The sequence below is a fragment of the Celeribacter arenosi genome, from assembly GCF_039539485.1.
GTDB lineage: Bacteria > Pseudomonadota > Alphaproteobacteria > Rhodobacterales > Rhodobacteraceae > Celeribacter > Celeribacter arenosi.
The window spans coordinates 1,260,135-1,314,997 of record NZ_BAABDF010000007.1 but is presented as its reverse complement, the minus strand read 5'-3'; the positions used below and the strand labels follow the sequence as shown (position 1 = coordinate 1,314,997).

Genomic DNA, 54,863 nt, shown 5'->3' with positions numbered 1-54,863 from the left:
GCGAGGGTGGACTGGCCGATTTGGCGGGCAAACCTGTGAACCTGGTCGAACTATCTGTGTCCCATTACCTGTTGGCACGTGGATTGGACACGGTTGGATTGTCCGAGGCGGATCTGGACGGTGTGATCAACACCTCTGACGCAGACATGATCGCCGCCTACGCCACGAATGGCGTTGAAGCGGTGGTGACATGGAACCCGTTGGTGTCTGAAATCACCGGCTCCAACCCCGATGCGAATGTGCTGTTTGACAGCTCTCAAATCCCGGGTGAAATTCTGGACCTCATGGTCGTGAACACTGAAACGCTCGCGGCCAATCCTGACTTTGGCAAAGCCGTTGCGGGTGCTTGGTACGAAGTCATGGGCTTGATGGCCGCTGGCGATGAAGAGGTGCTGACGGCGATGGCGGTCGCATCTGGCACCGATTTGATGGGTTACAAAGCGCAACTCGAGGCAACGGAGATGTTCTTTGACCCTGCCGCCGCTGTTGCACAGGCTTCGTCACCTGACCTTCCGACCACAATGACCACGGTGGCCGAGTTCCTGTTCGACAAAGGCATTCTGGGTGAAGGCGCGCCGAGTGCCGATTTCGTCGGGATCGAATATCCCGGCGCGGTGACCACCGGCGATGAAAGCAATATCAAATTCCGCTTTGATGCAACCTACATGCAGATGGCTGCAGACGGCGCTTTGTAACGCAGCGTTTGGTTGAAACCTTGCGGCGCGCGGAACCTTCGCGCGCCCGAAATCCCCGACAAAAGTCGTTTCGCACGCTCACTCAACCGGAGGAGCCACATGAGACTGATCAACCGGATTCCATCCAAACCCAACGCAGTCTTTTTGGCGGCGGCCCCCTTTGTGATTGTGCTGATTGCCTATGCGATCGGGTCAGACATCCGCCTGACCGCCAATCCCCAAGACAAATTGCTGCCCGCGCCGTCGACCATTTGGGACACCGCTGTTCGTCTGTTCACAGAACCGGACCGGCGCACCCAAGAAGTGCTGTTGTGGAAGGATACAGCCGCATCGCTGACGCGCCTTCTTTTGGGGGTCGGGATATCCGCGCTGATCTCTTTGATCATCGGTATGGCCATTGGTCTCCTGCCTATCGCGCGCTCGATGTTTTCGGGGTTTGTGTCCGTCTTGTCGATGGTGCCGCCCTTGGCGCTTTTGCCCATATTGTTCATCGTTTTCGGGCTGGGAGAGCTATCCAAGGTCGTTCTAATCATCATCGGAATCACGCCGTTTATGACACGTGATTTATCGCAGCGTGTTCTCGACATCCCGACCGAGCAGTTGATCAAAGCACAGACTCTGGGTGCCTCAACGCTTGTGATAGCTCTGCGTGTGGCCCTGCCACAAATCCTGCCGCGTTTGATTTCCAATGTGCGTTTATCGCTCGGCTCTGCATGGCTTTTTTTGATTGCCGCCGAAGCTGTGGCTTCGAATGTCGGGCTTGGGTACCGGATTTTTCTGGTCCGTCGCTACCTCGCGATGGATGTCATTCTCACCTACGTCATCTGGATCACGCTCTTGGCTTTCCTGATTGACTGGGCGCTGAAAGCATTGTCGCGCAAAGCCTTTCCATGGATGGAGGCGGGGCTATGAGTTTTGTTTCTGTTTCAGACATTTGGCAGGCCTACGACGACCGTTCAATTATCGAGCGCGTGAATGTCTCGGTGGATGAGGGTGAATTCATATCCATCGTCGGTGCCTCCGGCTGTGGAAAATCCACATTCCTGCGCCTGCTTTTGGGCCAAGAGCGTCCCACGCGCGGCGAAATTAGCATTGATGGCGGGGAGCCTGCTGTGGAGCCTAACCGTGAACGCGGCGTGGTGTTTCAACGTTATTCCGTTTTCCCCCATCTCACCGTTCGTGAAAACCTGATTGCAGGCACGGGATTTTCAACGCGGTTTGGTTTTTTGCGCGGCAACGCATATCGCGCGGCTTTGGATGCCGCCGACGCCATGCTTTTGCGCATCGGCCTCAATCACGTTGCCAATCAATACCCTGCATCCCTATCCGGCGGGATGCAGCAGCGACTGGCCATCGGGCAGGCGATGACCGCAAAACCACGGGTGCTTTTGCTCGATGAACCCTTCGGCGCGCTGGATCCGGGGACGCGCATCCAGATGCACGAATTTCTGATGGAGCTGCGCGACGCGACCAACATGACCATCTTTATGGTCACCCATGACTTGGAAGAGGGGTTCAAGCTGGGCGATCGCGTTCTGGTGTTCGACAAGCCGCGGTGGGATCCTGATGACCCGGGCGCCTATGGCGCCACGATTACCTACGACTTTGACGCCAAGAACGGCGGCATCCCATTCCAGAATATTCTTAAGCGCGACCCATCAGTGCAAAGCGCTTGAGTTCAATCGATCTGCGCGCCGCTGGGCCCCGCGCAAGGTCTGTCACCAAGGTCCAGAAGCCGCCCCATCGCGGGGTACATGCGATTAGGAGACAATTGTGTTTTCAGATCTGAGACGAACACGGTCCCACCATCCTGCGGACCAGATTGAAGCCCGAAAGGCACGCGAAACGCGTTTCCACCATCCCGATTTGACCAAACTGGCAGGTTGGAAAGCGATGCAATTGGAGGGTGACCTTCCCGAAGGGCGCGCCGATGAAGAACGCCGTTGGGCTTTGCGGATGGGTCTCACAGGCGCTGATGCGATTGAGGACAAATCGATCCCGACATTTGCGCGCGGGGAGTTGCCGCATTTTGCGGGGATTAACACCTTTCTCAAAGCCCCCTATGCCGAGGACGTTTTAGAGGTCGCAAATTACGATGCGACCGTTCTGGGCATTCCTTTTGACGGTGGCACGACCTATCGCCCGGGCACGCGGTTCGGGCCCCAGGCCTTGCGCAAAATCTCCGCGCTCTACACGCCCTATAACTACGAAATGGGTGTCGATCTGCGCGAGCAGATGTCGCTGTGTGACGCCGGTGATGTCTTTACCATTCCCGCCAATATCGAAAAGTCTTTCGACCAGATCAGCCGCGGTGTCAGCCATGTGTTTAGCTCTGGGTCTTTGCCGATCATGATCGGGGGCGACCATTCGATCGGCTTTCCGTGCCTGCGCGGGATTGCGCAATGCACCTCGAAAAAGATCGGCATCGTCCACTTTGATCGCCATGCAGATATTCAGGAAAAAGACCTCGATGAACGGATGCACACCACGCCGTGGTTCCATGCGACCAATATGCCAAATGTGTCGGCCAAGAACCTCGTCCAGATCGGGATCGGTGGCTGGCAGGTGCCGCGCGAGGCGGTGAAGGTCGCGCGCGAACGCGAGACCAACATCATCACCATGGGTGACATGGAAAAGATGGGCATCGATAAAACGCTGGAGATGGCTCTGGAAATGGCGTGGGACGGGGTGGACATGGTCTATCTGTCCTTTGACATCGACTCCATCGATTGTGGTTTTGTGCCGGGAACCGGATGGCCGGAGCCGGGTGGATTTTTGCCACGTGAGGCGCTCGCCTTGGTGTCCGGCATCGCCGCCGAAGGTATCTGCGGCATGGAACTCGTCGAAGTATCGCCCCCGTATGACACCTCGGATATCACCGCATTGCTCGGCACCCGCGTGATTGTGGATGTGCTCGGATCTATGGTGGCCAGTGGCAAATTGGGTGCACACAAACGTCACATCGATAAGCCTGTCACCATCCCGCACGGTGAATTCAGCGGCAAGAGGTGGTCCAATGCCACATGACCACGGCCCCGAAGGGCACCACCACCATCACCATCACGACGACCATCCCCATCATGGGCATGGTCACAATCACGCGCATGGCGATCACCTGCACAGCCATATGCACGAACAAGATGACGCGGCGGATTTGCAGGTTCTGGCGACGCAATTCATTGAGGGCTATTTGCAGGCCAATGACAAAGCGAGTTACCTCAAACTGGCAGGCGTTCCCTTTGAGCGTCCGTCCGCCAGCGGTCCAAAGGCGCTCAAGCTGATCAATGTCGAGCTGAAAACCGAATGGCAGGTTGGCACGGCCTCGCCGTCGTTCGGCTCGCGCGACCTGAGTTACCTGCCATTTCCCGGCCAAATGGTCAGTGAACGCACCAATATGTCGCTGGTCTATGTCTCGATGGAGGAAAAATCCAACTGGGACATCCGCGATTTTCTGACGACACGTAAGAAAGAAATTGAATCATGAAACAACTTACACTCTCCGCCGCCTTTACTCTCACCGCTCTCCCGGCGTTTGCGCATGGCGGCGCCCATATTCACCCGCATGGCATGGAGCTTACTGTGGCCGCTTTGTCTTTGGTCGCGGTGGGTGTTTTGATTATCGTGCGACGGAAATAGGTTTGTCTTCGGCCACCGCTCTGGAAATTGCGCGGTGGCCCCGAACACAAATGCGGACGGGCAGGGGCTGCGGAGCAGGCCACGCCAAAAACATTAAGTCGGTTTGTTTTTATTGTCCCAATACGCGCGCGCCGTTCGCCTGTTGGACTCCAACATCTTTTCCATTTCCAGCTTGGCCACGGCTCCGTCTTTTTTCTGGATCGCTTCCGCCACAAGCAAATGCCCCAGTCGCGAGACAGGTTCGCCTCTGTCGGTTTGTACCCCGAACTCGTAGGAGATGCGCAGGACGCTCATAATCATCGGGCGCAACTGACGCATCATTTGGTTGCCCGTTGCATCGAGGATCGTGCAATGAAACATGCAGTCCGCTTCATAGAGTAGGCCGCTATCGACGGCATCGGGTTGCAACGCAGCGGTTGCTCTAAGAATGTCTTCTACCTGCTCGGGTGTGGCCCGTTCAGCGGCGAGTTCGGCGGCAGCGGGTTCGATTATACACCGCAGTTCTGTCGACTCGATAAACATCTGGGCCATCCGCGGATGGGTTGCGTCGTGCCAGGAGACGACATCGGCGTCGAGAAGGTGCCATTCGCTGATTGGCCGGACTCTGGTGCCATACCGGCGGGCGGTGCGAACCATTCCCTTTCCCGACAGGACTTTTATCGCATCCCGTACGGCCGTTTTGCTGACACCGAGCGATTCAGCCAATTCAGGTTCCGTCGGAATTGGCTCTCCTTCCGGATACTCGTCATTCGCGATTCGACGGCCCAATTTTTCGACAGCATTCTTGACCACACCCGTGGGCAAGGCGGTTCCAAATTCGCGCGGTAGCACGAGGGCGGTTTGCGAGACGTCTTTTTTATCTTTCATTGTCAGCACTTTACGATAATTTCTACTCGTTCTTTACATGGTATCTAGACTTTAGATGGTATCTATGGAAGTTTGGATGATACCAAGATTGCAACGACACGCCAGTCAAAATCATCGATTTACTGTGGGTGCAGGCAACAAAAGAGGGTGGGGGTTGTGACGAATAGTTTTCTCAGGTTCCGTGACTTGTGGCTCGTAAAAAGTCATCCGGTTCGCCCGTTTCGTCACATCCACGAACTGATGTGCGACGCCTCGGAAAATTCAGGGCATGCGTCACATGACGGGTCGCTCGGATGAAGATTACGGGGGTCGAAACTGTCGTCGTTAATGCCTTCATCCGGAACTGGGTTTTCGTGAAGGTCACGACTGATCAGCCCGGCCTTTGGGGATGGGGTGAGGCGACGCTGGAATGGAAAACCCGCGCTGTGACGGGGTGCGTTGAGGATCTTGCACCTTTCGTTGTTGGCGAGGACCCGTTCCGGATCGAACATATCGCCAGCCGGATGGCCCGTTTCAGTTTTTGGAAGCTTGGTGCAATCGGGATGAGCGCGGCGTCCGGTATCGAGCAGGCGCTATGGGACATCAAAGGCAAATCGTTGGGTGTGCCGGTCTGGCAACTGCTTGGCGGTCAGGTCCGCGATGAAGTTCGGGTCTACACGCATCCATTGCGCGGAAATCTGAAACAGACGGCTGACGGGCACGACATCTCGGCCTTTTGCGACGACATCCAGCGAACGGTCGAAATGGGGTATTCTGCGGTCAAAATGGGACTGGTTCCATACTCCGGGTTTGACGCACCGATTTCTTCCGTCCGTCACGTTGCGAAACTTGCCGAAGCGGTGCGCGAAAGGGTCGGCGATGACGTGGATCTCATGACCGACATGCATGGGCGCCCGGAAAACCTGGCGACCGCGAAGGCCTATATTGATGCCATCGCGCCAATCTCGCCCCTGTTTGTCGAAGAGCCGCTTCAGCCCGGAAATGTGCGGTTGTTGGCGCAATTGCAAAGCCAGGTAGACTGTCCTTTGGCGGCGGGCGAGCGGCTGTTTCATCCCGAAGAATTTGCCGATCTGGCCGAACATGGTGCGGTGGCATTCGTGCAGCCGGACCTTGCCCATTGCATGGGCTTTTCGGGCGGTCGCAGGATCGCAGCCATCGCTGCGGCGCGCAATATCGGCATCTGTCCGCATAACCCGATGGGGCCCGTCGCAAGCGCGGTGGCGCTGCATTTCGATGTCGCGACACCGAGCTTCGTCATCCAGGAGGAATGTGTCGGGCTTGCCCCGTGGTACGAGGAAATCTGTTCACAATACCCTGTAGAGCTGGCGAATGGGGCATGGAAGATCCCTCACGCGCCCGGCCTTGGGATCGAAATTGACGAATCCATTGCTGCCAAACACCCGTTTAAACAAGAGGAAATACTGGCAATGGAGGCGGTTCTCCCGGATGGGACAGTCGCCAATTGGTAAGGCCGGACAATCATGTTCCGGATACTGACTTAAGGGAGGACTACAATGAAACTCAAGACAACACTATGCAGTTCCATCTGCGCACTTCTTGCCACTGGCGTGACTGCAAACGCCGAGGATCTCACAATCTGGACGATCAATTACACGTCCGACAAACAGGTGTCCGCGCTCACTGCGGCGGAAGCCGAATTTGAAAAGCTCAATCCCGGTGTGGATGTCGAGATCGTCATGCGCGGCACCGATGAGCACAAAACGGCCCTTCGTGTGGCCTCGGGTTCAGATACCGGACCGGATATCTACGCCTATTGGGCAGGCCTCGGTTTGGGGGGCGAATATGTTCAGGCCGGTATGAGCACGGACCTTACCCCATATTATGAAAGCTACGGCTGGGGTGATCGTCTCACCGGACCATCGCTGGCCTTCACGGAGGCGTTCGCCGCAGGCAAGCACGGCATTCCGTTCCGGTTCTCGGGAGAGGTTGTCTATTACAACAAGGACCTCTTTGCAAAAGCAGGCATTGAAGGTGAACCGCAGACCTATGCGGATCTCAAGGCGGCGGCTGTCGCACTGAAAGAGCAGGGAATCCCCGCTTTTACCTTCGGTGGAACAGTGAACTGGCACGTTATGCGCCTGATGGATGTCATTCTGGAAACGACCTGCGGGGCGGAAAACCACGACGCGCTGATGGCGATGGAGCTGGACTGGGCAACCGAGCCTTGCGCGCTGGAAGCCTTTACCGAGATGAAGTGGTGGACAGACGAACACTTCCTGAAACCCTTCATGGGGATCGACAACCGTCAGGCCACAACTTTGTGGTTCGGTGATCGCGCCGCGATGATGTTGGAAGGGGACTGGCATGTGCCTACCATCGATGAGAATTCAGACTTGTCCAAATACGGCATGTTTGCATTCCCGACGGGCACAGGGCGTCTCTATGGCTTCGCCGAGTACATGTATATCTCGACGAAATCAGACAAGACCGATCTCGCTGCGAAGTTTCTGGATATGTTCACCTCAGACGAATTCCAGGCGGCCCATATCGGGGCTTTCGGGGCGTTGTCTGTGAACAAGAACGTCACGCAAGGCGATGACGCGCTGGAACTGCACAAAGAGTGGCTGGACGTTTTTGCCGCGGCAGACGGAACATTCGTGAATGGCGATCAGGCATTTCCGCTAGATGTCACGACCGAGTATTTCCGTGTTATCAATGAATTGGCCTCCGGTGAGTTGGAGCCGCAGGCAGCGGCAGACACGATGGCTGCCTTCATTTCGACGCGATAACTGCACCAACCGGGACCGCGGGCGGCCATAGGCCCCCGCGGTCCCAATGCGGGCATCCCATTAAAACTGCTCAGCTTTGGATTTTTCGACGATGGCGAATAGACGATATCTTCAAACACCGCGGGCGCAGGGCATCGTGCTTTTGGCGCCGGCGCTTGCGATTTACACGCTCTTCGCTATCTGGCCGTTGATCGACGTGTTTATCCTGAGCTTTCAGGATTGGAACGGTATCAACGAGAACCGCGAATGGGTCGGACTCAAAAACTACTATCACATTCTCTATAATGACCCGGTCTTCTGGGTTGCTTTCCGAAACACGGTCATCTGGACGGTCATGTCCGTTGTCTTTCCACCGGTTCTGGGCCTGTTTCTGGCATTGGGGTTGAACCAGAACCTGATCGGGCGTGCCCCGCTTCGGGCGATTTACTACCTTCCGGTCATCATCGCACCTATTGCCGTCGCGACCATGTGGCGCTGGATGTACGATCCATTTTTCGGGCTTTTCACACAGTTGTTGACCAACGCAGGCCTGGGGTATTTGATACCCGACTGGTTGGGCGACAAGGATGTCGCGTTGTATTCGATCTTTGTGGCCTACGTCTGGCAAAGCGTCGGGTTTTCGATGGTGCTGTTTCTGGCGGGTCTGCAGAGCGTTGACCGTTCGCTGATCGACGCGGCGCATATTGACGGGGCCAACCGCCGCAAGATTTTTGAGCACGTCACTCTGCCTGCGTTAAGACCGACAATCACGATCGTGCTGGTGCTGTCGACCATCTCATCGCTCAAAGCCTTCGACATTGTCTATGGCATGACAGGCGGCGGGCCGGCGCAATCGACACAAATGCTGGCGCTGTGGGCGTTTACCCAATCGATGGAGATTTTCAACTACGGACGGGGATCGGCCGTTTCAGTTGTTCTTTTGACAATCACTCTTGCGATCGTGGTTCCGTACATGAGCTGGTCGCAACGCCGTGAAGAGGACGTCCAATGACTGTTTCGCCGTCTGTTGGTGTGGCGCCAAGAAAGCGCCGCGACCCGGTCCTGATCGGGCTTTGGATTTCGCTCGTGCTGGTGGCCATCATCTGGCTGGCCCCGGTCGCATTCATCACATTCACCGCGATGAAATCCGAGAGTGAAGTGTTCAGTTCGGCAGCCTTCGCTTTGCCGAGCAAGATCGAATGGAACAACTTCGCCCTGGCGTGGGCGAAGGGGAACTTCAACAGTACCTTCCTGAACAGCTCGGTGATCACTTTGATCAAGGTGCCCCTGGGCCTTGTGATCTCGGCCATGGCCGCTTACGCGCTCGCGCAGATCCGCTTTGGCTGGAACAAGGTGCTTTTGATCTTCCTGTTGTTTGGCGCGATGATCCCGTTCCAAGTAATGCTTGCGCCGCTCTTCACGTTGGTCAATTCGCTAAGTCTGATCGACACATATCCCGGCATTATTCTTCCTTATTTGGCCTTTGGCGTCCCGTACCAAGTTTTCATTCTCCACGGGTTCTTCAAAGCTATTCCCAAGGAATTGACCGAAGCCGCGTTGATCGACGGAGCCAGCCATTTCGTCATCTTCCGCCGCATTTTCCTGCCGGTCTGCCTACCGGTTCTGGCGGCACTTCTTATTCTGGATTTTGTCGCTACCTGGAACGAATTCGCGATGGCGCTGGTGTTGCTGCAGGACAAAAGCATGTGGACGCTGCCGCTGGGACTGATGTCGTTCCAAAGCCAATTCTCCAACAATTACAGCCAATTGAACGCGGCTATCGTGATGACGGTGCTTCCGGCGACGCTCGTTTACCTGATCTTCCAGCGGTATTTTGTCAGTGGTCTGACCTCTGGCGCGGTGAAGGGCTGATCCGTACCTGCAAGATTCTCTGATTTAGAAAGTGCAAGACATGGCGACAGTAGAAATAGACAATCTCCACAAAAGTTACGGCGCTTTGCAGGTCGTGCATGGTGTTTCGATGTCTTTTCAGGACGGGGAATTCATCATCCTGGTGGGCCCCTCGGGCTGCGGCAAGTCCACGCTTTTGCGCATGATCGCGGGACTGGAAGAGATTACAGGGGGTACGGTCTCTATTGACGGCACGGTTGTGAACAATCTGTCGCCCAAGGAGCGCAACATCGCGATGGTGTTCCAAAACTACGCTTTGTATCCGCAGATGACGGTTGCGCAGAACATGGGGTTCTCGCTGGAACTCAGTAAGGTTCCCAAAGACCAGATCGCAACCATGGTCAATGAAACGGCAGAGATACTGGGACTGACGCCGCTCCTTGATCGCAAACCTTCGCAGCTCTCGGGTGGGCAGCGCCAGCGCGTCGCGATGGGCAGGGCCATTGTCCGCGACCCCGAGGTGTTCCTGTTCGACGAGCCGCTTTCCAACCTTGACGCCAATCTACGTGTGAAGATGCGTGCCGAGATCAAAGCGCTCCATCAACGTCTCGGATCGACCATCGTCTATGTAACCCATGATCAGGTCGAAGCGATGACAATGGCCGATCGCATCGTCGTTCTGCGCGCGGGCAGGGTGGAGCAGATCGGAACACCGCTGGAGCTCTATGACAATCCACAGAACATGTTCGTCGCGGGATTTCTAGGCTCACCCGCGATGAATTTTCTGGCAGGCAAGCTTGCCGCAGACGGTGCTCACGGCTTGGTTCTCGAAAGTGGTGAAACGGTCGCTGTGGCCTATCGACCCGATGTTGACGCCGGAAGCGACGTGGTTCTTGGGGTGCGCCCCCAAGACATTACTCTGGACCCGGTCAATGGGGCCGCTGCGGTCATAAAGGTCATCGAACCTACCGGTGCCGATACCCATATTCTGGCGGAATTGGCCGGGCAGGAAGTCACCTGTGTCTTGTCCGAGAGGCTCGACCTGAAACCGGGCGATGAAATCTGCCTGTCATTCAAAACACCATCTGCACATTTCTTTGATTTAAAAACCGAAGCCCGGCTTAGCGCTGGCAATTAAGAACGGGAAGGACGTAAAGATGACCATCGCAAAGTGGGATATCTTCGAGCACGAGATCAAGGCCGATATTTCCGGGAACCCTTATCTGGACACCGAATTCTGGGGGGTATTTTCGCAAGAAAACCGGCAAATCAAGGTTCCCGGTTTCTATGATGGGGATGGTAGCTTCAAAGTCCGCTTTAGCCCGGATCAACCGGGCGCATGGACCCTGCGTACCGTTTCCGAGACGCCGGAACTCAATGGAAGCACCGCCTCTTTCGACGTCACAGAAGCCCGTGAGGGTGTGCATGGTCCCGTCAGGGTGCACAACCGATTCCACTTTGCCCATGAGGACGGCACGCTCTTCGCGCCGTTCACGACAACCTGTTACGCGTGGACCCATCAGCCGCTGGATCAGCAGGAACAAACACTAAAATCATTGGAGTGTGGTGCCTTTAACAAGATGCGGATGTGCGTTCTTCCAAAGCACTATCCCTATAATGAAAACGAGCCCTTGCATCATGTCTTCGACTTGGACGCGGACGGCAAATACGACCCTGACAGCCCGAATTTTGAAGCGTTTCGCCATTTCGAAACGCAGATCGCGCGGCTCGCCGAGATGGGGATCGAGGCGGATGTCATCATCTTCCATCCATATGATAGATGGGGCCACTGTTTCTGGACCGAGGAACAGGATTTCCGGTATCTGCGCTACCTCGTTGCACGCATTGCGGCGCATCGCAACGTTTGGTGGTCGCTGGCTAACGAGTATGACTTCATGCTTGACGTCAAACCGATGGATCGCTGGGATCGGTTCTTTTCCATTATTGAAGAAGGCGATCCCTACCGCCATCCGAAATCGATCCACCAAGGCAGCCCTGCAAACTGTTATGACCACAGAAAACCATGGGTCGATCACGTATCCATTCAGCATTTCGAGACCGTGAAAACCGCCCAATGGCGTGCCGATTATGGCAAGCCTATCGTGAACGACGAAATGCATTACGAGGGCAATATCATTCAGAGCTGGGGGAACATCTCGGCCGAGACTTTGGTGCACCGTTTCTGGATGACCGTCATGAAGGGCGGGTATGCCGGGCATGGCGAAACATACTCCCATCCCCAAGACCTGTTGTGGTGGGCGAAGGGCGGCGAACTGCGTGGGAAAAGCGCCGAGCGCATCGCGTTTCTGCGCAATATCGTAGAGCAGGATGCCACGAACGGTTTGACACCGTTCGAAGAGATGGAAGGCATGCGAGCCTGGCCGAGCCTCGGGGCAGCAAGGGACGGCGACGTCACCTACATTTATCTGGCTGAGCATCAGCCGGTGATATGGTCGCTTGGTTTGCCGCTAGAGGACGGTGATTGGGACGTCGATATTATCGATACATGGAACATGACAGTCACGCCGGCCGAACGTGTCGAGGCGCCGGTTCCTGTCGCCATTAAACATGCCGAGAAAATCCGGGGTGGTAAGCCGGATGCGGCCTTCGGGATTGTTCTCCCCGGCAAGCCTTACCTTTGCGTGCGTGTTCGTCCCAGTGGGAGTTGAGTTGCTGATCGGGACTTATAGATAAGGGCTCTCCCGCCAGACTGGTGCACGTACCTCGCACTGGTTTGGCGGAGGCTCAGATTGAATTGTTGCGTAACAAAAGCAACACCCCTTGGGCTCTCGGCCCATTAATCTGGATGCCTTCGGCGCATCTGACCAAGTCATATTCCTGAGCTTGAACCAAGCTGCGCCGGTTCAGCTGTTACGCCGAACTTTGCATGGAGTTCGTCGCGCGCTTTCGTGCCAACCCCGCGCACGGCTATAGCGATTTTAGTGGGCCTGAAAGCATGTGGACACCCTGATTTAAATGCGCGAAAACTGGCACAAGATCAGCAACAGAAAACCTTGATCGGTGAAATTTGGGCCGATGTCACAGGCGTGTGGCGGAGAGACAGGGATTCGAACCCTGGGAACCCGTGAAGGCTCAACGGTTTTCGAGACCGCCCCGTTCGACCACTCCGGCACCTCTCCGCGGGGGTCTGGTGGCGGGTGATTATCTGCGCAAACCGGACTTCGCAACCCCTTTTCACAAATTGTCGTGTGTGTCCTTGGCAAGGGCAGGGGTGCGCAATAGGTTGAGCGGAAAGACTTCGAGAGGAAGAACATGTCAGTGGCGTCGATGCAGATCAGAAAGCGGCCAAAAACGGCGATCTGGGTAAAGGTGATCGCTTCGTTGCTCATGGCAGTGGTGAGCTATGTGGCTCTCGCGCGCCCGAGCACGGCCCAAACGTCTGCGCAGATTGATGCGCTGATCGAGGCGCTAAACTTTGATGAAATGGTCTCTATCATCGCCGATGAATCACGTGATCTGGGCGATGCGGATATTGAAGGCGCCTATGGCGTGTCGCGCGCGGCCTATCAGGACATGGTCGATCGACTTTTCGCCGAGGCGCCGATGCAGGTCGCTTTTCGCGCCGAATTGACCGAGGCGCTCAAGGGCGCGGAAATTGACCCTATGATTGCTTTCTACAAAAGCCCGCTCGGCCAAAAGGTTTCGATGCTCGAACTGGAAACACGGCGCGCCTTTTCCGAACAGGCTACTCAGGACGCGGCGGCGGCTTCATGGGCGGCCCTTGACCCCGACACGTCGCGCGCGCAGCTCATCGAAGATTTTGTGAAGGTCGGTGATCTGATCGAATTGAACGTTGTGGGCTCTTTGAACAACGACATCGCCTATTACCGCGGCCTCAGCCAAAGCGCGGGTGGGGATGGGCAGATTTTGTCCGAAGACGATCTCATGGCGTCAATCTGGGCAAGTGAGCCGGATGTGCGCGCGGATATCAGTGAGTGGGTCTATGGATATTCCGCCATGGCCTACGCGCCGCTCAGCGATGAGGAGTTGCAAGCCTACATCGACTTTATCGAAACACCTGCGGGCCAGCGGCTCAATTTGGCGATGTTTACGGCGTTTGACGGTGTGTTTGATGCCGCATCGGTGGCGCTAGGGGCGGCGACGGGTCAACTCCTTGCGAATGCGGGTGGAGACGAGCTCTGATCGGGCCAGAGAGGCCGGATTTATCCTTGACAGTCTGGCGGGCTTGGCCGATATACGCGCCACCCGGCGGGCTTAACGGCACGACCGGGTGCTCTTTATTTTAGCGTGACGTTTTTTTCGAAGCGCAGAGAGCGATCAATAATCTCGTCCCCAAGGGGCGCGCTGTTTGAGGCACCTAACGCCGGTGATGATCCGGGGCCACAGAACGCGGGTATATCGAAAAGGAAATCGCATGTTTGCGGTGATGAAAACCGGTGGCAAGCAATACAAAGTGCAAAGCGGCGACGTTCTGCGCGTTGAGAAACTTGCAGCCGATGCTGGTGAAAAAATCCAGTTTAACGAGATTCTGATGGTTGGTTCGACCGTTGGTGCCCCCTTTGTGGCGGGCGCAGGCGTTCAGGCCGAAGTCATCGACCAGATCAAGGGTGAGAAACTCATCCATTACGTAAAGCGTCGTCGTAAGCACTCGTCGCAGCGTAAAAAGGGCCACCGTCAGCAACTGACGCTCGTGCGCGTGACCGACATTCTCGAAAAGGGCGCAGACAAGTCCGGTATCAAAGCTGCCATTGGTGCAGGTTCGGTTTCCGGCGCTGCAATCGTGGCTGCGGCTCCCAAGAAAGCTGCACCCAAGAAAGCGGCTGCTCCCAAGAAAGCTGAAGCGAAAGCCGAAGTTGCGGTAGAATCCGCAGGCTCGCGTCCTGCCAACCTGCTGAGCGAAGCCCGTGGCGGCAAAGCCGACGATCTCAAAAAGATCTCCGGCGTGGGTCCGAAACTCGAAGGCGTGCTGCATGAAAACGGCGTGTTCCACTTCGACCAGGTCGCAGCATGGAATGCCGAAGAGATTGCGTATATGGACGACAAGCTGTCGTTCAAAGGCCGCATCGAGCGTGATAACTGGATCGAACAGGCGGCTGAGCTCGCCAAAGACGCGTAAGCGCAGTTAAGGAGAGAACACCATGGCACATAAAAAAGCAGGCGGTTCATCCCGTAACGGTCGCGACTCTGCGGGTCGTCGCCTCGGCGTGAAACTTTACGGCGGTCAGGCCGCTATCTCCGGCAACATCATCGTCCGCCAGCGCGGCACGAAGTTTTGGCCGGGTGAGGGCGTTGGTCTGGGACGGGATCACACGATCTTCGCAACCACCGACGGTCAGGTCACATTCCGTAAGGGATTGAAAAACCGTACCTTTATCGACGTGCTTCCGGTAGCCGAGGCCGCCGAATAAGCCGACCCTAAAAGGTTTTGAAAATCAGGGGATCGGTGGAAACACCGGTCCCTTTTCTTTTGGACGGCGCGATTTCGGGTGATCCGCGATCTTGCTTCTGCCCCAAAAGAGCCCAAATAAAATGAGACAACGTGGCTTTGGTTCATTCACTGGATCGTCACGTTACAGGGGTAATTACCCGGTCTATCGCTGCGGCTGAGGAGAGACGCGTGATGGGCCAATGGAGGAATTGTGATGAATATGGAACTGGTCAGACTGGTCAACGAAGGCGTGGATCGACCCGTTATTGAAACGGATCGCTTTGTCTTGCGTGCGCCGCGCCATTCGGACACGGGCCTTCTGTCACTCTATGCGGGTGACGAACGGGTTGCACGCAATGCGCGCTCTATTCCCCATCCTCTCCCTCCGGGCGCGACCGAGGCCTTTATTCGCCGCGCGTTGGACCCGAAGGCTGAAAAGCTCGCGTGGGTTCTGGACGGGTCGGCCTCCGGCCTGTCTGAGGTATTGGGGGTTATTTCTCTCAAACCCATGGACCGCGAGCAGTCCGAGGTGAGTTTCTGGGTGGCACCCTCTTTCTGGGGCACCGGGATTGCGACAGCGGCACTTGGCGCGATTGTCGCCGCCAACCCGCTCGGCGCAAAATCGTTGGTTGCTGAGATTTTTCAGGATAACCAGGCTTCGGCACGCGTTCTGACACGCAACGGGTTTGAGTATCTTGGCGACGCGGAGACATATTGCGTTTCGCGCGGGGCGCAGGTCCCGACATGGACCTATTTACGTAAACTCGGCTAGGGCCCCAAGGCGGGGTCGCCACATGGAAAGACCCCGATGACCCACAGACCTTTAACCAGAAACGATAGCCCTCGCGACCGCGGCATATTCCGCGAAGTTGTGGTGCGGGCGTCGGGATTTCTGATGTCGGCCTTGGGTGGCATGCGCCCGGATTCGCGGTGTGACCCGAAGGTCTATTCCTCCGGTTCTGGCCCCGCCATGGCAGGGCCGGTGCCAAAGGATGACTTGCGAAGAACGCACATTGAGTTTCGGGCGGCCAAGGGATACATCTCGGCCCCAGTTTAAAGGAACGTGACATGAAATTTCTCGATCTCGCAAAGGTCTACATCCGCTCCGGCTCCGGTGGGAACGGCTGCGTGTCGTTCCGTCGCGAGAAGTACATCGAGTTTGGGGGTCCCAACGGCGGCGATGGTGGTCGTGGCGGCAGTGTGATCATCGAGACCGTCGATGGTCTCAATACGCTGATCGACTTCCGCTACCAGCAACACTTCTTTGCCCAGAACGGGCAGGGTGGCATGGGCAATAACCGCACCGGTAAGGACGGCAACGATATCGTGTTGCGCGTCCCTGCGGGCACCGAAATCCTCGATGAGGACGAAGAAACCGTCATTGCCGATCTCACGGAAGTCGGGCAGCGTTTTGTTCTTGCCAAGGGCGGGAACGGTGGATGGGGGAACTCGCGTTTCAAATCCGCGACAAACCAGGCCCCGCGGTCCGCCAACCCCGGTCAGCAGGGAATTGAGCGGACAATCTGGCTGCGCCTGAAACTCATCGCGGATGTCGGCCTTCTGGGGCTACCCAATGCGGGCAAATCGACTTTTCTGGCGGCCACGTCTAATGCGCGTCCAAAAATTGCGGACTATCCGTTCACCACGCTTCACCCCAACCTCGGTGTCGTCGGGATCGATAATAGCGAATTCGTGGTGGCCGATATTCCGGGTCTGATCGAGGGCGCGTCCGAAGGGCGCGGTCTGGGTGATCTGTTTCTAGGTCACGTGGAGCGCTGTGCGGTCCTACTGCACCTCGTGGACGGGACTTCCGAGGATGTGGTTGCGGACTACCACACGATCATTACCGAAATTGAAAACTACAACGATGTGCTCGGGGACAAACCCCGTGTAACCGTGCTCAACAAAGCAGACAGCCTTCTGGAAGAAGAAGTCGCCGAGAAACGCGATGCCCTGCAACAGGCCTGCGAGGGTCGGGTTTATGTGATGTCCGGCGTCTCGAAAGAAGGCGTGGATACGGTCCTGCGCGCACTCAAAGCCGAGATTTCGATGGACCGGTTGCGCACCAAGGTGGAGGCCGAGGCCGAAGCCGACGAAGAACACCAAGAGGAAAAAGGCACGTGGCAACCCTGACCGACGCTGAGCTTGTTGTTGTCAAAATCGGCTCGGCTCTGTTGGTCGAGAACGGAAAGTTGCGCGCGGGCTGGTTGGACGGGTTGGCGCGTGACGTTGCAGATCTACGTGCACGAGGTGTTGGCGTCATTCTGGTTTCGTCCGGCTCGATCGCGCTCGGGCGCGGAATTTTGGGCCTTTCGGCGGGGGAACTCCCGCTGGAGCAGAGCCAAGCGGCCGCTTCGGTTGGGCAAATCCGGCTGGCCCGCGCCTATCAGGAAGTGCTTGAACCACTGGGCATCACAACGGCGCAGGTGTTGCTCACCTTGGAAGATAGCGCGGATCGGCGACGCTATTTGAACGCGCGTGCGACCTTCGATGCGCTTTTAAAACTGGGTGCAGTCGCGATTGTGAATGAAAACGACACGGTGGCCACGGATGAAATCCGCTTCGGCGATAACGACCGTCTCGCCGCCCAAATCGCGGTGACGGTGGGGGCGGATTGCCTCGTGCTGCTCTCCGATGTCGATGGTCTCTATACCGCCAACCCGTCGATTGATCCGACTGCCACGCATCTCGCGCAGATCGACGCGATCACGCCGCAAATCGAAGCGATGGCGGGGGATCCGGTTTCCGGTCTCTCCAAAGGCGGCATGAAGACCAAGCTTTTGGCCGCGAAAACGGCCGTTGCGGGTGGTTGTGACATGGCGATTACGCTCGGCGCGGTTGAGCGGCCACTGCGCGCCTTGGAAAACGGAGCGCGTGCGTCGTGGTTTATTGCCCATGAAACACCGGACCATGCCCGAAAACGTTGGATTGGCGCGATGAAGCCAAAGGGCGAATTGCATTTGGATGCCGGTGCTGTGCGCGCGCTCCAGCAGGGGCGATCGCTGTTGCCGGTTGGTGTGCGTGAGGTGACAGGAACCTTCGGACGCGGTGATCCGGTGGTGATGCTGGGACCGGATAAGGCGCGCATCGGTTTGGGCCTGAGCCGCTACACCAAGCAGGAAGCCCAAGCGATCAAGGGCGTCCACTCAAAAGACATTCACGCGATCCTCGGCTATGCTGCGCGGGCTGCGTTGATCCATAGGGATGATATGGTGCTATGAAAGACGATAACGATATTCACCAGATGATGAGCGACATTGGCCGCCGCGCAAAAGCGGCTGCTGCTGAGCTGTCCTACGCGCCGTCAGAGGCGAAGTCCGCCGCACTTCTCGCATCGGCCGACGCAATATGGGCGCGCCGCGCTGAGATCTTGGCCGCCAATGACAAAGATATGGAGTTTGGCCGTCAAAAGGGTCTGACCGATGCGATGATGGATCGCCTGAAGCTGGACGAGGGGCGCGTTGGCGCCATCGTGGATGCGCTTCGCTCTATCGCCGCGCAGGAGGATCCGGTGGGGCAGGTGATTGCACAATGGGACCGTCCGAATGGCTTGCATATCAAACGCGTTCGCACACCGCTTGGCGTGATTGGCGTCATTTATGAGAGCCGTCCCAATGTTACGGCGGACGCCGGAGCGCTGTGCCTGAAGGCGGGGAACGCGGTGATTTTGCGCGGTGGCTCGGAGAGTTTCCATTCCTCAGGCGCCATCCATGCCTGCCTCGTGGAGGGGTTGCGCGCGGCGGGTCTCCCCGAGGACGCGATCCAGCTGGTTCCCACACGCGACCGCGCGGCGGTTTCTGAACTATTGACCATGACCGATTATGTCGACGTGATTGTTCCACGCGGCGGCAAGGGGTTGGTCGGGTTGGTTCAGCGCGAGGCGCGCGTGCCGGTCTTTGCGCATCTCGAGGGCATCGTGCACATCTACCTCGACAAAGATGCCGACCCGCAAAAGGCGCTCGGCATTATCGTGAACGCCAAAACACGTCGCACGGGTATCTGTGGCGCGGCGGAATGTTTGCTGATCCACCGCGATCTTGTGGGCGGGATTGGTGCAGAGGTTGTGCGTGCGCTTATCGATCTGGGCGTAGAGGTGCGGGGCGATGCAACCCTTCAATCTCTGGATGGTGTGGTTGCCGCGACGGCGGATGATTGGGGGCGTGAGTACCTCGACAGTATCATCGCCGCCAAAGTGGTGGATGACGTGGACGAGGCCATCGCGCATATCCGCACATACTCGTCGAGCCATACCGATTGCGTGATTTCCGAAGATGCCAACGTCGTTGCGCGCTTTTTCGAACGTCTGGACAGTGCCATACTGATGCATAATTCTTCGACCCAATTTGCCGATGGTGGCGAATTCGGGATGGGGGCGGAAATCGGCATTGCCACGGGCAAGATGCATGCGCGTGGACCGGTGGGTGCAGAGCAACTGACGTCTTTCAAGTATCTCGTGACATCGAACGGCGCGACACGGGCCTGATTTCACATTTTTGGACGAAAACAAAAAGGGCGCGAGGTATAAAACCCCGCGCCTTCATTGTGCCGCCCTAGGGAGGAAGAGCAGCCTTATACGTTGAATTCCAGACAGATGTCGGAGTTGCGGTAAGTGATCGCGCGGTCCAGTGTTGCGGCCTGTAGCGGGGCGAGAAGGAACTGAATTTCGGAGGGTTTGAGACCTTCGGCGCTCGTAACACGCCCTAGACGCGCCCACAGATCGGCAATCGGTTCGAGCCGGTCACCGCGTGCGGAAATTTCCCAACGGCCGTCTTCGCATCCTACCTTGATCGACCCGCCACGCGGCAGTGCCGTTTCGAGGCACAGGATCAAAAGACAGGCGAGTTTGGCTTCGTCCCGGGTGACGTCTTTCTCGACACTCCAGTTATAAGTGAGCCGGGGGGAGGCGAGTCCATTGAGGATGGCGGACATTTCGGCACCCGATGCCATTTGCCCCTCGCTCGCCATGCCGAATGCGAGGCGAAAAAACTTCACCCGTGCATTTGCATTCTCGACGCTTTCGGAGATAAGGGCCATCTCGGGACCCATATGTTCGCCTGACATGGACAGTAGTTCGACGCCGTTGGATATTGCACCAACAGGACTAATCAGATCGTGACAAATTCGGCTGCCAATCAGGGCGGCAATGTCGCGCGCCATGGCATTTTGCGAATCTGGTTCCTTTAGTGGAGTGATCGATATGGTGGACATGAATGATCTAAATGCGATGCTCGAGCCGGGCCAATTTGTGCGTCATCCCCAGCAGGCGGATTGGGGGACGGGTCAGGTGCAGTCAAACATTGGCGGCAAGATCACCGTTATGTTTCAGCACGAGGGTAAGGTTGTAATCGACAGCCGTTGGATCGCGCTCCTTCCCGTCTATGACAATTGAACTACCGTGATAGTGTCTTTTGCGTCCTGCAAAATCAACCCTAAGTAGAGTAAGTGGCCGATCATTTTCCTCTGTGTTGCATCGCCGCCTCCAAAACCTTAGAACGCCCAGACCCTTGAGAGATCGAAAACACCGCACATGAGTGCCACTGACTCCCTTTTCCGACTGCGATTTGCCCAGACCGACGAAGATATTCGTGCGGCCCAACGGCTACGGTATCGTGTATTTGTCGAAGAACTCGGGTCCGATGGTCCGATGGTTGATCATGATGCGAAACTTGAACGCGACGCGTTTGATCCGTTTTACCGCCACCTGATGTTGATCGACCCTTCGCGTTCGGACGATCCGTTGGAGCAATGTGTCGGTGTGTATCGCCTTTTGCCCGATTGCGACGTGGCCGCCGTCGGCAAATTCTATACCGAAGACGAATATGACCTCACGGTTCTCAAAGAGTCGGGCAAGCGATTGCTGGAATTGGGCCGATCCTGCGTTGCCGCCGAATATCGGGGCGGGACCGCGCTCTACCGGCTGTGGTCGGGTTTGGCGAAATATATTCTCGACGAAGGGTTTGATGTGTTGTTCGGCGTGGCCTCGTTCCATGGAACCGATATGGCGCGTTTGGCTGAACCGCTGTCACTGCTCCATCATCGCCACCTCGCGCCGCCCCATTTGCGGGTCCGCGCGCGTGCCGAGCATTTTCAGACGATGGATCTTGTGTCCGAGGACGCCGTGGATCGCGTTGCGGCCATGCGGGCCATGCCTGCGCTGATCAAGGGGTATTTGCGCCTCGGTGGCACGGTGGGCGAGGGGGCGTTTGTCGACCATGCCTTTAACACCGTGGATGTCTGTCTCATTTTGGAGACCGACATGATCGCGCCGCGCCAACGCGAGCTCTACACCAAGGGTAAAGTGCTGTGAGCGAAGTCTTGTGGAACAGCCGGATTCCGCCGGAGGAACCGAAACACTACCGTTTTGGTATCTGGCGCGCCCTGCTGCGCGGCGTGCCTGTGGTTTTGCTGATCACCGTCTGTCTTGTCTTGATGATGTTGCTGCGCATGGTCGAGTGGGCCATGGTAGGCCAGAAGCGTCCATGGACCAGTTTTTTCCCAAGTTTTGTTTCCCGCACGGCGTTGCGCATTTTGGGTATCCGACTGATCGTTGAAGGCACGCCGATGAAACATCACGGCGCTGTGGTCGCAAACCATTCCAGCTGGCTCGATATTTTCGTGCTCAATGCCGTAGGGCGCGTGTTTTTCGTCTCGAAGGCCGAGGTCGCATCCTGGCCGGGCATCGGGTTTATGGCGCGGGTTGTCGGGACGGTGTTCATCAACCGGAACCGTCATGAGGCCGCCAAGCAGAAGGCGCTGTTCGAAGCCCGTCTGAAAATGGGTCACAAGCTCCTGTTTTTCCCTGAGGGAACGTCTTCGGACAGTCTGCGAGTCTTGCCATTCAAACCGACGCTGTTTGCGGCGTTTTTCGAACCCGACCTGCGCGACGAAACGTGGATTCAGCCCGTGACGGTGCAGTACTGCGCGCCAGAAGGTGAAGAGCCGCGTTTCTATGGCTGGTGGGGCGATATGGAGTTTGGTCCGTCGTTGATCAAAGTCCTGCAAGCACCGCGCCAAGGCGCGGCCAGAGTATGCTTCCATGCCCCCATTGCCGTGCAGGATGTCAAAGATCGCAAAGACATGGCACGCCGCTGTGAGGACGCCGTGCGCGCAGGCCTGCCTGAAATTCCGCAGGCCTACCGCGACGCCTGATGCGTTAGCCCATCGCCGCGATCAGGGTGGCGAGCGTACCGGCGGGATCATCGGCACTCCAGATTTCTTCACCAAGTGCGAAAAAGTCGGTCACAGGTGCAAAATCGGCGATGATGCCTGCGTCCAGCGCGCCTTGCGCGACCACGGGCACTTCGATCATTTCCGACCACCACGCGAACAGGTCCTTTTCAGCCACCGTTCCATCGCCCAATGCGGTGCCGCCCACAGGACCGAATGCGATGTAATCCGCACCCGCTTCTCCCGCGGTCAAACCGTCATGGCGCGACGTCCCGCAAAAAGCACCGACCACGGCATCGTCGCCGAGGGCTTTGCGTGCCTTGCGCACAGAACGCGATCCATCGAGCAAATGAACCCCGTCGAGGCCGTGACGCTCTGCCAGAGCGATATGGGTATCAATCACCACGGCAACGTCGCGCGCGTGGCACACATCGCGGCAGGCATCCGCCGCACGTCCCAGAAAATCCTCGTCATGCGATGCGAGAGCGATGCGCACACAGGCAACATCTTGGGCATCCAGCACAGCTGCGAGGCGATCGGGAAAACTGTCCAGATCGAAGGCGGCGGGCGTTGCGAGGTAAATTTGAGGGCGGTCTGTCTGCTCTGACATCACGGCGTCCTTGATACATCCATGGAAGTTGCGCACCCTATAGCGCCTTTATCCTTTGGGCGGAAGGCTTTGCGCGTATCCAGCGCCCATGCATGATGCAAGCGCGCGAAAGGCGATCACCGCGTCCCTTGCAGAGTGAACAGCGAAGCCCTATCACGCGGGCCAATCGAGACACCTGACCTATCGTGACCGCGGAGCCTATAATGTCCCACACCGGACCGACCCCAGCCTTTATCCTCGTGCGTCCGCAGATGGGCGAAAACATCGGTGCTGCGGCGCGGGCCATGTTGAATTTCGGGCTCGACCGGATGCGTGTCGTGTCACCGCGCGATGGCTGGCCGAACCCCAAAGCGGTGGCCATGGCGTCGGGTGCAGGCCGACTGCTAGATGAGGCGGGGCATTTTGGCAGTGTTCCCGACGCGCTGGCCGATTGCGATTACGTCTTTGCTACCACCGCGCGCCCGCGCGACATCACCAAAGTTGTGGTGACACCGGAACAGGCCATGATGCAGGCCCGTGCGATTACCGCCGAAGGGGGCAAGGTCGCTGTGATGTTTGGCCCCGAACGTGCGGGCCTTGAAAACGACGATGTCGTGCGTGCCAATGCGATCGTGTCCGTGCCGGTGAACCCCGCGTTTCCCTCACTCAATCTGGCGCAATGTGTGTTGCTCATGGCCTATGAATGGGGCCGTCAGGTCACGGATGTTCCCGCCGAGGTCATGGCGATGGCAGGGACGGATTGGGCGAGCCAGATCGAGGTTGAAAAGCTCGGCGACCACTACGAAGAGGTTCTTGATCAGGCGCGGTTCTTCTATCCCGAGGATAAGGCCGAGGTCATGAAGACCAACCTGCGCAACCTGTGGAGCCGCATGCCGCTCACCCGCGCGGATATCCAGGTTTTCCACGGGATGATGCGGCAGATGAAGCGGTGGAAAGAACGCGGTTAACGTTTGGCCAGACGCGACCATTCGCCATGGTCGCAGGGTGAATAAAACGCCTAACGCGCTTGCCCTTCGTTCCGGCTGTGCCTAGGTTTTCGCGCAAACAACACAGGTGTCCCATAATGGCGCAGAAACGCTCGATTTTCGAAGAAGTTGGCACGGCTCAAAAGCCCAAAGACGCCCCCAAGGGTGGTCTGATCGAAAAGGGCGGATCGGGTGCACGTCGGGGCATCCGGATCTGGCTCGCCATTTTGTTTGTCTTGGTCATGGTGATGATTGCGGTGGGCGGTCTGACGCGGCTTACCGATTCCGGTCTGTCGATCACCGAATGGAAACCTGTGACCGGTGCGCTGCCCCCGATGGGAGAGGCCGCGTGGTCGGAAGAGTTCGAGAAGTATCAGCAGATCCCAGAGTATCAGCTCCAAAACGAAGGCATGAGCCTATCGGAGTTCAAACAGATTTACTGGTGGGAATGGGGTCATCGCCAGCTCGGTCGCGTGATCGGGCTTGTCTGGGCTTTGGGCTATGCGGGGTTTGCACTGGCACGCAGGGTGCCTGCGGGATGGCATCGACGGCTGTTGTTGATCGGCGCGCTTGGCGGGCTTCAGGGCGCGATCGGGTGGTGGATGGTCTCCTCCGGCTTGGAAGGGACGCGTCTGGACGTGGCGTCCTACCGACTGGCAACCCATCTTGGTTTGGCCTTTGTCATCCTCGGGTATATCGCGTGGTTCATGTTCCTTTTGGGCCGCTCGGATGCCGCATTGATGCAGGCGCGGCGGGCAGGGGATGCAAAGCTGTTCGGCATGTCGACGGGGCTGATGCATTTCGCGTTTCTGCAAATCCTTTTGGGCGCACTCGTCGCGGGGATCGACGCGGGTCGCGGGTTCACTGATTGGCCATTGATGGGGGGGCAGTTTTTCCCGCCGGACCCCTTTGCCCTCTCACCGGTATGGCGCAATTTCTTTGAGGACGCAGGTCTGGTGCAATTCATTCACCGCATGTCCGGCTACCTTCTCTTTGCCTTTGGTGTGGTCATTTGGCTAAAGGGGCGTAAATCCGCAAACCGCGCGTCTGCTATGGCATTCAACGTGATGGGGGCGTTCCTGTTCCTGCAAATGGTGCTCGGGATTGTGACCGTCCTGAATGGGGCGCCGCTGGTGCTCGGCCTTGGCCATCAGATCGGCGCAGTTGCCCTGTGGGTCGCGATTTTGCGCGCCCGTTTCCTCAGCCGCTATCCAACAACCCAATCCGTCCGCGAGGGACTTTGACATGACTGCATTTGATGACCTGATGGCGTTCGAACGTGAAACGCAGGCGCTTGCCTCTATTGCGGGGCGTCTCGGGTGGGATCAGGAAACGGTGATGCCGCGTGGTGCAACCGCGCAACGGGGCGAAGAATTCGCTGCGATCGAAAATGTCCTGCACGCGCGGCGCACGAACCCTCAGGTTGGGGACTGGCTCGCCGCGATCAGTGACGCGGACCTCGATGCGGTCGGGCAGGCCAATCTGCGCCATATCCGCCGTTCCTATGCGCGCAATACCAAGGTTCCCGCAAAGCTCGCCAGTGCTTTGGCCAAGGCGACGTCCCTGTCTCAGGGCGTGTGGGCCGAGGCGCGCGCGAATGATGATTTCGCGCGTTTTGCGCCAACGTTCGAAGAGGTCGTGGCGCTCAAACGCGAAGAGGCAGCGGCTCTGTCACAAGGCGCCGAGCAGGGTGATCTCTACGATGCGCTCCTGCAGGATTACGAACCCGGTGGGAGTGCTGCAGACCTTGCCCAGATGTTCGGCGCGCTACGTCCCCGTTTGGTCGAATTGCGCGACAAAATCCTCGGGGCGGATCAACCGGCTGGTGTCACAGGAACATTTGATGAGGCCGCGCAGATGGCGTTGGCGCATGAAGTGGCCTCGGCTTTTGGCTACGATTTCGAACTGGGCCGGATCGACAAGGCGGTGCATCCGTTTTCATCGGGCTCGGGTCAGGACGTGCGCATCACCACGCGCACCAGCGCAACCGATCCCTTCAATTGCCTCTATTCCACGATCCACGAAGTCGGGCATGCGGCCTATGAACAACGTATCGACGATGCCCATCTGTTGACGCCCCTTGGCGCGGGCGTGTCGATGGGTGTCCATGAAAGCCAGAGCCGGATTTACGAGAACCAGTTGGGCCGTTCGCGCGCGTTCACGGGGTGGTTGTTCGGGCGGATGCGTGATCGCTTTGGTGACTTTGGCATTGCCAATGAGGATGCGTTCTTTGCGGCCGTGAACCGTGTCACGCCGGGCTATATCCGCACCGAAAGCGATGAGGTTCAATATAACCTCCACGTGCTTTTGCGCTTTGATCTGGAGCGTCAGATCATTGCCGGCGATCTCGATGTCGCCGATTTGCCGGAAGCATGGAACGCGCGGTTCGAGGCCGATTTTGGCGTGAGGGTCGATAAGGTCTCCAACGGCTGCCTGCAGGATGTTCATTGGCCGGTCGGGTTGTTCGGCTATTTCCCGACCTATTCACTGGGCAATGTCTACGCCGGTTGCCTGCATCAGGCACTGCGTGAGGCGGTTCCCGATCTGGATACGGGCCTCGCGAAGGGTGATACATCGGCGGCGACGACGTGGCTCGGGGATCATCTGCAAACATTTGGCGGCCTGCGTGAGCCGAAGGATACGATCCGGCATGCTTGTGGCTTTGAGCCTTCCGAGGCTCCGCTTCTCGACTATCTGGAGGCGAAGTTCGGGGCGATTTACGGCTTTTAGGTCGCCTCGACCGTCCATCTTGTGGCGAGGTCGTTTAGGCCGAGACGGATGATTTCGGCCAGAACGTCTTCGTCGATATCCGCGAGTTTGTTGATGTAGAGGCAGGATTTGCCTTTCTTGTGCTTGCCCAACCGCGATAGCGGATCGTCCATCTTCAGATACCCCGGCATGATGTAGATGGTCAGATTGGACTTGGCGGGGGCAAAGCCGGTGGCCAGTGCCGTGCCGGAATGGCCGCTGTCGTAGGTGTAGTGGTATTTTCCATAACCGACCATTTTACCATTTGGTGAAAGCCACGGGTCGAACCCCGTGACGGAGCGAAAGATTGCGTCCAGCCGTTTGGCGTCGGCGTTGCGTGTCGGGTGCTCGATGTTGTCGAGGTAGGTTGCGACGTCGTCCATGGCTTGTCCTCCCAATGGTTCCACGCCAGACTAAAAAGCAGGGACGGGAGGGATCAAGAATGAAAATGGACGCTGCTGCGCTGCAAAGGTTTCTGGAGCGCGATTTCGAGCAGGTTGCCGACGTGCTTCGCGTGGATAGCGTGGGCGATGGCGTGACGTTGCGGTTTACACCCGACACGCGCCATTTGAGGCCGGGTGGGACCGTTTCAGGTCCCTCGATGTTTATGCTGGCCGATGTGGCGATCTACTTTGCGATTTTGAACCGGATCGGAGAAGTGCCGCTGACGGTGACAACCGGCGCGCATATCGATTTCATGCGTAAACCGGCCGCGGGGGTCGATCTGCTCGCGCAAGCGAAGGTGTTGAAGCTGGGGCGCACATTGGCCGTCGGGACAGCCGCTCTGTGCAGTGCCGGACACGATGATGTCGTGGCCCATGCGCAAATGACCTACGCCATTCCCCCAAAATCGTAGGCGGCGTTCATCAGTATTTGATGTCGTCTTCCGCGCTCGGCGGCGGTGCAGAGGCATCGATTCCGGCCTGTGCCTCCGCGATACGTTTTTCGAGATAGGCCCGTCCCAGTTTTTCCGACAAACGCACTCGCGCCGAGGTCAGGAATGCCTCCTGAGTGGTCACGGAAGAGGCCCCGACAACCCGACCTACATCCTGAATGAGTTGATCGTCCTCAAAGAGGTCGAGCGCGTCGATGGTGTCTTTGGCCAGTTTGTCGGCAAGTTCTTCCGTGATGCTCATATCGGCTTACCTCGTCGTCTCCGTCAGGCGGCGGCGAACATAGGTTTCGACGCTGCCGATCATCTGTTCCATATGCGGGTCTTCAAAGAAATGGCCCGCCCCCTCGATTTCCTCGTGGGTGATGGTGATACCCTTTTGTTCGTGAAGCTTGTTCACGAGGCCATGGGTATCCTTTGGCGGCGCCACACGGTCAGCCGTGCCGTTGATAATCAGGCCGGATGCCGGGCAGGGGGCAAGGAACGAAAAGTCATACATGTTGGCGGGTGGTGCCACCGAGATAAATCCGGTGATTTCGGGACGGCGCATCAGGAGTTGCATCCCGATCCATGCGCCGAACGAGAAACCGGCGACCCAGCAATGTTTGGCGTTGGGGTTCATCGACTGGAGGTAGTCGAGTGCCGATGCCGCATCGGAAAGCTCACCGATGCCTTGATCATACTCACCCTGCGAGCGACCCACACCGCGAAAGTTGAACCGCAGGACAGTAAAGCCCATTTGGTGGAAAGCATAATGCAGGTTGTACACCACGCGGTTGTTCATCGTGCCGCCGAATTGTGGATGCGGGTGCAGGATAATCGCGATAGGGGCGTCTTTTTGCGCTTGCGGGTGGTAGCGGCCTTCGAGCCGGCCCTCTGGGCCAGGAAAAATCACTTCGGGCATCTTTGTCCCTGTCTCCTCAAGTCGCGCCCCGCGCGGTATGACGTCATGGCGGGCGGGGCGGTCCGGTCATATGAAGCCTTTGCGCCGTCACAGGGTCTTCAGCGAATATACTTGACGAAATCGCTAAGGGTACTTAGAAGAATTCTAAATTGCCTGCAGGACGCGTTGGCGAGGTGTCATGGACCTAAGGTGCCATGGTGCTGACGTCAATGTTTTTGCGCCTTTGGCCTCATTTATTGGCCGCAAAAGTGGCATTGTGTGCCGGTGACTGGAATCGGAAGGGTGGGGTGCCGTGAAACTCTCGACAAAAGGGCGTTACGCCATGGTTGCCTTGGCCGATCTGGCCCTGCAACGCCCGGACGGGCTTCTGTCTCTGGCCGAGATTTCAAAGCGTCAGGACATTTCGCTCCCCTACCTCGAACAGCTCTTTGTGAAACTTCGTCGTGCCGAACTGGTGGTTTCTGTCCGTGGGCCGGGTGGTGGGTATCGCCTCGCCAAACCGGCGAGTGAAATCCGCGTGTCAGACATCATGGAAGCGGTTGAGGAGACCGTGAGTGCCATGCACACCGGCGCGGGTGCGTCGGGTGGTGTTTCGGGCAGTCGTGCGCAGTCGATGACCAACCGATTGTGGGAAGGGTTGTCTGCGCATGTCTATGTTTTCATGCATCAGACCCGCCTGTCGGATGTGGTGGAAAACGAATTGCGCCCCTGTCCGGCTGTGCCGCACCTGTTTGAAATCGTCGACGAATAGTGCCGTTTGGCATGCGTATTTGACCGTTCAAGGAAGCGTTAGGTTTTGACCCGAGCCCGCACATATCTCGACTGGAATGCGACTGCGCCGCTCTGTGCGCAGGCGCGCTCGGCGATGATCGCGGCCATGGATGTGGTAGGCAACGCGTCTTCTGTTCACGCAGAAGGTCGCGCGGCCAAGGCATTGGTAGAGCGCGCGCGCGCGCAGGTCGCCACGGCGCTAGGCGCGCGGGTGCAGGATGTCGTGTTCACATCGGGTGCAACCGAGGCTGCGATGTTGGCCTGCGACGGGCGTGGGTTGTCCTGTGGCGATATCGAACACGAGGCCGTGTCGGAGTGGTGCGCGCCTGATCTGACTGTCGGGTCCGACGGTCGGGTTCAGGTGGTCGATCCTTCAAAAACGGCGCTCCAGATGGCGAATTCGGAGACCGGCATCCTGCAGGACGTGCCGTCTGGCATCGCCGTTTGCGATGCGACGCAGGCGTTCGGGAAAATCCCCTTCGCGGTATCGTGGCTCGGCGCCGATATGGTGCTGGTGTCCGCCCATAAACTCGGCGGCCCCAAAGGGGTCGGCGCGTTGATTTTGCGCGAAGGCCTCGATGTGGAGGCACGTATCAAGGGCGGGGGTCAGGAAATGGGCCGTCGTTCGGGCACCGAAAACGTCATCGGCATCGCGGGGTTCGGTGCTGCGGCAGAGGCGGCCATGGTTGCGCTTGCCGACGGGCTCTGGGACGGGGTGGCTGAAAAGCGGGATCTTCTGGAGGCACGCCTTGCGGATGCGGCGCCCGACACCACATTGGTAGGGGCGGACGGTGCGCGTCTTCCAAATACGGTTTGTGCCGTAACGGAAGGCTGGAAGGGTGAGACGCAGGTCATGCAAATGGACCTCGCCGGATTTGCCATCTCCGCCGGATCGGCCTGTTCGTCGGGCAAGGTCAAGGCGTCAAGAGTATTGAAAGCCATGGGGTTTTCGGATCAGGCGGCATCCAGCGCGATGCGGGTGTCGATCGGACCAGAGACCACGGGTGAAGAAATCGAGCGGTTTGCCGATGCTTGGGTGGCCGCACATGCCCGCTGGAAGCAGCGGGCCGCATAAGATAACGACGGGCGTAAGCCCGCGAAACGCACGAAGGAAAGGTGATCCGATGGTGGATGACGTTCAACTTAAAGACCAGGTCAAAGACGGGGTCGAAGAAGATACTGTCGCTGCGGTTCAGGCGCTGGCTGGCGCTTATAAGTACGGCTGGGACACCGATATCGAAATGGAATACGCCCCTAAAGGGCTGTCCGAAGATATCGTGCGCCTGATTTCGGCCAAGAACGAAGAGCCCGAGTGGATGCTGGACTGGCGCCTTGAGGCCTATCGTCGTTGGCTCACGCTTGAAGAGCCCAATTGGGCCATGGTGGATTACCCCGAGATCGACTTTCAGGACCAGTATTACTACGCGCGTCCCAAGAGCATGGAAACCAAGCCGAAGTCTCTCGACGAGGTCGATCCCAAGCTTCTCGCGACATACGAAAAGCTCGGCATCTCTCTGAAAGAGCAGATGATTTTGGCCGGCGTCGAAGGTGCGGGCGAGGTGCCTGCGGATGGTGCGAACTCCCAGCGCAAAGTCGCCGTGGACGCCGTTTTTGACTCCGTTTCGGTCGGGACGACGTTCAAGAAAGAGCTCGAAAATGCGGGCGTCATTTTCTGTTCGATCTCCGAGGCGATCAAAGAGCACCCAGAGCTGGTGAAGAAATACCTCGCCTCCGTGGTGCCGATTTCCGACAACTACTATGCAACGCTGAACTCTGCCGTGTTCTCGGATGGCTCGTTTGTCTACATTCCGCCGAATACGCGCTGCCCGATGGAGCTTTCGACCTACTTCCGTATCAACGCGGAAAACACCGGCCAGTTCGAGCGCACGCTGATCATCGCCGACAAGGGGTCGTTCGTGTCGTACCTCGAAGGCTGCACAGCCCCACAACGCGACGTGGCCCAGTTGCACGCTGCTGTGGTTGAAATCGTGGTCATGGACGACGCGGAGGTGAAATACTCCACTGTTCAGAACTGGTTTCCCGGGGATGAGACCGGCAAGGGTGGTATCTACAACTTCGTCACCAAGCGTGCCGATTGCCGTGGGGATCGCTCCAAGGTGATGTGGACGCAGGTTGAAACCGGATCGGCCGTCACGTGGAAATACCCGTCGTGCATCCTTCGTGGTGATGACAGTCAGGGCGAGTTCTATTCAATCGCGATCACCAACAACATGCAGCAGGCCGATACGGGCACCAAAATGATCCACCTTGGCAAAAACACCAAGAGCCGGATCGTGTCCAAAGGCATCTCCGCCGGTAAAGCACAGAACACCTATCGCGGTCAGGTTTCGATGCACAAAAAGGCCTCCGGATCGCGCAATTACACGCAGTGCGACTCGCTCCTGATCGGGTCGGATTGCGGTGCGCACACGGTGCCCTACATCGAGGTTAGAAATAACTCCTCGCGTGTAGAGCATGAGGCGACGACATCGAAGGTGGATGATGACCAGATGTTCTACTGCCAGTCGCGCGGTCTGGACGAAGAAGAGGCGGTCGCGCTGATCGTCAACGGGTTCTGTAAAGACGTCCTGCAGGCGTTGCCCATGGAGTTTGCCATGGAAGCGCAGCAGTTGGTGGCGATTTCGCTCGAGGGATCGGTGGGCTGATGAGTGCGCGTGCGCGCCTGTTTCAAACGGGGATCGCCACGGCCCTGTGGGGTTTGGGGATGCATTTCCTGTTTGATTGGCCGCGCGAAGAACTGCTCGCGCCGATGCTGGTTTTTGGCTGCCTTTACTGGGTCGTGAGCCGCGTCATCCATCACCTGATTGAAAAGGGGAGAGATCAATGATCATCACAACGACACCCTCCATCGAAGGGCGCAGCATTGCCGAATATCGTGGCATCGTTACCGGCGAGGCCATTCTGGGCGCGAATATTTTCCGCGACCTGTTCGCGGGCATCCGCGACATCGTGGGCGGGCGCTCTGCTGCCTACGAGCAGGAACTCGGGAAGGCGCGCAAGACCGCTCTCAAGGAAATGGAAGACGAAGCCCGCAGCCTGGGTGGTGACGCTGTCGTTGGGGTCGATCTCGACTATGAGGTAATCAACAACATGCTGATGGTGTCGGCCTCCGGTACCGCTGTGAAACTGGGGTAATCCATGCATCCTGAACTCGTCACTTTTTTTGCCATGAAAAGCTTTGGCGTCGCCGTCGGTATCTTTGTGGGTGCCTTGATCGGCTTGTCGATCCGCGCGAGTCGCGGCAGCACCCAAGGTCTGTACAAAGGGTCTGTTTATGCCACCGCCTTTTTGGCCTCCATGTTGGGATGGGCGGTCATGATCCTCATTCGCATGGTTACTTATCAGGGCTAGGGAGACGGGGATTGTTCGTGAAAACGCAACAATATGAGGAATTTGGCGCATTAGTTTCGACTAATGTGGCAGCATTTCCTTACCCTGCGTCAACAGTGCCCGAATTCTGCCATGATGCTGTTTTAGCCTCAGAGCTTGTATCCAGTGTGAGAAGGTTCGGTCATGAGCCAGCAAAACGAGTTCTACCTACGCCTGTCGCGGTTGCCACAGCCAGCAGTGAACACGGACCTTTTGTTGGGGCCGTCACGTGCACGCAATGTCGATCGCAACCAACGCTTGTCGGAAATGACAGAGCGGTACCAGCGCGGGCCCTACGGGGACGCCTACAAACCGCGCGCGGCTTTGCCGATCACGCCGGTGGTGTCGTATTTCTTCGCCTTTGCGCTCGGCGGGATGGCGGCCTTTATCGCGCGCTTCCTGCGGTTTCAGGTAGAGGGCGTTCCGCGCGGCGCGCCGGACCTCAATCTCATTATCGACGTGGTCTTCGCAATTTCTGTCGCATTTCTGGTGCGCGAACTTTTGTCCCTGTCAGCGGTCAAACGCATGGGGGCGCAATTCGCCGGAATTCTGTTGGCGCTCATCACGATGCACAATGTCGTGCATATGTTCCCTCAAACTTTCGAAAAGACCTTTTCGAGCGAATGGGTAGAGCATGTGACGTCGTCGACGCAGGCGGGATCGTTGCATTTCCTGGGGCGCGACTACGCACTCTAAGAGGTAACACCTCCGCCCGCGGGTCTGTCGCATCCGAACATAACTGCGCAACAATTCCCCGCTTCGGTCACGATCTTAGCCCAATTGAAAGCAATCCTGACGACAACACCAAATTTGTGGGTGTGCAAGTCAAGGATCGGCATCATGCAGAATGTTCAAATGAACGGCTTCTCGGCACGTCTGGCGCGCGTCGAAGCAGGCGGGGCAAACACATTTTCCACCATCCATGCGGGCAATCTGCGCCGGTCGAAACGGCCAAAAGCGTCGAAAGCCAACCAGCTCTTTGCACCCCAGTCCATGGGGCCATCCAAAGGGCGTCTGATGCGCTTGGGGCTTCGCTCCGGCCTGTTTCAGGCGGCGGTGTTCGGACTTGGATTAATTCTCTACCTGAATTACGTCGGTCTTTGACCGGCGCGGCGCATAGGCGTCGCAACACTTATCAAAACAAAAAAACAATGACTGGCCCGTCGGGAGAATTCCCGTGCGGGCAAAATGTTGTGGAAGGATACGCACATGCTTGAGATCAAAAACCTGCACGCAGAACTCGAAGAAGAGGGCAAAAAAATCCTCAAAGGGGTGAACCTGAGTGTGAAATCGGGTGAAGTCCACGCCATCATGGGCCCGAACGGCTCCGGTAAATCGACGACATCCTATGTGCTTTCGGGCCGTGATGGGTATGAGGTCACCGAAGGTTCGGCGACTTTGGAGGGTCAGGAACTGCTTGATCTGGGACCGGAAGAGCGCGCTGCGGCGGGCCTGTTTTTGGCGTTCCAGTATCCTGTCGAAATTCCCGGCGTTGGGAACATGACCTTCCTGCGCACCGCGGTGAACGCACAGCGCAAAGCGCGCGGTGAAGAGGAAATGGATGCAACCACATTCCTCAAAGTCGTTCGTGAAAAGGCAAAAAGTCTGAAAATCGATGCCGATATGCTCAAACGCCCCGTGAACGTCGGTTTCTCCGGTGGCGAGAAAAAGCGCAACGAAATCCTGCAGATGGCGATGCTCGAGCCGAAAATGTGCATCCTGGATGAAACGGATTCCGGTCTCGATGTCGATGCAATGAAACTGGTTGCGGAGGGCGTGAATGCGCTGCGCAGCCCTGATCGTTCGTTTCTCGTCATCACGCACTACCAACGTCTGCTCGACTACATCAAACCCGATGTTGTGCACATCATGTTCGACGGCCGCATCATCAAATCCGGTGGTCCCGAGCTTGCGCTTGAGGTGGAACAGAACGGCTACGCTGATCTGCTCGCCGAGGCGGAGGGAGCCTAATGACACGCGCACAAGCTAAACAACGCAAACTGGATGCGACGCAGGCGCGTGTTCAGGGAATGCCGATCCCGCAGGGGGCAGCGTGGTCAAATGACATCCGACAGGATGCGTTGAACCGGCTCCTTTCGATGGGTCTCCCGCAGGCGCGCGACGAGTATTGGAACTGGACGCGGCCCGACACGCTGACGGCGCAAACTGTCACGCCGGCGGCCACTTTTGATGGTTCCGACGAAGCGCCGATGTTTGGCAGCATTGATCGGCTGACGATCGTCTTCGTTGACGGTGTGTTCGATGAAGGTGCCTCGGACGATCTTTCTGGCGAAAACCTCGAAATCATGCGCCTGTCGGAAGCTTTGGCTGCTGACATCCATTGGGCAAAGGACCTCTACGGGGTTCTGGAAACAGATGGGCAAGATCCGGTTGAACGGCCACTGGCGGCAATGAACACGTGTTTCGCAACGGATGGTATCGTCGTTCGTGCCACTGGCGTCGTTACCAAGCCTGTGAATCTCGTTTACCTCCATAATTCAGATACTTCCGACGCTATCCTCCACCACGTTGTTCGCGTGGAAACAGGGGCGGAGCTCACCATTCTGGAAAACGGGCCCGCTGCGGCACGGTTCAACAAGGTGATGGAAGTAGATGTCGCCGAGGGCGCGAAATTCCACCATGTCCGCACCCAAGGGCGCGATCATGAGCGCCGTGCGGCAACGCATATTTTTGCGCGCATCGGTGCCGAGGCATTGTTCAAATCCTTCACGATGACCGCGAATGGTGTTCTGACACGCAACGAAGTGGTTCTGGATATTGTCGGTGATGACTCAAACGCCCATGTCGCCGGTGTGGCGATGGGGGATGGTAGTTTTCACCACGATGACACCGTGTTCGTGACCCATGACGCAGAGCGTTGCGAGAGCCGTCAGGTTTTCAAAAAGGTGCTCAGAAACGGCGCAGAGGGCGTGTTCCAAGGCAAAATCCTCGTGAAAGATGGCGCGCAGAAAACCGATGGCTATCAAATCAGCCAAGGCTTGCTGTTGGATGGCGATAGCCAGTTTCTCGCCAAGCCGGAGTTGGAGATTTACGCCGATGACGTGGCCTGTTCACATGGTTCCACGGTCGGTGCGATCGATGAAACGGCGCTGTTCTACCTACGCTCGCGCGGGGTTCCGGAACGCGAAGCGACGGATCTTCTGACCTTGGCGTTTCTTGCCGAAGTGCTTGACGAGATTGAAGATGAAGCCATTTCGAGCGAGGTTTTGACCCGTCTCGAAGGGTGGCTCAAGCGCCGGAAAGCCTGATGGGTTTGGTGACGGATATCGTGGCGACCTATCGCACACCGCGCCGTGTTGTCCGTCACCGGATCGGGCCGGAACCCGATGAGGGGCGCGCCTTGGTGACGCTGATGCTGGCCTGTGGCCTGATCTTTGTTGCGCAATGGCCGCGCCTGTCACGCGAAGCATTCGAGAGCGGACATGAACTGCAGATGCTGATCGGGGCCGCTCTTCTCGGGTGGTTGTTCTTTATGCCTTTGGTGTTTTACGTGCTGTCCGGCGTCGTGGGCGTTGTATTGCGCCTCGCGGGCGGGGCGGGCGGCTATCCTGTTCGGGTCGCGACGTTCTGGGCCTTACTCGCGGCGGCGCCTCTGTGGCTCCTGTGGGGGTTGGTGGCAGGCTTTGTGGGGCCGAGCGTCGGGTTCACGCTTACCGGCGGAGTGGCACTCGGGGCGTTTCTGGTTTTCTGGGGATTTGGACTGGCCGAGGCCGCGTTCCCCAAAGGGGTTGAAACTACATGACCTATGATGTCGACGCGATCCGCCGCGACTTTCCTATTTTGTCACGCGAGGTGAACGGAAAGCCGCTGACCTATCTCGACAACGGGGCGTCGGCACAGAAGCCGCAGGTTGTGATTGACGCCATCACGCAGGTCTATTCGCAGGAATATTCTAACGTTCACCGTGGGTTACACTTTCTTTCTAATCTTGCGACCGAAAAGTACGAGGGCGTGCGCGAAAAAGTGCGCCGGTTCATGCGCGCAGGCCACGAAGACGAGATCATCTTTACCTCCGGGACGACCGAGGCGATCAATCTGGTCGCTTATTCTTGGGCGATGCCGCGCCTGCAGGCGGGGGATGAAATCGTCCTTTCGGTCATGGAGCATCACGCCAATATCGTGCCGTGGCATTTTCTGCGCGAACGGATGGGCGTTGTCCTGAAATGGGTCGATTGCGCGCCTGATGGTAGCCTCGACCCGCAGGCAGTCATTGATGCGATAGGGCCCAAGACCAAGCTTGTCGCGATCACTCATATGTCCAACGTGACCGGCACGAAGGTAGATGTGAAGACCATCTGCCATGCGGCGCGCGCGCGCGGTGTAGCGACGCTCGTCGATGGGTCGCAGGCCGCGGTGCATGGACCAATCGATGTTGTGGATATCGGATGCGATTTTTATCCGATCACCGGCCACAAACTTTATGGTCCCTCCGGTTCGGGCGCGATCTACATCCGCGCAGAGCGTCAGGCGGAGATGCGACCCTTCATGGGCGGTGGCGATATGATCGACCATGTGTCCAAAGATGTGGTGACTTACAATAAGCCCCCGATGAAGTTCGAGGCAGGCACCCCCGGCATCGTGCAAACCATCGGTTTTGGGGTCGCGCTCGACTATCTCGAAAGCATCGGCATGGACGCGATCGCTGCCCATGAAGCCGATATTGCCGCCTATGCAAGTGCGCGGCTGCAGGGTCTGAATTGGCTCTCCGTGCAGGGCACGTCTCCGGGTAAGGGGGCAATCTTTTCCTTCACCATGGAAGGGGCCCATGCGCATGATCTGTCTACGGTGCTTGATAAGCGCGGTGTGGCGGTGCGTGCCGGATCGCATTGTGCCATGCCATTGATGGAACACCTTGGCGTGACGGCGACATGTCGTGCGTCCTTTGGCATGTACAACACGCGCGCGGAGGTGGACACGCTGGTGGACGCATTGGAGCTTTGCCGCGACTTTTTTGGTTAAGGGTTGCGCGAACGGCATCGGGAGGCCAGTGTTTTCCTGTGGGAGGCCGCAGATGAAAGCACAGGCAATCTTCGCACTTTGTATGGTTGGTATCGCAGCGCCCGTCTGTGCGGATATCCAGCCCCAGAGCGGTATCTGGGCCGGCTCCGTGGTCTACACCGATGACGAAGGGTGTCCGCCCCGGATCGAACAAGGCTTGGCTCCGGCACTAACTCAGGGCGATGGCTACGAAGGACAGCGCATCGATTTTCCTGATCCGTTCTCGCCGGAAACATTCGCTGGTGATTTCGAGTGGACGCATGTTGGTGAGAACCATTGGCGCGCCGCGATTTCGAAAGAAGAACCATCTCCCATGGGGACAATTTCTGTCGCGTTGCTCCATAATCTCTACGTCAGGGCCATCGACCATCTTGAAAGCACGTCGGAGTATTCGATCACCTTTTCCGAAGGGTTGGCTGCTATGGTAGGCGGGGCTGGCCCGTGCATTCTGCGCTCCACTTTAGATCATCGTCGGACTGGCGATTAAGCGGGTGAAAACCGATTGCGTGGGGATATGCGTTTCTCTATAGACAGGCGCACGCGCACCCATAGCTCAGCTGGATAGAGCGCTGCCCTCCGAAGGCAGAGGCCAGAGGTTCGAATCCTCTTGGGTGCGCCATTTTCATAAAGCTCACACAGATTTAAGCATGCGGTAACAGTTGCATCGAAGCGGATGGCTATTCGTTGCGCAGCAACTCTTCCATGGCTTCCAGAAGGAGAACGTGGGTTTGGTTCAACTCATGCTCACGGCTGTAGTCGCCGAGATCGAGCAGAATTTCGACAAACCACAGTTCTTGATAGTGACGGGCAGCTTTTTCAGGATCGGGGATCAGAGCGCGCATTTGAGCAGCCCGCCACCGAACGCGTTCAAGACGCGCATTTGCGTCGTCGCCGGACGTGCTTGGCGATGGTGCGGGAGCGCTTGCTGCGCCGTTTATTGTTAGGACTTTTCCCATTTTCTACCTGTGTCGTCCGATCATTCTTAACCGTTAATCCTACTGCAATAGCGATCCTTTGACCGGGACCAAAGTACATTCGCAGCGGTCACCGTGACTGTTTTGTGACATTGGGTGCTCCGGTGTGAATGACTTTAAGATGTGTTTTCGCCGATACCACCCGTGCAAGCGAGAAATAGATCCTTTCCAGCTCACGTCCAACCATTCCCGTGCCAAATCGGCGAGGAATGACGGTACTTGCGTAATGGGCCGGATCAAGGTTCGGCCAAAACTCCAGATAGCTCTCGATTTGATCCTGCGCATCTTCGTTTCGCCCCACCTGCACCAGAGCTGCCGCGAGCCGCATGCGGGTTTCCGGCGTCGACGCGGTTTCCTGGGTGAGGTAGCCGAATTCCACCGCATGGTCGTACTCGGAACGGTTGAGGTAGAACTGGGTGATCCATGACAGAGCGATCCAGCGCGCGGCATTGTCTCGTGCAAAACGTGTTTCGAAGGCTTTTATTTCCTCGATCAACGATGTGTCCGGCAGTCGGTCAACAAAGGGAAAGCACAATTTGTGCAGGCGGGCGAGGGGGTGGAACGGCTCCAGCTCTAACGTCCTGCGTGTGGCATTCAGGGCAAGGGGCACGTTGCCACGATGCCAATGGTATAGCGATGTATTGAATAGCACGTCCGAACTGTTCGGGTCCAAATCATTGGCTCTTCGCACAAAAACCTCAGCCTTTTCAGCAGCTTCGGTGGTATCTTTGCGCGGGTCTACGTTCATCAGGTAGGCATATTTTTCAGCCAGTGCGGCATGAACACGCGCATCGTCAGGCGCGTCTTCGACGGCTTGTTCGAGGAGGCTGACACAATTTTGTTCGAAAGCCTGAGAATTCGGGCGGCGGTCCGGTGCAAAGACCGAGACCATATATTTCTCCCAGGCCGTCAAGGTCTCAATGGGCACATTGCTCAGAGGTGCGCGGACCGCATTGATGATCCGCAGTCGAAGTTCCATCACGAGGTTCTGCAGCAGGGCGTCTTGTGATGCGAAGGGATCATCGCTGGTTTCCTCGGTAATATTGCCGCCCCAGATGGTTTCCATCGTCGGGCCGAGGAGCTCCAGATGCACACGTGTGCGGTTCCCGACGGTTCTGAGGCTGCCATTCACAAAAAGATCGGGATCCTGCTTTGTAACGCCGGTTTGGGTGACGGATATCCCGTCGATCTTAGCGACATGCACCCGCAGATCGGCTTCGACCTCAGCAGCAAGGGCTGCGTCATTCTCCGATCCCTGAACCACCGAGAAAGGGGAAAAGGCAACCAGAGCGCGGGTTCCCAGACTGTGACTTTGGGGTGGCGCTAACGATTTGGAAGACAGATCCGCGGGTGAAGGCGCCTCACTTGCGTCATCGGCAATCTGATCGGGGTCTGCGGTGAGAACCTCCAACGCATATGTTCCCCGTGGCAGGCTGAGGCGCAGGGGGTCATTGCGCCCAGACGTCAGGTAGTAATAAACGAGGTGTTTTCGCAGTCTTCCAACCTGAACGCGCACGATGGAGTCGGAATTGGGGTCGAAATCGGAAGATCTCCCCAAAACATCCAATCCGATGCTATAGGCTTTTACCTCGTGGCCGGCATCGTTCAGCGCCGCCTCGGTCAGATATCTCAACAGATCCTGCATTCGCCCGCGTTTGGGGAAATCGGGGCTTTTGAAAATCTTTTCTAAGTGCGCTTGCACGCTCTCTCGGTCTGTCTGCATCTGGAAATCACCACTTACAATCGACACCAAATCTCCTGATGTAACGTTACATCTTGTTACACAAATCGCGAAGTAAATTCGAAATTGTGGTGCAAGGGGGTGTTCTTATGTCAGGCAAGGTTTGCAGACTAGAATTCCAGGTCGCCGCTTAAATTATTGGATTCAGGAAGAATTTTGTTTTCAGTTTGCCCCGATTTCCCACGGCAGGGAAAGAGTGAAGGTGACAGTTTTGTGACCTGCACGGAGGGCGCCTTTGCGCATGCAGACGATGACAAAAGAGGATTGGGGGCGGGAAATGTGGCTTGTCGCGCACCGGATAACTGCCGTGATTCGACGTTTATCGTGCGTGCTGACCGCCAAATTTTGAGGTGGAGCCGCCTGCGAAGTAGGCCTTAGCCCTTCCAGGTGCGAACCGGACCGCAGTCCATGTGCACGAAATCGGAGCCATAGTAGCTGCCGACGCCACCGGCCGAACAGTTTGCGGCAGCTTTTGCCATTTGCCCGACAGAGCGGGAGTTCAGGCGGAGATCAGCGGCCTGACCCTTCATGTGCAGGGAGTTCTTGGCAACGCCGCGCGAACGCGAGCGCAACATGGCGTTTGTTGCCGGCGATCTGTAGCCGGACAGCAAAAGATAGGGTTCGTTGACTTCCATCAGGCTGTGCGCGGCGGTCATGATGTCGACCGTGCGTGCATCAATCGCCTTGACCTGAGAGTTGCGCCAGTCGCGCATGAAGTAGGAGACCTCTTTGAGAGCTTCCTGAATGTATTCGCCTTCGATCCAGTAAATGGTGTCGATGCTTTCGCCGGTGCGTCCCGAGAACATGCGAAGGCGGCGGATGTCGCCAGCGCCCCGCAGAAGTCCCGCCGCATTGGCATAAACCGGAGCTGCGCAAAGTGTGGCTGCTGCAAAGCCACGGAGCAAACCGCGGCGTGATATCACGCTGGAAGCGTTTTTGGTCATTCTCTCAAGCGTCCCGTCGCTTACCTGTTCCCGCCTCACGCGGTTCCCAATTAACTCACCGCTTCGTTGCGGTCTTTTTGCCGGTTGTGATGCGGAATGATATCCCGCACTTCCGGTTTTGCACTGCCACGATTGTTTCGCGGTCTTGTCGCGGGACTGCGCCCCGGTTTGTGCCCAGAATTTTCACATCCGGTAATCGCTAACACGTCAAATCAGCAACCTTGGTGAAGTTATGGCACAATGCGATTCCCGAACCAAGCATCTGTTCCATAAAATCCTCTAACTCCTCAAAAATCGGCAGGTTTTTGCGCACGCCGCCCGTTTTCTAAGGGAAAAATGCATCGAAGTTAGGATCGATTTTGATGTCATAGCCCGGCGTAGGGAATTGGCGCCAAAGGGGAAAAACACACGCGAAGTCACCTCGGCGGGCCACTGTTGTCCATATAGCACAATAGCGCGAACGTGAGTGCGCGGCCCTCTCATTGTGAGATGCGATCGGGTAGGGTGGCTCAGACTGCTGACACTTAGAGGTTACACGATGGTATTAGTCCCGATTTTCCGGCGCGCGCGGTTGCTCGTCGTTGCATTGATCGCTTCTCTTGGGCTTATCGGTGCGGTGCAGGGCGCAACTGCGCAACAGGTCACGGCATTGATGCAATCCATTGCAGAAGCCGCAAGCGGATCCAAAGAACTTTCGGCGTATTATCGCGCCACCGGATACAAACCGGTGTTTGCGGGAACCGACGGGAAAACCCGTTCGCGTCGTCAGGCGCTCTTGCAGGCATTGGAAAGCGCGCCGGACCACGGTCTCGCACCATATGACACCACACTTTTGAAAACCAATATGCGGGCCGTGAAATCGGAGCGCGATCTGGGTCGTGTCGAAGTGGCGCTGTCCCAGATGTTCCTCGACTATGCGCGGGATATGCAGACAGGGCAGCTTGTGCCATCGCGTGTTGATCGCGAAATCGTCCGGCAGGTGCCATACCGCGATGGTGCGGGTCTTTTGGGCGCCTTTGCCAAATCTTCGCCGCGGGCGTTCCTGAAATCTCTGGCGCCGAAATCACCCGAATATACGCGTCTGTTGAAAGAGAAATCCAATCTCGAGCGTGTTCTGGGTAAAGGCGGCTGGGGCCCAACGGTTCCCGGTGGGAAATACGAGCCGGGTCAGTCGAACAATGGCGTGGTTGCCCTGCGTAACCGTCTGATTGCGATGGGCTATCTCAAGCGTACGAATTCCACGTCCTACGACGCCAACATGCAGCGCGCAGTGCAGATTTTTCAACTCCAGCACGGTCTGTCCCATGACGGGGTTGCAGGTCCGAGCACTCTTGACGAGTTGAACAAGGGCCCCGAGCAACGTCTTGCCTCGATCCACGTTGCCTTGGAGCGTGAGCGTTGGACCAATATGGAGCGCGGCAAGCGTCATATCTGGGTCAATATCACCGACTTCACGGCGCAGATCATCGACAACGATCGCGTCACGTTCGAAACGCGTTCCGTGGTTGGATCCAATGTTTCCGAGCAGCGCAGCCCCGAATTCTCCGATGTGATGGAACACATGGTGATCAACCCGACATGGAACGTGCCGCGCTCAATCGCCGTGAAAGAGTATCTGCCGCTCTTGCAAAAGAACCCGAATGCGGCAGGGCATCTGCGGATTGTCGACAATTCCGGCCGCACGGTGTCCCGTGCGGGCATCAATTTCGCCAGCTATTCGGAGCGCACCTTCCCCTTCAATCTCAAGCAGCCGCCATCTGACGGGAATGCTTTGGGGTTGGTGAAGTTCATGTTCCCCAACAAATACAACATCTACCTGCATGATACGCCTTCCAAGAGCCTGTTTGGCCGCGAAGTCCGTGCCTTTTCGCACGGGTGTATCCGCCTGCAGCAACCCTTTGATTTTGCCTATGAGCTGTTGTCCAAACAGACCGGCGATCCCAAAGGGTTCTTCCACGCCCGTCTGAATACCGGCGTTGAAACAGTGGTGCCGTTGGATGTGGAAGTGCCTGTGCACATCGTCTACCGCACAGCCATGACTGTGCCCAAAGGTGGCATGGAATATCGCCGTGACATCTACGGACGTGATGCCAAGATTTGGCGCGCGCTTCAGGCCAAAGGTGTGCAGCTGCGCGCAGTCGGCGGCTAAGGCCCCAAGCACCATAAACCGGATTGGCAAAGGGCGTGGCATGACCGCGCCCTTTGCTTTTCAAAGCGCGCCAAAGGGCTTATGTCGGGGTGAACCCGTAGGGAGCCGACATGAGCCATTCGATCACCGTAGCCGATCTTGCAACCCGACTGGGCCTGCGTTTTGCAGGCGACGGTACGCTGCCCCTTTCGCGCGCAGCCGAACCGGCGGACGCCGGGCCGAGTGATCTCGCGTTGGCGATGAATCCAAAATTTGGCGATACATTGCGTGCCGGTCAGGCAAAGGCTGCGGTCCTTTGGGATGGTGCGGATTGGACGTCCTTCGGGTTGGACGCGGCAATATTTGCGCCGCGCGCGCGGCTTGCCATGGTGGGCGTTACCGCTGCCTTCGATAGCGGGCCCGATATCGCGCCGGGCGTTCATCCATCGGCGGTAATTGATCCGACCGCGGAAATTGGCGACGGCGCGGCGATTGGGCCGCTGTGTGTTGTCGGTGCGCGGGCCAAAATCGGGGCACGCGTGCGCATGGCGGCGCATGTCACAATCGGCGCGGATGCGGTGATCGGTGAAGATGGGTTGTTCCATTCCGGCGTCAGGATCGGCAAAGGCGTGGTCATTGGCGATCGTGTCATTGCCCAACCGGGTGCGGTCGTTGGTTCGGATGGGTTTTCATTCGTGACCACCGAGAAAAGCCATGTTGAAGAAGCGCGCGAAACCCTCGGCGCCGATGTCGCGGCCGAAGGGCAGGCGTGGTTGCGCATCGCGTCGCTGGGCGGTGTGGTGATCGGCGAAGATGTGGAATTGGGCGCGAATGTCACCATCGATCAGGGAACGATCCGCCCGACACGTATCGGCGACGGGACCAAGCTCGATAACCAAGTGCAGATCGGTCACAACGTGGTTGTGGGGCGTCATTGTCTGCTCTGCGGGCAGGTCGGCGTGGCGGGATCAACCGTGATTGGTGATTTTGTCGTGATGGGCGGGCAGGCGGGTGCGGCCGACAATCTCTCTATCGGGTCGGGTGCCATTATCGGCGCGGGCACGGGTGTGCTGTCCAATGTTCCAAAAGGGCGTGCGATGATGGGCTATCCGGCTGTCACGATGCAGACACATGTTGAAATGTACAAAGCCCTGCGGCGCTTGCCCCGCTTGCTCGGGCGTCTTTCGGGCAAAGAGTGACGCAACGCATATGCGCGCATGGACATAAAAACTGGTTCCAACAAACGCGATTTCTGACTAAATCACCGCCAAAGGATCAAAAGGAAGCTGAGATGGCTAAGCAGGATGTGAAGGAAACGATCATCGAGATCATTGCCGAGCAGGCCGTTCTTGAACCGACTGATGTCTCCATGGATCAGTCTTTGGAGGATCTCGGAATCGATAGCCTCGGGTTGGTGGAAAGCATTTTCGCCATTGAGGAAGCTTTTGATATTTCCGTGCCCTTTAACGCCAACGAACCCGATCAGTCAGACTTTGACATCTCATCCATCGGCGCCATCGTCACGGCCGTCGAACGGTTGATCAAAGACCAGAAGGCATGAACCGCGTCGTCATTACAGGGGCTGGGACGGTCAATGCCCTCGGGCTTGATGTGCCCTCGACCCTCACCGCGTTCAAAGAAGCCAAAAACGGAATTTCCGAGCTGGATTTTCGCGACGTTGATCGCCTGTCGATCCGGATCGGTGGCCAAATCCACGAGTGGGATGCGGAGCACCGTTTTAACCGTCAGCAGATGGCACTTTATGACCGCTTTACCCAGTTCACTTTGGTTGCTGCGCAGCAGGCCATTGGCCAATCCGGTCTGACCTTCATCGGCGACCTTGCGGCCCATTCCGGCGTTATTCTGGGCACCTCGGGGGGTGGCCTGACGACACAGGACGACAACTACCGCATGGTCTACGAAGAGGGAAAGAACCGCGTTCACCCCTTTGTCGTGCCAAAACTGATGAACAACGCGGCCTGTAGCCATGTCTCCATGGAATACAATCTCAAAGGGCCATCCTTTACCGTGGCGACCGCCTGTGCGTCGTCGAACCACGCGATGGGGCAGGCGTTCAACATGGTGCGCTGCGGGATGGCGACAGCCATGGTCACCGGTGGCTCCGAGTCCATGTTGTGCTTTGGCGGCGTCAAAGCCTGGGAAGGTCTGCGCGTGATGTCCAAAGACGCCTGCCGCCCGTTCAGCCTAAATCGCAATGGCATGGTTCAGGGTGAAGGCGCGGCGGTTTTCGTCTTTGAAGAGTATGAACACGCGAAAAAGCGGGGTGCTGAAATTCTCGCCGAAGTGATCGGTTTTGCGATGACTTCGGATGCCTCCGACATCGTGATGCCCTCCAAACAGGGGGCCGCACGTGCCATCGCTGGCGCGTTGCGCGATGCAAAGGTGAATGCCGAGGAAGTCGGTTACATCAACGCCCATGGCACCGGCACGGCGGCCAATGACAAAACCGAATGTGCGGCTGTGGCCGATGCGCTCGGCCATCACGCAGACGACATCATGATCTCGTCGACCAAATCCATGCATGGACATTTGATTGGCGGAACAGGGGCCGTTGAGCTGCTCGCCTGTATCATGGCGCTGCGCGACGGGGTGATTGCCCCGACGATCAACTACGAAGAGCCCGACCCCGAATGTTCGCTGGACGTTGTGCCAAATGAGGCGCGTGATGCGAAAGTGGACGTGGTTCTGTCCAATGCCTTTGCATTTGGCGGTCTGAATGCGGTTATGGCGTTGCGAAAAGCGAGCTGAATCATCGACACAATAAAAAGAGCCGCCCGAAGGATCCCCCGGGCGGCCCGTAATTCAATTTTTCGCGGTATTACTCGGTTTGCGTCGCCGCGCTGCGTGCGGCTTTGTTCAACTCGGTCACGCGCGCGTATGCTGCAGTGAACCCCTTGAGCGACAGCGGGAGTCTCACAGCGGTTTCGGGTGCTGCGACAGGGTGGATGACCACTGTGCCTTCCACGCCGCGTCGGAATTGATCAACTTCGGCGCCGGTCAGACCAGCGCGCACAAAGCATCCCACGGTCGTGCAAAACGAGAACGGGTAGCGGCGGCCATTCGCGCCATCTACGAAGATGGTCATTTGCTGCGTCAACAATGTCTCGAGCGGCGCGATGAATGTCGCAGCCGCTTCCGCTTCGCCCTGACCAAGGTGGAACATGGTCACTTCCGCGACTTCAGTTCCCTGTTCGTCACGCAGGAGTTGGTAGATGGAGCAGGGCTCTGGAACATCGCCTTCGGTGCGAATACAGCGGATTTCCCAATCCCCTTCGGTTTCAAGCACATAGGTCTGTCCGGCCTGGATTTCGGTCTCGACGGGTTCGCCGGCCGACAGAGCGGGCTCAACTGCGGGCTGCTCTACCTCTGCGGCACCTTCGGGTTCGGCGTCCTGCGCCAAGAGGGGGGTAGACCCAAAGGACAGGGCGAGGGCAAATGCAGTTACGGAAAAGGTCTTCTTGAGCATCGTAATCCTACTAGGTTTTTCTGTATCACTTGGTCGCAATCCCTCTATCACGGGCTTTGGAGAGTGTCAGGGACAATCTCGGACACCTCTGTGTGACCTCGGCGAACCTTCGCCTTTTGGCGATCCGTGCCTAAGCTGGGCGACCAAAGAAAAGAGAGCTCCGGCGGACCGAAACTCTCTTTCGGATCTTTTCGATCCGGACATTCTCCCTGCCGGACTTGGCCGACTTATGGGCGCAACGCTAGGCGGGAATCAAATGCGCGTCAACGGAGATTTTTGGTTAACGCAGGGGATCGCCCCTCGGACACCTAAATGCACTGCGGCCAAAAAAACGGCCGCGCCGGGTAGCCCGGGCGGCCAGTCTGACAGGGAGGAAGTCAGTCCTAGGCAGGAAAGCCCCGCTTTGGACAGGATCAATACTGGCAGAGAGTGGTTAAATTAGTATTGTGTCGCCATACGGCGTTGAAATGCTGCGAAAATCTTACAAAGGAATCAGGGAGCGAAAGCGATGGCAGAGGATCAGGGTGTCTTTGTAGGCGGCGGTGGCGAAGGATATGGAGAGGCGCAGGAACTTCTCCTGAAATATGGCAACCGTCACGGGCTGATCGCGGGTGCGACCGGCACCGGTAAAACCGTCACGCTGCAAATTCTGGCTGAATCCTTTAGCGCACAGGGCGTGCCGGTGTTCCTGTCGGATGTGAAGGGCGATCTGTCCGGCATTGCCAAGTCAGGGAGCGAAAGTTTCAAGCTGCACGATGCCTTCACGAGCCGTGCCGAGAAAATCGGTTTCACCGACTATTCCTATGATGCGTTTCCCGTCACGTTCTGGGATCTGTATGGCGAGCAGGGGCATCCGATCCGCACCACCGTCCTCGAAATGGGACCGCTTCTGTTGTCGCGGTTGATGGCCCTTTCGGATGCACAGGAGGGCGTTCTTAACATCGCATTCCGCGTCTCCGATGAAGAAGGTCTGCCGCTCTTGGACCTCAAGGATCTGCAGTCCCTCCTGGTATGGGTGGGTGAGAACGCGGACACGCTATCGCTGCGCTATGGTAATGTTTCCAAGTCCTCGGTTGGCGCGATCCAGCGCGCACTTCTGGTGCTGGAAAATCAGGGCGGTGCGCAGCTCTTCGGGGAACCGGCACTCGCGCTTTCCGACATCCTGCGGGTCGATCCGGATGGGCGGGGTCGAGTTTCTATTTTGGCCGCGGACAAATTGATGGGGTCGCCCAAACTCTACGCGACATTCCTGCTCTGGTTGCTCTCGGAACTGTTCGAGGAACTTCCCGAAATCGGCAATCCGGACAAACCGAAACTGGTGTTTTTCTTTGATGAGGCGCATTTGCTCTTTGACGATGCGCCAAAGGCGTTGGTCGACAAAGTTGAACAGGTTGCCCGTTTGATCCGCTCCAAAGGGGTCGGGGTCTATTTCGTGACCCAGAACCCCGACGACGTGCCCGAGGATATTCTGAGCCAACTTGGCAACCGTGTTCAGCATGCATTGCGCGCCTTTACCGCACGCGACCAAAAAGCGCTGCGTATGGCGGCCGAGACCTACCGCGCGAACCCGCGTTTTGACATTGAGGACGCGATCAAAGAGGTGGGAACCGGTGAGGCCGTGACGTCCTTCCTGATCGACAAAGGTGCCCCCGGGATTGCGGAGCGCACCCTGATCCGCCCGCCGTCCTCGCAGCTCGGGCCGATCCTGCCCGAAGAGCGCGCAGCCATCATCGCCAACTCGCCGATTGCGGGCAAATACGAGTCCATTCTGGATCGCGAAAGTGCGTTCGAGATGCTGTCACGGCGCGCCGAGGATGCCGCGAAAGAGGCGGAGGAGGCAGAGCGCCTTGAAGAGGAGGCGAAACTGCGCGCGGCCGAGGAGAAGGAAGCCGAGAAACGGCGCAAGGAGCTTGAACGCGAGCTTTCAAAGGCGCGCCGTTACGAGACGAAAGAATATGGCCGCTCCACGTCACGCCGCGCGAAAAAGGACGACGGCATGGGGGCCGTGGTCACCAACCTGTTGATCAAAGAACTCAAAGGCACGACGGGGCGGCGCATCGTGCGCGGTATTCTCGGCGGGATTTTCAGGGCGCGTTAGGTGAATAGGGTCGTCAAACGGGTGGCTTCGTCGGCCAAACCATAGGGCGTGTTCGCAAAGAACATGCCCGACCCGATCATACCATGGCCCTCTTTGGCGGCTGCGAATGCTACCTGATGGTGCATAGCGCCCTGCAGGTCGAGGGTATCCAGCGCACGCGCCATGCCCGCGTGGGCGCCGTTCGAGAGCATCGGATACCAGAGCGCGATCACGCCGACATTCCATTTCGCATGCAGTTTTTCGAGAAACTTCGGGATGGTTTCGTAGTCCTTTTTAATCTCGTAGGGCGGATCAATCAGGATCATACCGCGTCGTGGTGTCGGAGGGCACAGGCTCTGCGCCAATGCAAAGCCGTCGGTTTGATAGAGATGCGCGCCGCGCGACCACATCACCCGCTCAAGGTGCTCGAATTCCTGCGGGTGCAGCTCGGCGAGGTGCAGGCTGTCTGTGTGACGCAACAGGTGGGAGGCCAGCAGCGGTGATCCCGGATAGGCATCTGGCCCGTGTTCGCCGCGAACACTTTCCAAGGCGCGTCGATAGGGATGATCGGGCGCAAAGGACGCCAAAAGACGTTTGATCCCCGCCGCCGCTTCGCCGGTTTTTGTGGCCTGTGGTCCCGCCAGATCATAGAGGCCCCGACCTGCATGGGTTTCCAGATAGGTGATGGGTTTGTCTTTTTGGGTCATATAGGCGAGCGCAGCCGACAGGAGCGCATGTTTGTGCACATCGGCCGCGTTACCGGCATGAAACCCGTGCTGATAGGACAGCATCAGTCGTCGCCAAGCGGGCGGATGTTCAGGCGGGTGATCCGGTTGCCTTCGCAGGCCGCGACTTCAAAACGGTAGCCGTGGAACGAAAACACCTGACCTGCAGAGGGGATCATCTGGGCCTCGTGAATGACGAGGCCCGCCATGGTATTGGCCTCGACATCGGGCAAGTTGCATTCGGTCGAGCGGTTGAAATCGCGGATGGTCATGCCGCCGTCGATTACCCATTCGCCGGTCTCCTGGGAACGCACAGGCGCGGATTCACCGGTGTCGAACTCGTCCGTTATTTCGCCGACGATTTCTTCGAGAATGTCCTCAAGTGTGATCAGACCCTGCAAGGAGCCGTATTCGTCAACGACGAGCGCAAAATGCGTGTGACGGCGCAGGAACTGGCGCATTTGGTCGTCCAGTGTCGTGGTCTCAGGCACAAAGTAGGGCTTCATCGCGACTTTCATCACGTCGAAGTCGTCGAACTCCGCTTCGCCCTCGGCGCGCTCTGCATACATCGCCCGCAGGAGATCCTTGGCGTGGATCACACCGACGATGTTGTCCTGATCGCCCTGATACAAAGGCAGGCGGGTATAGGGGCTTCTGAGGCAATGTTCGAGCAGCACGCGGGGTGGGGTCGCCACGTCGATCATCTCGATTTGCGAGCGGTGAAGCATGATTTCTTCCACCGTGCGATCGCCCAGATCGAGCGCGCCTAACAGGCGGTCACGGTCTTCTTTTTGAACCGCCCCTTCAACGTGGCCGAGAGAGATCGCGCCCGCGATTTCGTCGCGCATCGCCAGAACACCGGTGTCGGGGTCGATTTTGACCCCGAAGGCCCGCAGCATCAGCCGCACGATAGCACGCACCGCCGAGACGATGGGGGAGAAGACCAAAACGATGATGCTGATCGGTGATGCGACCCGCGAGGCGGCGGTTTCGGCATTCGTGATGGCGTAAGTCTTGGGCAGAACTTCGGCAAAAATCAGCACCAGCATTGTCATGATCAGCGTGGCCAGCGCGACGCCGCTCTCTCCGAACACACGGGTAAACAGAGCCGTGGCCAGAGAGGTCGCCAGAATGTTGACGAGGTTGTTGCCAAGCAGCACCGAGCCGATCAACCGTTCGTTATCCTCGGTGATTTTCAGGGCGCGAGCAGAGCCTTTGTCGCCCCTGTCGGCGCGTCCATGAAGCTTGGAACGTGATGCAGCGGTGAGTGCCGTTTCGGACCCCGAAAAGAAGGCCGACATCACAAGAAGACAAAAGATCGCGCCCGAGGTAATCCAGAAGGCAGCGTCGAGGAGGGGTGGTGCTACGTTTTCCATGTGAGTGGTTATGGGGCCGAGCGCGCGCCGAAGCAAGAGGTCGCGATGCACAGACGGGGCAGATCCGCGGTGCTAATTATCGTGGTCTTCGGCAAGGGGATGATGGGTCAGAACCAGATCTTTGAGCCGCTCTTCGAGGACATGGGTGTAGATTTCTGTGGTCGAAAGATCGGCGTGCCCCAGAAGGGTCTGGATGGCGCGCAAATCCGCACCATTTGCCAGAAGATGCGTTGCAAATGCATGGCGCAGAACGTGGGGCGTGACCTTTGCGGGTGAAATGCCGGCCTGAATGGCGATTTCTTTGGTCAGGTTGTGAAAACTCACGCGGGTGAAGTGTCCGTCTTTGCCCCGCGACGGGAACAGAAAGGGGGACGCCTTCGCGCCTTTCCGTTTGGCCTCTGCTTCGTTTTCATCGCGCAGGGTTAGCCATTGCGTCGTCGAATCGCGGGCTGGCTGCGACAGGGGCACCATGCGTTCCTTGCCACCTTTCCCGCGGACAAGAACCATACGTGGATCGCCGCGCACGGCAGCGACGGGCAGGCCGACGAGTTCGCTGACGCGCATACCCGTGGCATAAAGGAGCTCCATGAGCGCGGTGTTGCGGATACGGTCTGCGTGCGTGCGTCCCGTGCTGCGCGCGGCTTCCAAAAGGCGCGACACCTCATCTTCGCTCAGCGTCTTTGGCAGGCTTTTGGCACGACCCGGTCCCTTGATCTGGAGGGCAGGGTTGTCTTTGCGCCACCCTTCCTCGAAGGCGAAGCGGTAGAGTTGTTTTATGGACGACAGACGGCGCGCACGGGTCGAAGACGCGAGCCCCTCTGCCTCGCACCGCACGAGGTAGTCTTCTACATCCTTGCGCATGGCGCTTGGAAAATCCTTGCCCTTGCGCGCGAGGTAGTCGGAGAAATCAATCAGATCGCGCCCGTAGGAGAGGCGTGTGTTTTCCGCGGCGCCCAACTCGGCCATCTGGGCTTCTGCAAAGGCGGAAATCCAACGGTGGTCGTTCATCCGCGGCGTTCCAGCAGGACGAGTTCCAGAGCCGCGCGCCGCGCTGTCGCTTCTAGCCCCACGGCGCGGAAAAACTGCAGCGCATCGGAGAGTTCGTCAAGATCGCCCGCCGCACCCCCTTCGAGGAGTTCGATCGCGCGCAAAATGGCTTCGCCCAACCGACGCTCGCGCACGAGGTTGTCGAGGCGCACGGGAACACCGTCGTTGCGGAACCCGTCGGCAATGGTGCGAAAGATTGGTTCTGATGGCACGGTGGCGGGCAAATCGCCGAGCGCGATGGCAATCAGGAAGCCGAATTTCGGATCACGTGCCGAGTCTGTGCGCGCAGCAATCGTTTCAAAACTCGATGACAGCAGCGCGACTTCAAGGGCCGTCGTGGCAGCCGCCCCGGTCAGGGGCAGTGTTGCGAGGCGTCGCGCGAAAAGATCGGCGAACACTGTTTGCAGGCCCGCGGCGCGCATTGCCGCCCACGCGGGAATGAGTGACGAAGACACAGCGCCGGGATCACCGGAATGAAGCGCCGTTTCGAAATGTTGCAGCGCGTCGATGCGATCCCAGATGCCTCCCGAAGCGGCGGGCAGGTGTTCAGACCAGATCCCGAGCCAGCGGTTGGGAGACAATGCGCCCACACGCGCGAGGCGTTCTGCCGCGCTCGCGCGGGCTTTCCATCCTGTTGTTTCGCGCAGGTCGGAATGGATGAAAGCAAGCGGCAGAGCCGTCGTAGGCAGCGGTTCCCCGATCGCTTCCATCATACGCAGGGTCAGAGGGGACGGGAGTGCGGGCACGGGCAGGGGAGGTTCGCCCTCAAACAACTCGGGATCGAGAAAACGCGACAGCAGCGCGACTTCGGTCTCGGAAATGAGCCCGAGTGCCTCGCCGCTATTCAGCGTGAGTGCCGCCGCGTTCCAATCACCGGCGCGCGCCAGACAGAAGACGCGGGCAGGCAGGGTTGGTGACAATCCCGGCGTGCCGGTGAGGCGCGTGCAGGCCTCGTTTTCGGTGCCCAGCAACAGTTTGGTGTCAAAGGAGCGGCGGAAGACTTCGCGATTGGTTGTGCCCGCGCGTTCCATCATCGCATCGGCCTCTTCGAGAAGCCCCTGCGCCAGTAGCGCGTCGATGCGTGCAAGAAACAGCCGTCCCTCTTTGTCTTCGCCGGCTGGCGGGTCGAGTTCGGCGAGAACGAGTGTGTTCAACAGACGCCGCGATGCGGGCAAGAGGTCCGGTTCTGCTGCAATGGAGGTGATGCGGCGGGCCAGATCGCCCGCATTGGACGCCCCCCACAGGCCACGTGGCAGGCCGGTCGTCGAGGGGGGCAATAACCCCGTCGCGTCGAGCTGGGTGGCTTCCAACGGGGCGACGGTCACGTCTTCTGGCAGTGCATTATCGGCAATGTCATCGGGGGGCGGAGCCACTTTTGAAGGCATCGCAACCGGCGTGGGCGCGGCATCAAGCGTGTCGGAGAGCCAATCGATTGCCGACAGGGGGCGGTCGCTCGCAGAGGACTGTGCGACGAGCGGCGCGGCCGAGACGGATAAACACAGACAGAGAGGGAGAGCGCGTCGAAACATGACGCGGATCACTCCAGATCGATTGTGACGGGAACGCTTCGCTCCGCGCGAACGGGTGAGAGATCGCCAATATAGGCGAAAGCCACGAAGCCGATGATCCCAAGCATCAATATGAATGCCAGGAACCTGAACAGGAATTTGCGCACGGGGGTCTGCCTCCTCGTTATCTCGAGCGGTCTCGTTGATGTCTTTTATACCTGCAAAGGCTGCCGGAAAAGACGTGCCTATCTGTGACTCTACCGCTTTTATTTGTTTTATATATGGTATTCGGATCAAGATCACGCCATTGAGATGAGGAATTTTTTGACAAAGGCGCGAGCAGGCGGGAGTTTGCCGGCAATTGTCAGAGCACAAGACGAATGGCGAGCGGGGCAGGCGCGCGTGGGACTAAAGAAGACGGTGGCTCTTGTTGGCATGATGGGGGCCGGAAAATCCGCCATCGGCAAGGCGCTCGCTCTGCGTCTCAATGTGCCGTTTCTGGACTCCGATATGGAGATCGAAAAAGCTGCCGACCGTTCGATTGCCGAGATTTTCCAACGCGACGGCGAGGCGTTTTTCCGCGCCAAGGAATCCCAAGTGATCGAGCGTTTGCTCCTGAACGAACGCTGTATCCTGTCGACGGGCGGGGGTGCCTTTCTGACCCCAGAAAACCGTCGCATGATCGCCAGCAATGGCATCGCAGTCTGGCTCAAGGCCGACACCGCTATCCTGTGGTCACGGGTAAAGCACAAAGGCACGCGGCCGTTGTTGCAAACAGAAAACCCGTATCAAACCTTGGTTGACCTCGCGCAGGCGCGCGAACCGGCCTATGCCGAGGCGGGCCTGATTGTGGAGGCCGAAATGGATATGTCCATCGACGAGATGACATCCAAGGTGATCCGCGCGTTGCGCGCCCACGGTGGCATTTTGGAGGATGACCAATGACTCGTATCGAAACTGTCCATGTTCCCTTGGGCGATCGCGACTATGATGTGGTGATTGGTGAGGGGCTCATCGCTAAAGCGGGTGCCTATATTGCGCCACTCTTGGGGGCCAAAAAACATGTCGCGGTTCTGACCGATGAAACCGTCGCCCAGCACCATCTGGATGCGCTTGCCCGGGGTCTGAAAACGGCGGGGATCACCATGACGTCTTTGGCTCTCCCTGCGGGTGAGGCAACTAAAGGCTGGCCGCAATTCTCG

Annotated in this window: 59 protein-coding genes, 2 tRNA genes and 1 pseudogene (1 of these 62 only partly in view); 47 read left to right on the top strand and 15 right to left on the bottom strand. The window is 57.8% G+C overall.

What is annotated here, in order from left to right; translation table 11 throughout:
* The 6 genes from ABD815_RS14115 to ABD815_RS14090 form a co-directional block, all read left to right on the top strand.
* A protein-coding gene (locus ABD815_RS14115) for a putative urea ABC transporter substrate-binding protein (RefSeq protein ID WP_344848103.1) crosses the window boundary here: on the top strand, positions 1–695 show its 3' portion. It extends 373 nt beyond the left edge of the window; only the last 695 of its 1,068 coding nucleotides appear in the window; the start codon falls outside the window, past its left edge; the stop codon is at positions 693–695.
* 99 nt (positions 696–794) lie between these two features.
* Positions 795–1,607, top strand: coding sequence for an ABC transporter permease (locus tag ABD815_RS14110; protein WP_344848100.1), 813 nt, complete (start codon positions 795–797; stop codon positions 1,605–1,607).
* Positions 1,604–2,371: an ATP-binding cassette domain-containing protein gene (locus tag ABD815_RS14105; RefSeq protein ID WP_344848098.1), complete on the top strand. Its 768-nt coding sequence runs from the start codon at positions 1,604–1,606 to the stop codon at positions 2,369–2,371. Before ABD815_RS14110 ends, ABD815_RS14105 begins: the two co-directional genes overlap by 4 nt.
* A gap of 97 nt (positions 2,372–2,468) precedes the next feature.
* Positions 2,469–3,722 (top strand): agmatinase family protein, encoded by a 1,254-nt coding sequence (locus ABD815_RS14100; RefSeq protein WP_344848096.1) that lies wholly within the window; start codon positions 2,469–2,471, stop codon positions 3,720–3,722.
* Entirely contained in the window at positions 3,712–4,179 is a 468-nt protein-coding gene (locus ABD815_RS14095; RefSeq protein WP_344848093.1) for a hypothetical protein, read from the top strand. The genes ABD815_RS14100 and ABD815_RS14095 overlap by 11 nt, the downstream gene beginning before the upstream one ends.
* Positions 4,176–4,331 (top strand): peptidase M23, encoded by a 156-nt coding sequence (locus tag ABD815_RS14090; protein ID WP_344848090.1) that lies wholly within the window; start codon positions 4,176–4,178, stop codon positions 4,329–4,331. Before ABD815_RS14095 ends, ABD815_RS14090 begins: the two co-directional genes overlap by 4 nt.
* A 93-nt stretch (positions 4,332–4,424) precedes the next feature.
* Here ABD815_RS14090 and ABD815_RS14085 read toward each other — a convergent pair whose 3' ends face one another.
* Complete coding sequence (locus ABD815_RS14085) at positions 4,425–5,198, bottom strand: FadR/GntR family transcriptional regulator (RefSeq protein WP_344848087.1); 774 nt, start codon at positions 5,196–5,198, stop codon at positions 4,425–4,427.
* Between the two features lie 293 nt (positions 5,199–5,491).
* On the opposite strand from ABD815_RS14085, the gene ABD815_RS14080 reads away from it, so the two are divergent.
* The 6 genes from ABD815_RS14080 (at position 5,492) to ABD815_RS14055 (ending at position 12,447) form a co-directional block, all read left to right on the top strand.
* Positions 5,492–6,667, top strand: a complete 1,176-nt coding sequence (locus ABD815_RS14080) for an enolase C-terminal domain-like protein (RefSeq protein ID WP_344848085.1) — start codon at positions 5,492–5,494, stop codon at positions 6,665–6,667.
* A 45-nt stretch (positions 6,668–6,712) separates the two neighbouring features.
* The gene (locus ABD815_RS14075; protein WP_344848083.1) at positions 6,713–7,948 is read left to right on the top strand and encodes an ABC transporter substrate-binding protein; all 1,236 of its coding nucleotides are present in this window, start codon (positions 6,713–6,715) and stop codon (positions 7,946–7,948) included.
* Between the two features lie 91 nt (positions 7,949–8,039).
* Positions 8,040–8,939, top strand: a complete 900-nt coding sequence (locus ABD815_RS14070) for a carbohydrate ABC transporter permease (protein ID WP_344848081.1) — start codon at positions 8,040–8,042, stop codon at positions 8,937–8,939.
* Positions 8,936–9,799 (top strand): carbohydrate ABC transporter permease, encoded by an 864-nt coding sequence (locus tag ABD815_RS14065; protein WP_344848079.1) that lies wholly within the window; start codon positions 8,936–8,938, stop codon positions 9,797–9,799. The genes ABD815_RS14070 and ABD815_RS14065 overlap by 4 nt, the downstream gene beginning before the upstream one ends.
* Positions 9,800–9,839: 40 nt before the next feature.
* Positions 9,840–10,916, top strand: coding sequence for an ABC transporter ATP-binding protein (locus tag ABD815_RS14060; protein WP_344848076.1), 1,077 nt, complete (start codon positions 9,840–9,842; stop codon positions 10,914–10,916).
* 19 nt (positions 10,917–10,935) lie between these two features.
* Complete coding sequence (locus ABD815_RS14055) at positions 10,936–12,447, top strand: DUF5060 domain-containing protein (protein ID WP_344848074.1); 1,512 nt, start codon at positions 10,936–10,938, stop codon at positions 12,445–12,447.
* A gap of 381 nt (positions 12,448–12,828) precedes the next feature.
* Here the strand turns inward: ABD815_RS14055 and ABD815_RS14050 are convergent.
* A tRNA-Ser gene (locus ABD815_RS14050) sits at positions 12,829–12,918 on the bottom strand.
* A 133-nt stretch (positions 12,919–13,051) separates the two neighbouring features.
* Between ABD815_RS14050 and ABD815_RS14045 the strand changes: the two genes are divergently transcribed.
* From ABD815_RS14045 to ABD815_RS14015, 7 genes are all read left to right on the top strand, one after another.
* Positions 13,052–13,942, top strand: a complete 891-nt coding sequence (locus ABD815_RS14045) for a DUF2059 domain-containing protein (protein WP_344848071.1) — start codon at positions 13,052–13,054, stop codon at positions 13,940–13,942.
* 232 nt (positions 13,943–14,174) lie between these two features.
* Entirely contained in the window at positions 14,175–14,876 is a 702-nt protein-coding gene (locus ABD815_RS14040) for a 50S ribosomal protein L21 (protein ID WP_344848069.1), read from the top strand.
* A 22-nt stretch (positions 14,877–14,898) separates the two neighbouring features.
* Complete coding sequence (gene rpmA / locus ABD815_RS14035; RefSeq protein ID WP_344848067.1) at positions 14,899–15,168, top strand: 50S ribosomal protein L27; 270 nt, start codon at positions 14,899–14,901, stop codon at positions 15,166–15,168.
* 240 nt (positions 15,169–15,408) lie between these two features.
* The gene (locus tag ABD815_RS14030; protein ID WP_344848659.1) at positions 15,409–15,960 is read left to right on the top strand and encodes a GNAT family N-acetyltransferase; all 552 of its coding nucleotides are present in this window, start codon (positions 15,409–15,411) and stop codon (positions 15,958–15,960) included.
* Positions 15,961–16,256: 296 nt separating this feature from the next.
* Positions 16,257–17,321: a GTPase ObgE gene (gene obgE, locus ABD815_RS14025; protein ID WP_344848064.1), complete on the top strand. Its 1,065-nt coding sequence runs from the start codon at positions 16,257–16,259 to the stop codon at positions 17,319–17,321.
* Positions 17,309–18,409 (top strand): glutamate 5-kinase, encoded by a 1,101-nt coding sequence (gene proB / locus ABD815_RS14020; protein WP_344848061.1) that lies wholly within the window; start codon positions 17,309–17,311, stop codon positions 18,407–18,409. The genes obgE and proB overlap by 13 nt, the downstream gene beginning before the upstream one ends.
* The gene (locus tag ABD815_RS14015; RefSeq protein ID WP_344848059.1) at positions 18,406–19,671 is read left to right on the top strand and encodes a glutamate-5-semialdehyde dehydrogenase; all 1,266 of its coding nucleotides are present in this window, start codon (positions 18,406–18,408) and stop codon (positions 19,669–19,671) included. Before proB ends, ABD815_RS14015 begins: the two co-directional genes overlap by 4 nt.
* Positions 19,672–19,757: 86 nt before the next feature.
* On the opposite strand, the gene ABD815_RS14010 is transcribed toward ABD815_RS14015, so the two are convergent.
* On the bottom strand, positions 19,758–20,345 hold the full coding sequence (locus ABD815_RS14010; RefSeq protein WP_344848056.1) for a histidine phosphotransferase family protein: 588 nt from the start codon (positions 20,343–20,345) through the stop codon (positions 19,758–19,760).
* A gap of 49 nt (positions 20,346–20,394) precedes the next feature.
* Between ABD815_RS14010 and ABD815_RS14005 the strand changes: the two genes are divergently transcribed.
* From ABD815_RS14005 to olsA, 3 genes are all read left to right on the top strand, one after another.
* Complete coding sequence (locus tag ABD815_RS14005; RefSeq protein ID WP_344848053.1) at positions 20,395–20,577, top strand: DUF3553 domain-containing protein; 183 nt, start codon at positions 20,395–20,397, stop codon at positions 20,575–20,577.
* A 138-nt stretch (positions 20,578–20,715) separates the two neighbouring features.
* Positions 20,716–21,495, top strand: a complete 780-nt coding sequence (gene olsB, locus ABD815_RS14000) for an L-ornithine N(alpha)-acyltransferase (RefSeq protein ID WP_344848051.1) — start codon at positions 20,716–20,718, stop codon at positions 21,493–21,495.
* Positions 21,492–22,337, top strand: a complete 846-nt coding sequence (gene olsA, locus ABD815_RS13995) for a lyso-ornithine lipid O-acyltransferase (RefSeq protein WP_344848048.1) — start codon at positions 21,492–21,494, stop codon at positions 22,335–22,337. Before olsB ends, olsA begins: the two co-directional genes overlap by 4 nt.
* A gap of 4 nt (positions 22,338–22,341) precedes the next feature.
* Here olsA and ABD815_RS13990 read toward each other — a convergent pair whose 3' ends face one another.
* A complete protein-coding gene (locus ABD815_RS13990) occupies positions 22,342–22,965 on the bottom strand; it encodes a thiamine phosphate synthase (RefSeq protein ID WP_344848045.1) in 624 nt (207 codons plus the stop codon).
* A gap of 203 nt (positions 22,966–23,168) precedes the next feature.
* Here ABD815_RS13990 and ABD815_RS13985 point away from each other — a divergent pair, with 203 nt between their 5' ends.
* The 3 genes from ABD815_RS13985 (at position 23,169) to ABD815_RS13975 (ending at position 26,660) form a co-directional block, all read left to right on the top strand.
* Positions 23,169–23,912, top strand: coding sequence for an RNA methyltransferase (locus ABD815_RS13985; protein ID WP_344848043.1), 744 nt, complete (start codon positions 23,169–23,171; stop codon positions 23,910–23,912).
* A 116-nt stretch (positions 23,913–24,028) separates the two neighbouring features.
* Entirely contained in the window at positions 24,029–25,174 is a 1,146-nt protein-coding gene (gene ctaA / locus ABD815_RS13980; RefSeq protein WP_344848040.1) for a heme A synthase, read from the top strand.
* A gap of 1 nt (position 25,175) precedes the next feature.
* The gene (locus tag ABD815_RS13975; RefSeq protein ID WP_344848037.1) at positions 25,176–26,660 is read left to right on the top strand and encodes a carboxypeptidase M32; all 1,485 of its coding nucleotides are present in this window, start codon (positions 25,176–25,178) and stop codon (positions 26,658–26,660) included.
* Here ABD815_RS13975 and ABD815_RS13970 read toward each other — a convergent pair.
* Positions 26,657–27,061 carry a DUF1801 domain-containing protein gene (locus ABD815_RS13970; RefSeq protein ID WP_344848034.1) on the bottom strand — a complete coding sequence of 135 codons (405 nt, stop codon included), beginning with the start codon at positions 27,059–27,061 and terminating at the stop codon, positions 26,657–26,659. The two genes, ABD815_RS13975 and ABD815_RS13970, sit on opposite strands and share 4 nt — an antisense overlap.
* A 59-nt stretch (positions 27,062–27,120) precedes the next feature.
* Between ABD815_RS13970 and ABD815_RS13965 the strand changes: the two genes are divergently transcribed.
* A complete protein-coding gene (locus tag ABD815_RS13965) occupies positions 27,121–27,534 on the top strand; it encodes a PaaI family thioesterase (RefSeq protein WP_344848031.1) in 414 nt (137 codons plus the stop codon).
* 10 nt (positions 27,535–27,544) lie between these two features.
* On the opposite strand, the gene ABD815_RS13960 is transcribed toward ABD815_RS13965, so the two are convergent.
* Entirely contained in the window at positions 27,545–27,814 is a 270-nt protein-coding gene (locus ABD815_RS13960) for a hypothetical protein (protein WP_344848028.1), read from the bottom strand.
* Positions 27,815–27,820: 6 nt separating this feature from the next.
* The gene (locus tag ABD815_RS13955; protein ID WP_344848025.1) at positions 27,821–28,474 is read right to left on the bottom strand and encodes an alpha/beta hydrolase; all 654 of its coding nucleotides are present in this window, start codon (positions 28,472–28,474) and stop codon (positions 27,821–27,823) included.
* Between the two features lie 292 nt (positions 28,475–28,766).
* Here ABD815_RS13955 and iscR point away from each other — a divergent pair, with 292 nt between their 5' ends.
* The 14 genes from iscR (at position 28,767) to ABD815_RS13885 (ending at position 38,273) form a co-directional block, all read left to right on the top strand.
* On the top strand, positions 28,767–29,225 hold the full coding sequence (iscR, locus tag ABD815_RS13950; protein WP_344848022.1) for a Fe-S cluster assembly transcriptional regulator IscR: 459 nt from the start codon (positions 28,767–28,769) through the stop codon (positions 29,223–29,225).
* A gap of 45 nt (positions 29,226–29,270) precedes the next feature.
* The gene (locus ABD815_RS13945; RefSeq protein ID WP_344848019.1) at positions 29,271–30,320 is read left to right on the top strand and encodes a cysteine desulfurase family protein; all 1,050 of its coding nucleotides are present in this window, start codon (positions 29,271–29,273) and stop codon (positions 30,318–30,320) included.
* 49 nt (positions 30,321–30,369) lie between these two features.
* Positions 30,370–31,911, top strand: a complete 1,542-nt coding sequence (sufB, locus tag ABD815_RS13940) for a Fe-S cluster assembly protein SufB (RefSeq protein WP_344848016.1) — start codon at positions 30,370–30,372, stop codon at positions 31,909–31,911.
* On the top strand, positions 31,911–32,093 hold the full coding sequence (locus ABD815_RS13935; protein WP_344848013.1) for a hypothetical protein: 183 nt from the start codon (positions 31,911–31,913) through the stop codon (positions 32,091–32,093). The genes sufB and ABD815_RS13935 overlap by 1 nt, the downstream gene beginning before the upstream one ends.
* Positions 32,090–32,401, top strand: coding sequence for a heavy metal-binding domain-containing protein (locus tag ABD815_RS13930; RefSeq protein WP_344848010.1), 312 nt, complete (start codon positions 32,090–32,092; stop codon positions 32,399–32,401). Before ABD815_RS13935 ends, ABD815_RS13930 begins: the two co-directional genes overlap by 4 nt.
* Before the next feature lie 3 nt (positions 32,402–32,404).
* The gene (locus tag ABD815_RS13925) at positions 32,405–32,617 is read left to right on the top strand and encodes a hypothetical protein (protein WP_344848007.1); all 213 of its coding nucleotides are present in this window, start codon (positions 32,405–32,407) and stop codon (positions 32,615–32,617) included.
* Between the two features lie 162 nt (positions 32,618–32,779).
* Positions 32,780–33,331 carry a hypothetical protein gene (locus ABD815_RS13920; protein ID WP_344848004.1) on the top strand — a complete coding sequence of 184 codons (552 nt, stop codon included), beginning with the start codon at positions 32,780–32,782 and terminating at the stop codon, positions 33,329–33,331.
* Between the two features lie 144 nt (positions 33,332–33,475).
* Positions 33,476–33,739 carry a hypothetical protein gene (locus ABD815_RS13915; RefSeq protein ID WP_344848002.1) on the top strand — a complete coding sequence of 88 codons (264 nt, stop codon included), beginning with the start codon at positions 33,476–33,478 and terminating at the stop codon, positions 33,737–33,739.
* A 105-nt stretch (positions 33,740–33,844) separates the two neighbouring features.
* Entirely contained in the window at positions 33,845–34,606 is a 762-nt protein-coding gene (gene sufC, locus ABD815_RS13910; RefSeq protein WP_344848000.1) for a Fe-S cluster assembly ATPase SufC, read from the top strand.
* Positions 34,606–35,904 carry a Fe-S cluster assembly protein SufD gene (gene sufD / locus ABD815_RS13905; RefSeq protein WP_425549862.1) on the top strand — a complete coding sequence of 433 codons (1,299 nt, stop codon included), beginning with the start codon at positions 34,606–34,608 and terminating at the stop codon, positions 35,902–35,904. Before sufC ends, sufD begins: the two co-directional genes overlap by 1 nt.
* On the top strand, positions 35,904–36,398 hold the full coding sequence (locus tag ABD815_RS13900) for a YIP1 family protein (RefSeq protein ID WP_344847998.1): 495 nt from the start codon (positions 35,904–35,906) through the stop codon (positions 36,396–36,398). Before sufD ends, ABD815_RS13900 begins: the two co-directional genes overlap by 1 nt.
* Positions 36,395–37,615, top strand: coding sequence for a cysteine desulfurase (locus tag ABD815_RS13895; RefSeq protein WP_344847996.1), 1,221 nt, complete (start codon positions 36,395–36,397; stop codon positions 37,613–37,615). The genes ABD815_RS13900 and ABD815_RS13895 overlap by 4 nt, the downstream gene beginning before the upstream one ends.
* Positions 37,616–37,667: 52 nt before the next feature.
* Entirely contained in the window at positions 37,668–38,141 is a 474-nt protein-coding gene (locus ABD815_RS13890; protein ID WP_344847994.1) for a hypothetical protein, read from the top strand.
* 55 nt (positions 38,142–38,196) lie between these two features.
* A tRNA-Arg gene (locus tag ABD815_RS13885) sits at positions 38,197–38,273 on the top strand.
* A gap of 58 nt (positions 38,274–38,331) precedes the next feature.
* Here the strand turns inward: ABD815_RS13885 and ABD815_RS13880 are convergent.
* From ABD815_RS13880 to mepK, 3 genes are all read right to left on the bottom strand, one after another.
* Positions 38,332–38,496 (bottom strand): hypothetical protein, encoded by a 165-nt coding sequence (locus ABD815_RS13880; RefSeq protein ID WP_344847993.1) that lies wholly within the window; start codon positions 38,494–38,496, stop codon positions 38,332–38,334.
* A 202-nt stretch (positions 38,497–38,698) separates the two neighbouring features.
* Positions 38,699–40,273 (bottom strand): hypothetical protein, encoded by a 1,575-nt coding sequence (locus tag ABD815_RS13875; protein WP_344847991.1) that lies wholly within the window; start codon positions 40,271–40,273, stop codon positions 38,699–38,701.
* A gap of 470 nt (positions 40,274–40,743) precedes the next feature.
* The gene (mepK, locus tag ABD815_RS13870) at positions 40,744–41,313 is read right to left on the bottom strand and encodes a peptidoglycan L,D-endopeptidase MepK (protein WP_344847990.1); all 570 of its coding nucleotides are present in this window, start codon (positions 41,311–41,313) and stop codon (positions 40,744–40,746) included.
* Positions 41,314–41,851: 538 nt separating this feature from the next.
* Between mepK and ABD815_RS13865 the strand changes: the two genes are divergently transcribed.
* The 4 genes from ABD815_RS13865 to ABD815_RS13850 all read left to right on the top strand — a co-directional run bounded on the left by ABD815_RS13865 (position 41,852) and on the right by ABD815_RS13850 (position 46,210).
* Positions 41,852–43,462 (top strand): L,D-transpeptidase family protein, encoded by a 1,611-nt coding sequence (locus ABD815_RS13865; protein ID WP_344847988.1) that lies wholly within the window; start codon positions 41,852–41,854, stop codon positions 43,460–43,462.
* Positions 43,463–43,572: 110 nt separating this feature from the next.
* Positions 43,573–44,640: a UDP-3-O-(3-hydroxymyristoyl)glucosamine N-acyltransferase gene (gene lpxD, locus ABD815_RS13860; protein WP_344847986.1), complete on the top strand. Its 1,068-nt coding sequence runs from the start codon at positions 43,573–43,575 to the stop codon at positions 44,638–44,640.
* Between the two features lie 92 nt (positions 44,641–44,732).
* Positions 44,733–45,002, top strand: a complete 270-nt coding sequence (locus ABD815_RS13855) for an acyl carrier protein (RefSeq protein ID WP_344847984.1) — start codon at positions 44,733–44,735, stop codon at positions 45,000–45,002.
* Complete coding sequence (locus ABD815_RS13850; RefSeq protein ID WP_344847982.1) at positions 44,999–46,210, top strand: beta-ketoacyl-[acyl-carrier-protein] synthase family protein; 1,212 nt, start codon at positions 44,999–45,001, stop codon at positions 46,208–46,210. The genes ABD815_RS13855 and ABD815_RS13850 overlap by 4 nt, the downstream gene beginning before the upstream one ends.
* Positions 46,211–46,280: 70 nt before the next feature.
* Here the strand turns inward: ABD815_RS13850 and ABD815_RS13845 are convergent, their stop codons facing one another.
* The gene (locus tag ABD815_RS13845) at positions 46,281–46,928 is read right to left on the bottom strand and encodes an invasion associated locus B family protein (protein ID WP_344847980.1); all 648 of its coding nucleotides are present in this window, start codon (positions 46,926–46,928) and stop codon (positions 46,281–46,283) included.
* 508 nt (positions 46,929–47,436) lie between these two features.
* Here ABD815_RS13845 and ABD815_RS13840 point away from each other — a divergent pair.
* Positions 47,437–49,026: a helicase HerA-like domain-containing protein gene (locus tag ABD815_RS13840; RefSeq protein ID WP_344847978.1), complete on the top strand. Its 1,590-nt coding sequence runs from the start codon at positions 47,437–47,439 to the stop codon at positions 49,024–49,026.
* Here ABD815_RS13840 and ABD815_RS13835 read toward each other — a convergent pair.
* The 4 genes from ABD815_RS13835 to ABD815_RS13820 all read right to left on the bottom strand — a co-directional run bounded on the left by ABD815_RS13835 (position 49,023) and on the right by ABD815_RS13820 (position 53,682).
* Positions 49,023–49,796, bottom strand: a complete 774-nt coding sequence (locus ABD815_RS13835; protein ID WP_344847977.1) for a 23S rRNA (adenine(2030)-N(6))-methyltransferase RlmJ — start codon at positions 49,794–49,796, stop codon at positions 49,023–49,025. The genes ABD815_RS13840 and ABD815_RS13835 overlap by 4 nt on opposite strands.
* Positions 49,796–51,106: an HlyC/CorC family transporter gene (locus ABD815_RS13830; protein ID WP_344847975.1), complete on the bottom strand. Its 1,311-nt coding sequence runs from the start codon at positions 51,104–51,106 to the stop codon at positions 49,796–49,798. Before ABD815_RS13830 ends, ABD815_RS13835 begins: the two co-directional genes overlap by 1 nt.
* Positions 51,107–51,178: 72 nt before the next feature.
* Positions 51,179–52,114, bottom strand: a complete 936-nt coding sequence (locus ABD815_RS13825; protein ID WP_344847973.1) for a site-specific tyrosine recombinase XerD — start codon at positions 52,112–52,114, stop codon at positions 51,179–51,181.
* Positions 52,111–53,682 (bottom strand): hypothetical protein, encoded by a 1,572-nt coding sequence (locus ABD815_RS13820; protein ID WP_344847971.1) that lies wholly within the window; start codon positions 53,680–53,682, stop codon positions 52,111–52,113. The genes ABD815_RS13825 and ABD815_RS13820 overlap by 4 nt, the downstream gene beginning before the upstream one ends.
* Positions 53,683–54,096: 414 nt before the next feature.
* Here ABD815_RS13820 and ABD815_RS13815 point away from each other — a divergent pair, with 414 nt between their 5' ends.
* Both ABD815_RS13815 and ABD815_RS13810 read left to right on the top strand, forming a co-directional pair.
* Positions 54,097–54,606, top strand: a complete 510-nt coding sequence (locus ABD815_RS13815; RefSeq protein ID WP_425549872.1) for a shikimate kinase — start codon at positions 54,097–54,099, stop codon at positions 54,604–54,606.
* Positions 54,603–54,863 (top strand): annotated as a pseudogene (locus tag ABD815_RS13810) (3-dehydroquinate synthase); the annotation flags it as partial. The gene ABD815_RS13815 and the pseudogene ABD815_RS13810, both read left to right, overlap by 4 nt.

What these genes read in the sequence shown, in the direction of transcription:
- ABD815_RS14010 (WP_344848056.1), bottom strand. Translation starts at nt 20,345, where the DNA reads ATGGCGCGCGACATTGCCGCCCTGATTGGCAGCCGAATTTGTCACGAT.
- ABD815_RS13990 (WP_344848045.1), bottom strand. Translation starts at nt 22,965, where the DNA reads ATGTCAGAGCAGACAGACCGCCCTCAAATTTACCTCGCAACGCCCGCC.
- ABD815_RS14075 (WP_344848083.1), top strand. Translation starts at nt 6,713, where the DNA reads ATGAAACTCAAGACAACACTATGCAGTTCCATCTGCGCACTTCTTGCC.
- ABD815_RS13815 (WP_425549872.1), top strand. Translation starts at nt 54,097, where the DNA reads ATGATGGGGGCCGGAAAATCCGCCATCGGCAAGGCGCTCGCTCTGCGT.
- ABD815_RS13875 (WP_344847991.1), bottom strand. Translation starts at nt 40,273, where the DNA reads ATGCAGGATCTGTTGAGATATCTGACCGAGGCGGCGCTGAACGATGCC.
- ABD815_RS13855 (WP_344847984.1), top strand. Translation starts at nt 44,733, where the DNA reads ATGGCTAAGCAGGATGTGAAGGAAACGATCATCGAGATCATTGCCGAG.
- ABD815_RS14005 (WP_344848053.1), top strand. Translation starts at nt 20,395, where the DNA reads ATGAATGATCTAAATGCGATGCTCGAGCCGGGCCAATTTGTGCGTCAT.
- olsB (WP_344848051.1), top strand. Translation starts at nt 20,716, where the DNA reads ATGAGTGCCACTGACTCCCTTTTCCGACTGCGATTTGCCCAGACCGAC.
- ABD815_RS14045 (WP_344848071.1), top strand. Translation starts at nt 13,052, where the DNA reads ATGTCAGTGGCGTCGATGCAGATCAGAAAGCGGCCAAAAACGGCGATC.
- ABD815_RS13965 (WP_344848031.1), top strand. Translation starts at nt 27,121, where the DNA reads ATGAAAATGGACGCTGCTGCGCTGCAAAGGTTTCTGGAGCGCGATTTC.
- ABD815_RS14065 (WP_344848079.1), top strand. Translation starts at nt 8,936, where the DNA reads ATGACTGTTTCGCCGTCTGTTGGTGTGGCGCCAAGAAAGCGCCGCGAC.
- ABD815_RS13955 (WP_344848025.1), bottom strand. Translation starts at nt 28,474, where the DNA reads ATGCCCGAAGTGATTTTTCCTGGCCCAGAGGGCCGGCTCGAAGGCCGC.
- ABD815_RS13920 (WP_344848004.1), top strand. Translation starts at nt 32,780, where the DNA reads ATGAGCCAGCAAAACGAGTTCTACCTACGCCTGTCGCGGTTGCCACAG.
- ABD815_RS13820 (WP_344847971.1), bottom strand. Translation starts at nt 53,682, where the DNA reads ATGTTTCGACGCGCTCTCCCTCTCTGTCTGTGTTTATCCGTCTCGGCC.
- ABD815_RS13900 (WP_344847998.1), top strand. Translation starts at nt 35,904, where the DNA reads ATGGGTTTGGTGACGGATATCGTGGCGACCTATCGCACACCGCGCCGT.
- ABD815_RS13890 (WP_344847994.1), top strand. Translation starts at nt 37,668, where the DNA reads ATGAAAGCACAGGCAATCTTCGCACTTTGTATGGTTGGTATCGCAGCG.
- sufD (WP_425549862.1), top strand. Translation starts at nt 34,606, where the DNA reads ATGACACGCGCACAAGCTAAACAACGCAAACTGGATGCGACGCAGGCG.
- ABD815_RS13985 (WP_344848043.1), top strand. Translation starts at nt 23,169, where the DNA reads ATGTCCCACACCGGACCGACCCCAGCCTTTATCCTCGTGCGTCCGCAG.
- ABD815_RS13970 (WP_344848034.1), bottom strand. Translation starts at nt 27,061, where the DNA reads ATGGACGACGTCGCAACCTACCTCGACAACATCGAGCACCCGACACGC.
- ABD815_RS13930 (WP_344848010.1), top strand. Translation starts at nt 32,090, where the DNA reads ATGATCATCACAACGACACCCTCCATCGAAGGGCGCAGCATTGCCGAA.
- sufC (WP_344848000.1), top strand. Translation starts at nt 33,845, where the DNA reads ATGCTTGAGATCAAAAACCTGCACGCAGAACTCGAAGAAGAGGGCAAA.
- ABD815_RS13880 (WP_344847993.1), bottom strand. Translation starts at nt 38,496, where the DNA reads ATGCGCGCTCTGATCCCCGATCCTGAAAAAGCTGCCCGTCACTATCAA.
- sufB (WP_344848016.1), top strand. Translation starts at nt 30,370, where the DNA reads ATGGTGGATGACGTTCAACTTAAAGACCAGGTCAAAGACGGGGTCGAA.
- ABD815_RS14070 (WP_344848081.1), top strand. Translation starts at nt 8,040, where the DNA reads ATGGCGAATAGACGATATCTTCAAACACCGCGGGCGCAGGGCATCGTG.
- ABD815_RS13960 (WP_344848028.1), bottom strand. Translation starts at nt 27,814, where the DNA reads ATGAGCATCACGGAAGAACTTGCCGACAAACTGGCCAAAGACACCATC.
- ABD815_RS13925 (WP_344848007.1), top strand. Translation starts at nt 32,405, where the DNA reads ATGCATCCTGAACTCGTCACTTTTTTTGCCATGAAAAGCTTTGGCGTC.
- obgE (WP_344848064.1), top strand. Translation starts at nt 16,257, where the DNA reads ATGAAATTTCTCGATCTCGCAAAGGTCTACATCCGCTCCGGCTCCGGT.
- ABD815_RS13865 (WP_344847988.1), top strand. Translation starts at nt 41,852, where the DNA reads ATGGTATTAGTCCCGATTTTCCGGCGCGCGCGGTTGCTCGTCGTTGCA.
- ABD815_RS14080 (WP_344848085.1), top strand. Translation starts at nt 5,492, where the DNA reads ATGAAGATTACGGGGGTCGAAACTGTCGTCGTTAATGCCTTCATCCGG.
- ABD815_RS14105 (WP_344848098.1), top strand. Translation starts at nt 1,604, where the DNA reads ATGAGTTTTGTTTCTGTTTCAGACATTTGGCAGGCCTACGACGACCGT.
- ABD815_RS14040 (WP_344848069.1), top strand. Translation starts at nt 14,175, where the DNA reads ATGTTTGCGGTGATGAAAACCGGTGGCAAGCAATACAAAGTGCAAAGC.
- ABD815_RS13845 (WP_344847980.1), bottom strand. Translation starts at nt 46,928, where the DNA reads ATGCTCAAGAAGACCTTTTCCGTAACTGCATTTGCCCTCGCCCTGTCC.
- ABD815_RS14060 (WP_344848076.1), top strand. Translation starts at nt 9,840, where the DNA reads ATGGCGACAGTAGAAATAGACAATCTCCACAAAAGTTACGGCGCTTTG.
- ABD815_RS13830 (WP_344847975.1), bottom strand. Translation starts at nt 51,106, where the DNA reads ATGGAAAACGTAGCACCACCCCTCCTCGACGCTGCCTTCTGGATTACC.
- ABD815_RS14095 (WP_344848093.1), top strand. Translation starts at nt 3,712, where the DNA reads ATGCCACATGACCACGGCCCCGAAGGGCACCACCACCATCACCATCAC.
- ABD815_RS13895 (WP_344847996.1), top strand. Translation starts at nt 36,395, where the DNA reads ATGACCTATGATGTCGACGCGATCCGCCGCGACTTTCCTATTTTGTCA.
- ABD815_RS13825 (WP_344847973.1), bottom strand. Translation starts at nt 52,114, where the DNA reads ATGAACGACCACCGTTGGATTTCCGCCTTTGCAGAAGCCCAGATGGCC.
- ABD815_RS13850 (WP_344847982.1), top strand. Translation starts at nt 44,999, where the DNA reads ATGAACCGCGTCGTCATTACAGGGGCTGGGACGGTCAATGCCCTCGGG.
- ABD815_RS13915 (WP_344848002.1), top strand. Translation starts at nt 33,476, where the DNA reads ATGCAGAATGTTCAAATGAACGGCTTCTCGGCACGTCTGGCGCGCGTC.
- ABD815_RS14015 (WP_344848059.1), top strand. Translation starts at nt 18,406, where the DNA reads ATGAAAGACGATAACGATATTCACCAGATGATGAGCGACATTGGCCGC.
- ABD815_RS14085 (WP_344848087.1), bottom strand. Translation starts at nt 5,198, where the DNA reads ATGAAAGATAAAAAAGACGTCTCGCAAACCGCCCTCGTGCTACCGCGC.
- mepK (WP_344847990.1), bottom strand. Translation starts at nt 41,313, where the DNA reads ATGACCAAAAACGCTTCCAGCGTGATATCACGCCGCGGTTTGCTCCGT.
- ABD815_RS14090 (WP_344848090.1), top strand. Translation starts at nt 4,176, where the DNA reads ATGAAACAACTTACACTCTCCGCCGCCTTTACTCTCACCGCTCTCCCG.
- lpxD (WP_344847986.1), top strand. Translation starts at nt 43,573, where the DNA reads ATGAGCCATTCGATCACCGTAGCCGATCTTGCAACCCGACTGGGCCTG.
- rpmA (WP_344848067.1), top strand. Translation starts at nt 14,899, where the DNA reads ATGGCACATAAAAAAGCAGGCGGTTCATCCCGTAACGGTCGCGACTCT.
- ABD815_RS13840 (WP_344847978.1), top strand. Translation starts at nt 47,437, where the DNA reads ATGGCAGAGGATCAGGGTGTCTTTGTAGGCGGCGGTGGCGAAGGATAT.
- ABD815_RS14055 (WP_344848074.1), top strand. Translation starts at nt 10,936, where the DNA reads ATGACCATCGCAAAGTGGGATATCTTCGAGCACGAGATCAAGGCCGAT.
- ABD815_RS13935 (WP_344848013.1), top strand. Translation starts at nt 31,911, where the DNA reads ATGAGTGCGCGTGCGCGCCTGTTTCAAACGGGGATCGCCACGGCCCTG.
- ABD815_RS14030 (WP_344848659.1), top strand. Translation starts at nt 15,409, where the DNA reads ATGGAACTGGTCAGACTGGTCAACGAAGGCGTGGATCGACCCGTTATT.
- ABD815_RS14110 (WP_344848100.1), top strand. Translation starts at nt 795, where the DNA reads ATGAGACTGATCAACCGGATTCCATCCAAACCCAACGCAGTCTTTTTG.
- ABD815_RS13975 (WP_344848037.1), top strand. Translation starts at nt 25,176, where the DNA reads ATGACTGCATTTGATGACCTGATGGCGTTCGAACGTGAAACGCAGGCG.
- ABD815_RS13835 (WP_344847977.1), bottom strand. Translation starts at nt 49,796, where the DNA reads ATGCTGTCCTATCAGCACGGGTTTCATGCCGGTAACGCGGCCGATGTG.
- ctaA (WP_344848040.1), top strand. Translation starts at nt 24,029, where the DNA reads ATGGCGCAGAAACGCTCGATTTTCGAAGAAGTTGGCACGGCTCAAAAG.